The sequence below is a fragment of the Paenibacillus apis genome (assembly GCF_018333295.1).
GTDB classification, from domain to species: domain Bacteria; phylum Bacillota; class Bacilli; order Paenibacillales; family Paenibacillaceae; genus Fontibacillus; species Fontibacillus antibioticophila.
Genome location: NZ_BORS01000004.1, coordinates 288,358 through 346,028 on the forward strand (window position 1 = coordinate 288,358; position 57,671 = coordinate 346,028).

51 protein-coding genes (2 of these 51 only partly in view) are annotated in these 57,671 nt (G+C 50.5%); 45 read left to right on the plus strand and 6 right to left on the minus strand.

Going from position 1 to position 57,671, the window contains the following annotated elements:
- The 31 genes from KI362_RS08170 to pduL form a co-directional block, all read left to right on the plus strand.
- Nucleotides 1-66: the 3' portion of a polysaccharide deacetylase family protein gene (locus KI362_RS08170; protein WP_301626259.1), read on the plus strand. 924 nt of this gene lie to the left of the window's left edge; 66 of the gene's 990 nt are visible here — the last part of the coding sequence; its start codon lies off the left edge, out of view; its stop codon occupies nucleotides 64-66.
- A gap of 119 nt (nucleotides 67-185) precedes the next feature.
- Nucleotides 186-1,439 (plus strand): M16 family metallopeptidase, encoded by a 1,254-nt coding sequence (locus KI362_RS08175; protein ID WP_301626260.1) that lies wholly within the window; start codon nucleotides 186-188, stop codon nucleotides 1,437-1,439.
- Entirely contained in the window at nucleotides 1,423-1,878 is a 456-nt protein-coding gene (dut, locus tag KI362_RS08180) for a dUTP diphosphatase (RefSeq protein ID WP_044478407.1), read from the plus strand. Before KI362_RS08175 ends, dut begins: the two co-directional genes overlap by 17 nt.
- Before the next feature lie 291 nt (nucleotides 1,879-2,169).
- Complete coding sequence (gene dpsA / locus KI362_RS08185; protein WP_301626418.1) at nucleotides 2,170-3,066, plus strand: dipicolinate synthase subunit DpsA; 897 nt, start codon at nucleotides 2,170-2,172, stop codon at nucleotides 3,064-3,066.
- On the plus strand, nucleotides 3,066-3,665 hold the full coding sequence (locus KI362_RS08190; RefSeq protein ID WP_301626262.1) for a dipicolinate synthase subunit B: 600 nt from the start codon (nucleotides 3,066-3,068) through the stop codon (nucleotides 3,663-3,665). Before dpsA ends, KI362_RS08190 begins: the two co-directional genes overlap by 1 nt.
- A gap of 122 nt (nucleotides 3,666-3,787) precedes the next feature.
- On the plus strand, nucleotides 3,788-5,008 hold the full coding sequence (dapG, locus tag KI362_RS08195; RefSeq protein WP_301626264.1) for an aspartate kinase: 1,221 nt from the start codon (nucleotides 3,788-3,790) through the stop codon (nucleotides 5,006-5,008).
- A gap of 57 nt (nucleotides 5,009-5,065) precedes the next feature.
- The gene (gene dapA / locus KI362_RS08200) at nucleotides 5,066-5,929 is read left to right on the plus strand and encodes a 4-hydroxy-tetrahydrodipicolinate synthase (RefSeq protein ID WP_301626266.1); all 864 of its coding nucleotides are present in this window, start codon (nucleotides 5,066-5,068) and stop codon (nucleotides 5,927-5,929) included.
- 252 nt (nucleotides 5,930-6,181) lie between these two features.
- A complete protein-coding gene (locus KI362_RS08205; protein ID WP_301626268.1) occupies nucleotides 6,182-7,861 on the plus strand; it encodes a ribonuclease J in 1,680 nt (559 codons plus the stop codon).
- A gap of 213 nt (nucleotides 7,862-8,074) precedes the next feature.
- Complete coding sequence (locus tag KI362_RS08210) at nucleotides 8,075-8,842, plus strand: ClpP family protease (RefSeq protein WP_301626269.1); 768 nt, start codon at nucleotides 8,075-8,077, stop codon at nucleotides 8,840-8,842.
- A complete protein-coding gene (locus tag KI362_RS08215; protein ID WP_301626271.1) occupies nucleotides 8,839-9,063 on the plus strand; it encodes a YlzJ-like family protein in 225 nt (74 codons plus the stop codon). The genes KI362_RS08210 and KI362_RS08215 overlap by 4 nt, the downstream gene beginning before the upstream one ends.
- A 71-nt stretch (nucleotides 9,064-9,134) precedes the next feature.
- Complete coding sequence (locus KI362_RS08220) at nucleotides 9,135-11,822, plus strand: FtsK/SpoIIIE family DNA translocase (protein WP_301626272.1); 2,688 nt, start codon at nucleotides 9,135-9,137, stop codon at nucleotides 11,820-11,822.
- A gap of 186 nt (nucleotides 11,823-12,008) precedes the next feature.
- Nucleotides 12,009-12,836 carry a spore cortex-lytic enzyme gene (sleB, locus tag KI362_RS08225; RefSeq protein ID WP_301626274.1) on the plus strand — a complete coding sequence of 276 codons (828 nt, stop codon included), beginning with the start codon at nucleotides 12,009-12,011 and terminating at the stop codon, nucleotides 12,834-12,836.
- A gap of 127 nt (nucleotides 12,837-12,963) precedes the next feature.
- Nucleotides 12,964-14,244 carry an EF-P 5-aminopentanol modification-associated protein YfmF gene (gene yfmF, locus KI362_RS08230; RefSeq protein WP_044478417.1) on the plus strand — a complete coding sequence of 427 codons (1,281 nt, stop codon included), beginning with the start codon at nucleotides 12,964-12,966 and terminating at the stop codon, nucleotides 14,242-14,244.
- Between the two features lie 3 nt (nucleotides 14,245-14,247).
- A complete protein-coding gene (yfmH, locus tag KI362_RS08235; protein WP_301626277.1) occupies nucleotides 14,248-15,528 on the plus strand; it encodes an EF-P 5-aminopentanol modification-associated protein YfmH in 1,281 nt (426 codons plus the stop codon).
- Nucleotides 15,529-16,296: an elongation factor P 5-aminopentanone reductase gene (gene ymfI / locus KI362_RS08240; protein WP_301626279.1), complete on the plus strand. Its 768-nt coding sequence runs from the start codon at nucleotides 15,529-15,531 to the stop codon at nucleotides 16,294-16,296.
- Between the two features lie 137 nt (nucleotides 16,297-16,433).
- Nucleotides 16,434-16,688 (plus strand): DUF3243 domain-containing protein, encoded by a 255-nt coding sequence (locus KI362_RS08245; protein WP_044478423.1) that lies wholly within the window; start codon nucleotides 16,434-16,436, stop codon nucleotides 16,686-16,688.
- A 209-nt stretch (nucleotides 16,689-16,897) separates the two neighbouring features.
- The gene (locus KI362_RS08250; RefSeq protein WP_301626283.1) at nucleotides 16,898-17,665 is read left to right on the plus strand and encodes a DUF3388 domain-containing protein; all 768 of its coding nucleotides are present in this window, start codon (nucleotides 16,898-16,900) and stop codon (nucleotides 17,663-17,665) included.
- A 45-nt stretch (nucleotides 17,666-17,710) separates the two neighbouring features.
- Nucleotides 17,711-18,706 (plus strand): RodZ domain-containing protein, encoded by a 996-nt coding sequence (locus tag KI362_RS08255; RefSeq protein ID WP_306432826.1) that lies wholly within the window; start codon nucleotides 17,711-17,713, stop codon nucleotides 18,704-18,706.
- 42 nt (nucleotides 18,707-18,748) lie between these two features.
- Nucleotides 18,749-19,240: a YajQ family cyclic di-GMP-binding protein gene (locus KI362_RS08260; protein WP_044478427.1), complete on the plus strand. Its 492-nt coding sequence runs from the start codon at nucleotides 18,749-18,751 to the stop codon at nucleotides 19,238-19,240.
- 122 nt (nucleotides 19,241-19,362) lie between these two features.
- Nucleotides 19,363-20,691, plus strand: coding sequence for a 30S ribosomal protein S12 methylthiotransferase RimO (gene rimO, locus KI362_RS08265; RefSeq protein ID WP_301626287.1), 1,329 nt, complete (start codon nucleotides 19,363-19,365; stop codon nucleotides 20,689-20,691).
- Nucleotides 20,688-21,281: a CDP-diacylglycerol--glycerol-3-phosphate 3-phosphatidyltransferase gene (gene pgsA, locus KI362_RS08270; protein WP_044478429.1), complete on the plus strand. Its 594-nt coding sequence runs from the start codon at nucleotides 20,688-20,690 to the stop codon at nucleotides 21,279-21,281. The genes rimO and pgsA overlap by 4 nt, the downstream gene beginning before the upstream one ends.
- A gap of 12 nt (nucleotides 21,282-21,293) precedes the next feature.
- Nucleotides 21,294-22,559: a competence/damage-inducible protein A gene (locus KI362_RS08275; RefSeq protein WP_301626289.1), complete on the plus strand. Its 1,266-nt coding sequence runs from the start codon at nucleotides 21,294-21,296 to the stop codon at nucleotides 22,557-22,559.
- Nucleotides 22,560-22,856: 297 nt separating this feature from the next.
- Entirely contained in the window at nucleotides 22,857-23,918 is a 1,062-nt protein-coding gene (gene recA, locus KI362_RS08280; RefSeq protein ID WP_301626291.1) for a recombinase RecA, read from the plus strand.
- A 130-nt stretch (nucleotides 23,919-24,048) separates the two neighbouring features.
- Nucleotides 24,049-24,930 carry a regulatory protein RecX gene (locus KI362_RS08285; protein WP_301626293.1) on the plus strand — a complete coding sequence of 294 codons (882 nt, stop codon included), beginning with the start codon at nucleotides 24,049-24,051 and terminating at the stop codon, nucleotides 24,928-24,930.
- Between the two features lie 249 nt (nucleotides 24,931-25,179).
- Nucleotides 25,180-26,721, plus strand: coding sequence for a ribonuclease Y (rny, locus tag KI362_RS08290; protein WP_044478432.1), 1,542 nt, complete (start codon nucleotides 25,180-25,182; stop codon nucleotides 26,719-26,721).
- A 148-nt stretch (nucleotides 26,722-26,869) separates the two neighbouring features.
- On the plus strand, nucleotides 26,870-27,664 hold the full coding sequence (locus KI362_RS08295; RefSeq protein ID WP_301626420.1) for a TIGR00282 family metallophosphoesterase: 795 nt from the start codon (nucleotides 26,870-26,872) through the stop codon (nucleotides 27,662-27,664).
- Nucleotides 27,665-27,770: 106 nt separating this feature from the next.
- On the plus strand, nucleotides 27,771-28,031 hold the full coding sequence (locus KI362_RS08300) for a stage V sporulation protein S (protein ID WP_006286829.1): 261 nt from the start codon (nucleotides 27,771-27,773) through the stop codon (nucleotides 28,029-28,031).
- Between the two features lie 117 nt (nucleotides 28,032-28,148).
- On the plus strand, nucleotides 28,149-29,093 hold the full coding sequence (locus KI362_RS08305; RefSeq protein WP_301626327.1) for a dipeptidase: 945 nt from the start codon (nucleotides 28,149-28,151) through the stop codon (nucleotides 29,091-29,093).
- Between the two features lie 235 nt (nucleotides 29,094-29,328).
- On the plus strand, nucleotides 29,329-31,104 hold the full coding sequence (locus KI362_RS08310; RefSeq protein WP_301626329.1) for a 2-oxoacid:acceptor oxidoreductase subunit alpha: 1,776 nt from the start codon (nucleotides 29,329-29,331) through the stop codon (nucleotides 31,102-31,104).
- On the plus strand, nucleotides 31,091-31,957 hold the full coding sequence (locus KI362_RS08315) for a 2-oxoacid:ferredoxin oxidoreductase subunit beta (protein ID WP_044478437.1): 867 nt from the start codon (nucleotides 31,091-31,093) through the stop codon (nucleotides 31,955-31,957). Before KI362_RS08310 ends, KI362_RS08315 begins: the two co-directional genes overlap by 14 nt.
- 119 nt (nucleotides 31,958-32,076) lie before the next feature.
- Nucleotides 32,077-32,649, plus strand: a complete 573-nt coding sequence (gene pduL, locus KI362_RS08320) for a phosphate propanoyltransferase (RefSeq protein ID WP_044478438.1) — start codon at nucleotides 32,077-32,079, stop codon at nucleotides 32,647-32,649.
- A 68-nt stretch (nucleotides 32,650-32,717) separates the two neighbouring features.
- Here the strand turns inward: pduL and spoVAD are convergent, their stop codons facing one another.
- From spoVAD to KI362_RS08335, 3 genes are read right to left on the minus strand one after another with little or no spacing between them, the layout of a single operon-like run.
- Nucleotides 32,718-33,734 (minus strand): stage V sporulation protein AD, encoded by a 1,017-nt coding sequence (gene spoVAD / locus KI362_RS08325; RefSeq protein ID WP_301626331.1) that lies wholly within the window; start codon nucleotides 33,732-33,734, stop codon nucleotides 32,718-32,720.
- 2 nt (nucleotides 33,735-33,736) lie between these two features.
- Nucleotides 33,737-34,222, minus strand: a complete 486-nt coding sequence (spoVAC, locus tag KI362_RS08330; RefSeq protein WP_301626333.1) for a stage V sporulation protein AC — start codon at nucleotides 34,220-34,222, stop codon at nucleotides 33,737-33,739.
- Nucleotides 34,223-34,236: 14 nt separating this feature from the next.
- On the minus strand, nucleotides 34,237-35,097 hold the full coding sequence (locus KI362_RS08335; protein WP_301626335.1) for a DUF421 domain-containing protein: 861 nt from the start codon (nucleotides 35,095-35,097) through the stop codon (nucleotides 34,237-34,239).
- A 192-nt stretch (nucleotides 35,098-35,289) separates the two neighbouring features.
- On the opposite strand from KI362_RS08335, the gene KI362_RS08340 reads away from it, so the two are divergent.
- The 10 genes from KI362_RS08340 (at nucleotide 35,290) to KI362_RS08385 (ending at nucleotide 46,571) form a co-directional block, all read left to right on the plus strand.
- Nucleotides 35,290-35,496, plus strand: a complete 207-nt coding sequence (locus tag KI362_RS08340) for a DUF1657 domain-containing protein (protein WP_044478442.1) — start codon at nucleotides 35,290-35,292, stop codon at nucleotides 35,494-35,496.
- Nucleotides 35,497-35,761: 265 nt separating this feature from the next.
- The gene (gene miaB, locus KI362_RS08345) at nucleotides 35,762-37,345 is read left to right on the plus strand and encodes a tRNA (N6-isopentenyl adenosine(37)-C2)-methylthiotransferase MiaB (RefSeq protein WP_301626337.1); all 1,584 of its coding nucleotides are present in this window, start codon (nucleotides 35,762-35,764) and stop codon (nucleotides 37,343-37,345) included.
- 13 nt (nucleotides 37,346-37,358) lie between these two features.
- On the plus strand, nucleotides 37,359-37,853 hold the full coding sequence (locus KI362_RS08350; protein ID WP_374705634.1) for a RicAFT regulatory complex protein RicA family protein: 495 nt from the start codon (nucleotides 37,359-37,361) through the stop codon (nucleotides 37,851-37,853).
- A gap of 145 nt (nucleotides 37,854-37,998) precedes the next feature.
- A complete protein-coding gene (locus KI362_RS08355; protein WP_301626340.1) occupies nucleotides 37,999-38,391 on the plus strand; it encodes a PaaI family thioesterase in 393 nt (130 codons plus the stop codon).
- 81 nt (nucleotides 38,392-38,472) lie between these two features.
- Nucleotides 38,473-39,252, plus strand: coding sequence for an NUDIX domain-containing protein (locus KI362_RS08360; RefSeq protein WP_301626342.1), 780 nt, complete (start codon nucleotides 38,473-38,475; stop codon nucleotides 39,250-39,252).
- Between the two features lie 76 nt (nucleotides 39,253-39,328).
- Nucleotides 39,329-40,783 (plus strand): nicotinate phosphoribosyltransferase, encoded by a 1,455-nt coding sequence (locus tag KI362_RS08365; RefSeq protein WP_301626344.1) that lies wholly within the window; start codon nucleotides 39,329-39,331, stop codon nucleotides 40,781-40,783.
- A 271-nt stretch (nucleotides 40,784-41,054) separates the two neighbouring features.
- The gene (locus tag KI362_RS08370) at nucleotides 41,055-42,062 is read left to right on the plus strand and encodes a 2-oxoacid:acceptor oxidoreductase family protein (RefSeq protein WP_301626346.1); all 1,008 of its coding nucleotides are present in this window, start codon (nucleotides 41,055-41,057) and stop codon (nucleotides 42,060-42,062) included.
- A 266-nt stretch (nucleotides 42,063-42,328) separates the two neighbouring features.
- On the plus strand, nucleotides 42,329-44,635 hold the full coding sequence (locus KI362_RS08375; protein ID WP_301626422.1) for a thiamine pyrophosphate-dependent enzyme: 2,307 nt from the start codon (nucleotides 42,329-42,331) through the stop codon (nucleotides 44,633-44,635).
- 49 nt (nucleotides 44,636-44,684) lie between these two features.
- Entirely contained in the window at nucleotides 44,685-45,698 is a 1,014-nt protein-coding gene (locus KI362_RS08380) for an acrylyl-CoA reductase family protein (RefSeq protein ID WP_301626348.1), read from the plus strand.
- A gap of 345 nt (nucleotides 45,699-46,043) precedes the next feature.
- Nucleotides 46,044-46,571, plus strand: coding sequence for a hypothetical protein (locus KI362_RS08385; RefSeq protein WP_301626350.1), 528 nt, complete (start codon nucleotides 46,044-46,046; stop codon nucleotides 46,569-46,571).
- A 91-nt stretch (nucleotides 46,572-46,662) separates the two neighbouring features.
- Here the strand turns inward: KI362_RS08385 and KI362_RS08390 are convergent, their stop codons facing one another.
- Nucleotides 46,663-47,178, minus strand: a complete 516-nt coding sequence (locus KI362_RS08390) for a MogA/MoaB family molybdenum cofactor biosynthesis protein (RefSeq protein WP_301626424.1) — start codon at nucleotides 47,176-47,178, stop codon at nucleotides 46,663-46,665.
- A 192-nt stretch (nucleotides 47,179-47,370) separates the two neighbouring features.
- Here KI362_RS08390 and KI362_RS08395 point away from each other — a divergent pair, with 192 nt between their 5' ends.
- The 4 genes from KI362_RS08395 to KI362_RS08410 all read left to right on the plus strand — a co-directional run bounded on the left by KI362_RS08395 (nucleotide 47,371) and on the right by KI362_RS08410 (nucleotide 53,785).
- The gene (locus tag KI362_RS08395; protein WP_301626352.1) at nucleotides 47,371-48,420 is read left to right on the plus strand and encodes a CobW family GTP-binding protein; all 1,050 of its coding nucleotides are present in this window, start codon (nucleotides 47,371-47,373) and stop codon (nucleotides 48,418-48,420) included.
- Between the two features lie 131 nt (nucleotides 48,421-48,551).
- Nucleotides 48,552-48,887 (plus strand): four-helix bundle copper-binding protein, encoded by a 336-nt coding sequence (locus tag KI362_RS08400; protein ID WP_301626353.1) that lies wholly within the window; start codon nucleotides 48,552-48,554, stop codon nucleotides 48,885-48,887.
- A 69-nt stretch (nucleotides 48,888-48,956) separates the two neighbouring features.
- The gene (locus KI362_RS08405; protein WP_301626354.1) at nucleotides 48,957-49,853 is read left to right on the plus strand and encodes an S-layer homology domain-containing protein; all 897 of its coding nucleotides are present in this window, start codon (nucleotides 48,957-48,959) and stop codon (nucleotides 49,851-49,853) included.
- 293 nt (nucleotides 49,854-50,146) lie between these two features.
- Entirely contained in the window at nucleotides 50,147-53,785 is a 3,639-nt protein-coding gene (locus tag KI362_RS08410) for a glycosyl hydrolase family 18 protein (protein ID WP_301626356.1), read from the plus strand.
- A gap of 1,280 nt (nucleotides 53,786-55,065) precedes the next feature.
- Here KI362_RS08410 and KI362_RS08415 read toward each other — a convergent pair.
- Together KI362_RS08415 and KI362_RS08420 are read right to left on the minus strand one after the other, a co-directional pair.
- The gene (locus tag KI362_RS08415) at nucleotides 55,066-57,132 is read right to left on the minus strand and encodes an ABC transporter ATP-binding protein (RefSeq protein WP_301626357.1); all 2,067 of its coding nucleotides are present in this window, start codon (nucleotides 57,130-57,132) and stop codon (nucleotides 55,066-55,068) included.
- A 14-nt stretch (nucleotides 57,133-57,146) separates the two neighbouring features.
- Nucleotides 57,147-57,671, minus strand: partial view of an ABC transporter ATP-binding protein gene (locus KI362_RS08420; RefSeq protein ID WP_301626358.1) — the final stretch only. Its footprint extends 1,221 nt past the window's final position; the window shows 525 of its 1,746 coding nt (coding positions 1,222-1,746); its start codon lies off the right edge, out of view; its stop codon occupies nucleotides 57,147-57,149.

Sequence of the window (57,671 nt, forward strand, 5' to 3'; positions counted from 1 at the left end):
CAGCCTGGGACCGTGGAGGAGACCCTGTCTTCGGATAGGCTTGATCTGCAGGATAAGTCTTCCTGAGCATGTCTTTCACAAAGGTTGAGGAAAAGGTTATTTTTTGATAGGATAGGGATGCATTTGTTCATTTGATTAAATCCAATGATGGAATTACGAAGAGTTGAAAATGAGGAGGCCTACCGGTGAAGAAGTTGCAATTAAAGAACGGCCTTCGGGTGGTCATGGAGCAGATTCCGACCTGCCGGTCCGTTTCTTTCGGCATTTGGGTGAAGACCGGTTCGCGGAACGAAACGTCAGAGCAGGGCGGGATATCGCATTTTATTGAGCATATGCTGTTCAAGGGAACCGAGCGATTCAGCGCCAGAGATATAGCTGAGGAATTTGATGCGATCGGCGGTAATGTCAATGCGTTTACGTCTAAAGAGTACACATGCTTCTATGCTAAGGTGCTGGATGAACATTTGCCGATAGCAGTCGATGTTCTGTCGGATATGTTCTTTCGTTCCAAGTTCGATGAGGAAGAAATGGGTCGTGAGAAGAATGTTATTCTGGAAGAGATCTCGATGTACGAGGATACGCCGGATGATATGGTGCATGATCTGATCACCCAGGCAGCATACGGAACTCATCCGCTTGCTTTGCCGATTCTCGGCACGGAAGAGAAGCTGCTTGCCATGGGACCGCAGCAGTTGCGCAGCTATATGGGCGATAGGTACACATTGGATAATATCGTTATCGCTGTCGCCGGAAATATTAACGATTCGATCGTAGAGCTGTTGGAGAAGCATTTTGGCGATTTCGAAGGCCGCGGAGGGAATGTTAGCCTGGAAGCTCCTGAATTTATGAGCGGGTTAAAGTTCCACCGTAAAAAGACGGAGCAGAATCATCTATGTCTTTCTTTCCCTGGCTTGCCGATCGGTCACCGGAACCAGTATGCGATGGTGCTGCTCAACAATGCGCTGGGCGGCGGGATGAGCTCCAGGCTGTTCCAAGAGATTCGGGAGAAGCGGGGCTTGGCGTATTCGGTGTATTCCTACCACAGCTCTCATGCGGACAGTGGATTATTCACGGTGTATGCAGGAACGGCACCGAAGCAGACCAAGGATGTGCTTGACCTGACGATGGAGGTGCTGCACGAAATTTCCCGCAAGGGGATGAGTGAGAAGGAGCTGCGCAAAGGCAAGGAACAGCTCAAGGGCAGCCTGATTCTAAGTCTGGAGAGCACAGGAAGCCGGATGAATCGGCTTGGCAAGAACGAGCTGATGACAGGCCGTCATTATACGCTCGATGAAATGATCGAACAGATTGAAGCCGTTACGATGGAACGGGTAAACGAGGTGATCCAAGATATGTTCAGCAAGCCGTATGCGCTGGCCATGGTAGGGGCTTCGGACCGTGTTCTGTCTGGCGTAAGGAGAGATGAACTTGTCGTATAACGTTCAATTGAAGAGACTTGCCGGAAATGAAGATATTGAGATCCCGCGCAAAATGTCGGAGCTGGCCTCCGGCTTTGATCTGTACGCTGCTGTGACGGAGGATTTGATTCTTCATCCGGGACAGCGCGCTTTGGTTCCAACAGGCATCGCGCTGGCTATGCCGGGAGGGCTTGAAGCGCAAATCAGACCTCGCAGCGGGCTGGCCTTCAAGCACGGTATTACTTGCTTGAATACGCCGGGAACCATCGACGCGGATTACCGCGGCGAGATTAAGGTGCTGCTGGTCAATCTGGGACAGGAGCCATTTACGATCTCACGCAATGAGCGGATCGCTCAGATGGTGTTCCAGATCGTCCCTGAAGTTGAATTGACACAGGTGGACGAGCTGTCGGAAACGGTTCGCGGCGCGGGCGGCTTCGGCCATACCGGCACTAAATAATAGATTTTTATCAACCGGACAGGGAGATCATCCCTGTCCGTTTTTTTTCTGCCTCCATAAGCATGGGAACGGGCCGTATTTGAAATCGGGTTGCTTCCTGAAAAGTACATTCCGGCAACCCGAATTCAAGGAACGGCTGAAACCCGATACCTCTTTCCTCTGCTTGCCAACGTTAGGACAACGTGCACGCCCCCGGACCACCAGCTTTTTTCCATTGCGTCCCCTCACCACTTTCTCCTCCATGGCATAAGATGCTCTATACGTATTGCCTGGAAGGAGTGCCGACTTTTGATGTTAACCGGTCTGACCATTGTTTTTTTAGGGGGTGACGCCCGCCAGGTGGAGGTCATCCACAAATGCATCGAGATGGATGCAACAGTGCGCGTTGTCGGATTCGAGAACCTGGCGCCTCCGCTGACTGGTATTTCACATGAATCCTTAAGTCCGGAGTTGCTCAGAGCGGCGGACTGCATCGTGCTCCCTGTAGTCGGGTGTAATGAACAAGGGGAGGTTCCGGCTCCTTTCTCAAGCGCCAGCATCCAGTTGAAAAAGGAGACGTTGGCGGAGATTCGAGAAGGAACACCGGTATTTACAGGGATGGACAAAGGATATTTGAAGCGTATGGCATCCGAATATTCCTTTCGTCTGACCGAGTTATTGGAGCGTGACGAGGTAGCGATTTATAATTCAATTCCTACCGCCGAAGGGGCGGTTATGATGGCGATCCAGAACACGAAGATTACGCTGCATGGATCGAATTGCATTGTGCTGGGAATAGGCCGGACGGGATTCACACTGGCGAAAACACTGCAAGGTTTGGGAGCAAATGTACAGGTGGGACTGCGCAGGGAAGCGGACAGGGCGAGAGCGGTCCAAATGGGCTGGAAGCCTTTTGTGACAACGGATTTGAGCGTTTATCACAGCGGAATTGACTTGATTTTTAACACGATACCGACTATGATAATCACAGCACAAATCATCTCCAGATTGTCTCGTGAGGCGGTCATTATCGACCTTGCCTCCGCTCCCGGAGGAACGGATTTTCGCTTCGCAGAGAAGCGGGGAATCAAGGCGATTCTTGCCCCTGGTCTACCCGGTATTGTAGCTCCCAAAACGGCTGGCATTATTATGGCGAACACGATTATTCAGTCACTTTTGGAAGAGTGTCAACTACGGGGGGATGAATAGTGAACTGGCAGGGGAAAACGGTTGGTTATGCGGTTACGGGATCACATTGTACGCTGGAGGAGATTATGCCGCAGGTGAAGCGGTTTGTTGACGCTGGTGCTAAAGTTGTGCCGATTATTTCCAATACGGTCATGAGTACGGACACCCGGTTCGGAAAATCAGAAGATTGGCAAAAACAGTTGAAAGATATTACGGGGAATGATATTATTTCTTCAATTGTCGACGCTGAACCGCTTGGCCCGTCAAAGCGTCTGGATGTTCTTGCGATTGCCCCCTGCACAGGGACGACGACCAGCAAGCTGGCGAATGCGGTGACCGACAGCCCGGTGCTGATGGCTGCCAAAGCAACGCTGCGCAATGGCCGTCCTGTTGTAATCGCCGTCTCCACGAATGATGGACTGGGCTTTAATATGGCGAATATCGCCAGGCTGATTGTTGCCAAGCATATTTATTTTGTGCCTTTTGGTCAAGACAGCCCGGAGAAGAAGCCGAATTCTTTGGTTGCACGTATGGGACTTATTCCTGAAACCTGTTATGCGGCGCTTGAAGGAAGACAACTGCAGCCTGTCATTATTGAACGTTTTCGCGATGAAGTGTAATTTGAAATGAGTGCAGGACTAAAGCGGCACATTGATTATGCCGCCGGCCTTTCTGCGGCAAACGAAGCAGAGTAATTGTCGTTCTTAGCGCTTGCTCCGCTACTTACATTGGAGGAATACCCATGCGCATTTTAGTGCAAAAATTCGGAGGCACATCGCTCTCGACCAAGGAAGCCAGAGAGAATGTCATCTCACATATTCGCCGGGAACTGGATCATGGTTACCGGCTTGTTGTTGTGGTCTCGGCCATGGGCCGGAAGGGGGATCCGTACGCTACGGATACCTTGCTTGACCTGATTGCTTCAGGAGGAGGCTCGCTGCCATCGCGGGAACAGGATCTGCTCCTTGCTTGCGGAGAAATTATCTCGGCTACAATGCTTTGCAGTCTGCTGCAGGGAGCAGAGATTTCCTCTGTAGTACTGACAGGAGCCCAGGCCGGATTCAGAACGGACAGCCATTACGGCAATGCGAGAATTCTGGATATGGTGCCTAGCCGGGTGGTGGATGAACTGAACAATAATCAGGTGGTTATTGTAACCGGATTTCAAGGACAGAACCAGAGCGGCGATTTCACAACGCTCGGACGCGGCGGCAGCGACACATCGGCTACGGCGCTTGGCGCAGCTTTGCATGCGGAGATGGTAGACATTTATACGGATGTGGACGGCATTCTGACGGCGGATCCGCGAATTGTTGAAGATGCGAAGCCGCTGGATTACGTCAGTTATGCTGAAATTTGCAATATGGCTCATCAGGGAGCCAAGGTGATTCATCCGCGGGCGGTTGAAATCGCTATGCAATCCGGTACACCGGTACGGGTACGCTCCACTTTCTCGCAAAGTGAAGGAACGCTGGTCGCAAATCCGGAAGGCTTCAAGGACGTGCAGTTAGGTATTGTTGACCGCTATGTGACCGGGATTGCCTACGTAGCAAATGTGACTCAGATCCGAGTGGATTCTGTATCTGGTGCTGCTGACAACTTGCAGCTCAAAGTATTTAAAGCCATGGCAGAAAATGATATTAGTGTGGACTTTATTAATGTGACCCCGACCGGGGTTGCTTATACGGTATTTGACAGCAATGCTTCAAGGGCCGAGGCTGTACTTAAATCGCTGGGGTTCGCGCCTTCATTGCTGAATGGCTGTGCCAAGGTGTCGGTCATCGGCGGCGGAATTAACGGAGTGCCCGGTATTATGGCTCGCATCGTAGAGGCGCTTGCAGAGCAGAATATTCAAATTTTGCAATCCGCGGATTCCAATACAACGATCTGGGTGCTCGTCAATAAAGAAGATATGGTACAGGCGTTACGCGCCCTGCATGCTAAGTTCGAGCTTGGCAAGTAACGGGGGGCTTGACGACTGCTCTAATATATATCAAATGGATTCTAAGGAGGAGACGACGTGGATTTCGGAAGATTAATAACAGCGATGGTCACGCCCTTTAATGCCCAGGGGGAGATCGACTGGGAAGAGACAGGGAGACTCATCGATTATTTGATCGAGGAGCAGAAGTCTGACAGCCTGGTCGTATGTGGTACGACAGGAGAGTCTCCAACATTAACCGATGAAGAGAAATGTTCTTTATTCGATTATTCGGTCAAACGCGCTGCTGGCCGGTGCAAGATTATTGCCGGTACAGGCAGTAATGGAACGGCTCATTCGATTCATCTGACCCGGGAGGCGGAGAAGCTGGGAGTAGATGGTGTGCTGTTGGTTGCGCCCTACTACAACAGACCGAATCAGGAAGGGCTTTATCAGCATTTTGCGGCAATTGCTTCTTCAACAACTTTGCCGGTTATGCTGTACAATGTCCCGCTGCGGACAGCGGTGAGCATCAGCAAGGATACGGTTCTTCGTCTGGCGCAGATTTCGAATATTGTTGCGATTAAGGAATGCGCATCGGTGGAGCAAATCGGCTTCATAGCAGCCGGTGCGCCTGAAGGCTTCGTGATTTACACAGGGGATGATGCTTCGGCTCTGCCAGCCATCGCCGTAGGCGCCTACGGCGTGGTCAGTGTTGCCAGCCATCTTGTCGGCGCCGAGATGAAGGAAATGATCTCCTCGCTGCTTGGCGGTGAGGCGGCAAAGGCTGCCAAGCTTCACCATAAGCTGCTTCCTTTATTCAAAGGATTGTTCGAATGTCCTAATCCCGTCGCTGTAAAGTACGCGCTCAATGAGCGAGGTTATTTGGTCGGCAGCGTCCGTCTTCCGCTGGTTCCTCCGACCGAGCAAGAGGCTGCGAAAATTCTAGGTCTGCTCAAGTAACCCAATAATAGGTCGCATTTCCATAAACCGATGCTGCTTTTCAAGCATCGGTTTATTTGTCGTTGCAAAAGGTATGGATACGGGATGAAGAAATCGCTTCACTTGTATTTTAATTATTTAATCATGTATAATGGTTTCAAGTGACTGGGTGCGGTGTATTTTTATTTGAAAAAATTAACTAGCTTTGCACTGAACGGGTGCATTTCCATTTACAATTACTTTCGTCCAACATAATAGGAGGGTTAGATTCACTTGTCCAAAAAAATGAATAATGATAAATTAATGATCTTTGCGCTGGGCGGCGTTGCCGAGATCGGAAAGAACATGTATGTGGTGCAGTACGGCAATGACATCGTAGTCATTGATGCCGGGCTCAAGTTTCCGGAAGAGGACATGCTGGGCATTGACATTGTCATTCCGGATATCACTTACTTGACGGAGAACCGCGACAAGGTAAGAGGTATTTTGCTGACGCATGGTCATGAGGACCACATTGGCGGGTTGCCGTATGTGCTTAAGAACCTGAATGTGCCGGTCTACGGCACCAAGCTGACGTTAGGGCTTGTTGAGAACAAGCTGAAGGAAGCGGGGCTCCTTGGCGAGACGAAGCGTGTTCTGATTCATGCCGACTCCGAGGTTCAACTCGGGACTACGATGAAAGCCACCTTCTTCAAGACAAACCATAGCATTCCGGATTCCGTCGGAGTATGCATTGAGACGCCTGAAGGAAATGTTGTTCATACCGGTGACTTTAAATTTGATCATACACCAGTCAATGATCAATTCGCGGATTTGCACCGTATGGGTGAAATCGGCAAGAAGGGTGTTCTCGCTCTTTTATCGGACAGCACTAATGCCGAGAAGCCAGGCTTTACGCCTTCCGAGAAAAATGTAGGCATCGTGCTGAATGATATTTTCCGTAAAGCGGATCAGCGTGTGGTGGTTGCGACCTTTGCATCGAATGTGCATCGTGTTCAACAAGTCATTGAAGCTGCATATGCGACCGGGCGTAAAGTAACGATTATTGGCCGCAGCATGGTTAATGTTGTTACCATCGCTTCCGAGCTTGGTTATTTGAATGTTCCGGACGGTATCCTGATCGAACCGGAAGAGGTTAATAAAATGGCCGCTGATCGTGTAGTTATTCTGTGCACGGGAAGCCAGGGCGAGCCGATGTCCGCATTGACGCGTATGGCGCGTTCGACTCATCGCAAGGTGGATATTCTGCCTGGCGATACCGTCATTATTGCTGCAACGCCTGTACCGGGCAATGAGAAGTATATCGGTCGCACCATTGACGAATTGTTCCGGCTTGGTGCGGATGTAATCTATAGCGGTTCCAACTCCGGTGTCCATGTGTCCGGACACGGAAGCCAGGAAGAATTGAAGCTGATGCTGAATCTGATGCGGCCGAAATTCTTCATCCCGATTCACGGGGAATACCGGATGCTGCGCAGACATGCTCTGCTTGGCGAATCGGTCGGCGTAGACTCCGACAATATTTTCCTGGTCGATATCGGCGATGTGGTTGAGATTGAAGGCGGGGAAGCCCGCAAGGCCGGTAAAGTTCCGGCGGGTAATGTCCTGATCGACGGACTTGGTGTCGGCGATGTCGGCAATATTGTCCTTCGCGACCGTAAGCTTCTGTCCCAGGATGGAATCCTTGTGGTAGTCGTTACGCTGAGCAAGCAGGACGGGACGATTGTGTCCGGTCCGGATATCATTTCTCGCGGATTTGTCTATGTACGGGAGTCGGAAGGCCTGCTTGATGAGGCGAACCGGATCGTATCCAGCACGCTTGAGAAGCTGATGAACGAAAATGTGAATGAATGGGCTTCGCTCAAGACGAGCGTGAAGGATGCGCTTGGACGCTTCCTGTATGACCAGACACGCCGCAGACCGATGATTCTTCCGATCATCATGGAAGTATAGAACCATTTATATATAAGAGTATAAGAGCTAAGGCACACAGTCGCCTCTTCTCCCAGCCGGTTATTTGGACGGTTTCCTCTGGGAGAGGGGGCTTTTTTGCGTGGTGATTGCCGGACCTTTTGGAATAGAGGCAGGCGGAAGGACGGCATACTAACTCATGTCATTGCTGCTGTTTACATTTTAGCCTTGCAGGCCGGAAGGAAGTGTTCATTCATGGACGAGAAAATTGACTCCTCTCTAACGATGCAGGAGACCGAGGCTCCGGCAGTAAGTCCGGAGCCCGACAAAAAGTCAGGTGTGGTGGAGACAATTCAACAATTGGGACAGACCGCTGTTCCTGTTCCCGGTGAATCCAATGTATATTGCTTGACCATTATCGGGCAAATTGAAGGACATTTGGTGTTGCCCCCGCAGAACAAAACGACCAAGTACGAGCATGTCATTCCCCAGCTTGTCGCGGCCGAACAGAATCCGAGGATCGAGGGTCTGATGATCATTTTGAATACGGTAGGCGGTGATGTGGAGGCCGGGCTGGCTATTGCGGAGATGATCGCTTCGCTATCCAAACCTACGGTTACTGTCGTCATTGGCGGCGGACACAGTATCGGCGTTCCCATTGCTGTTGCCTCGGATTATTCCTTGATTGCGGAAAGCGCAACGATGACAATCCATCCGATCCGGATGACGGGCATGGTGATCGGGGTGCCTCAGACGTTTGAATATATCGAGAAGATGCAGGAACGGGTGGTCCGGTTTGTTACGACACACTCTCATATCTCCGAACAGATGTTCAAGGAGCTGATGTTCAAGACCGGGGAGTTGAATCGGGATATCGGCACAGCCGTCGGGGGAAATGATGCTGTCAAGCATGGGTTGATTGATGCGATCGGGGGAATCGGTGAAGGTCTTAAGAAGCTGAATAGCTTGATTGAGCTTACTCGGCCAGCCAAGCAGGGAATGGAAGGAGCGATTACGCAATGAGCCATTACACTATTTTGCCGGAGGAGGTTTATTGGGAGCAAGCGGAGACAGCCGGATTGTATAATGAAATTGAATTGGGCGGCGTATGGATGCAAGTACGAATGGAGCCCGGAAATCGGGCGACGATCATTCGTCTGCTGCGCTGCAGCCTTGATGATTATCTGAATCCCGCTTATGCGCCCGGCAAGCAAATTGCTTTTATTCCCACACTGCTTGAGTAAATTAGAGGAAGAAGGACGTATGGTACCCTCCGGTGATTATGGTATAATATTCATCTGGGGGGTGTTCCTGTTTGGCACGCAAACGGAAGAAGAAAAAGACAGCTATAGCAAGTATGCTCAAATATGAAATTTATGGGATCATCCTGATCACGCTTTCGATTATTGCCTTGTCGGGAGAAGCAGCGGTCGGCAGAACGTTGTCAAAAATGTCTGCTCTCATGCTCGGCAAGTTTTATTTTGTGATTCCATTGGTAGGCATTTATATAGGGTTAGCCGTGATGATTAGCAGAAAGTGGCCGTCGAAATGGACGGCAAGAAGAAGCGGACTGCTGCTTGCAACCCTTGCCTTTGCTCTGATGAGCACCGTATCGGCGATGGGGCAGAAGCTGGCTCCTGTCGGTTCTTTGAGCTTTTCGAATATTATGGGTCAGATTCATCGGGATTTGCAGGGAGCCTTGTTCTCGCCTGTCTCAAGTGATTCCGGATTTAGTCTGCTTCAATTGAATATCAGCGGCGGATACATAGGCGGATTGGAGTTTGCCTTGCTCTACTCCTTGTTCGGACTGGCGGGAGCCCGGCTGATCATGATTGTCATGCTGGCAATCAGCTTTATGCTTGTTACCGGACTATCTTATGTCGAGCTTGGAAAAATACTGCGCGGCAAGGTGGGAGGTCTGGGACAGCAATTCGGCAAGAAGCTTCGTTTGCTGCGGCCAGTTCCGGTTAAAGGGGGGGACAGGCCGGTACGTAAAGCAGCAGCTAAGAAGCCGGTAATTGAAGAAACTCCCCCTCTGGAGCCTATAGAAGCGGAGGAAGTGGCGCCTTCTGTTCGTCACCCGCGAAACAAGCCGGTATTCTTCCAATTACTCGGCTTTAAGGGAGATCGAGGGAAGGAAGATACAGCGGCTGTGGAGCAACCTGCCAATGAAGCTCCTCCTGAAGAGGAGGCCGCCGCGGTCAGCGGGATTAACTGGAACGAGCTGGATTATCAGGGCGGCAGCACGGTTACGGATCCCGCGACAGCTTCGGATACCGGCCCGATTATTCGGGACTTCTTCGAGCACATTCGTCAGGAAAGCTGGCGGCCTGAAGAGGACCTGGACGAAGAGGACCTCTCTGGCTCGGAGGGAACGGTCGGAACAGAAGGCACTGAAGGCACTGAAGTTGTGCAGGAGCTTCAAGATCGTGAGGGCATTAATAATCATGAGAATGTGGAGCATTTCAGTCCGATGGAAGCTTCCGGAGAGGATGGGGGACTGCAACTGGAGGCGATTGACGGGGATCCGGAGAACGTTGGTGTAGAAGCCCCTCCAGCCCCGCCTAAGCCGGCTCCCAAGCCGTATAAGCTTCCTTCCTTCCGGTTGCTGTCGAGACCTTCCGGGGCGGGCAAATCAGGCGATCAGGCCGATTATATGCAGACGGCTCGAAAGCTGGAAGCGACATTGGAAAGCTTCGGTGTGCGCGCGCGCGTGCTGGAGGTCGTAAGAGGGCCTGCGGTAACGCGTTACGAGATCCAGCCGGACATCGGGGTCAAGGTTAGCCGAATTGTGAATTTGACCGATGATATTGCCCTTGCGCTGGCAGCCAAGGATATCCGCATGGAGGCGCCGATTCCCGGCAAATCGGCGATCGGTATTGAGGTTCCGAACTCTGAAGTATCCGTGGTTACTATGCGGGAAGTGATGGAGACCTCGACCTTTACCGAGGCGGAGTCCAAGCTGTCGATCGCCTTTGGCCGCGATATCTCTGGCCAGACGATTGTCGGCAACCTGGCGAAGATGCCCCATTTGCTCGTGGCAGGAGCCACGGGCTCCGGTAAATCGGTCTGTATCAACGGAATTATCACAAGCATTCTATATAAAGCCAAGCCTGATGAAGTGAAATTCATGATGGTGGACCCGAAAATGGTCGAATTGAACGTCTACAACGGCATTCCGCATTTGCTTACGCCGGTTGTAACCGATCCGCGCAGGGCGTCGCTGGCGCTCAAGAAGATTGTTGTGGAGATGGAGAAGCGCTATGAGCTTTTCTCCAAATCAGGAGCGCGCAACATCGAAGGCTATAACCAGATGATGAAGGAAAATCCTGAGGTGGTGCTTCCTTATATTGTCGTCATTGTAGACGAGCTTGCCGACCTGATGATGGTTGCCGCACATGACGTGGAGGATGCCATTGCCCGCCTCGCACAAATGGCCCGGGCGGCGGGAATCCATCTGATTATCGCGACACAGCGGCCTTCGGTGGACGTGATCACCGGTGTGATCAAGGCGAACATTCCGTCCCGAATTGCGTTCGGCGTATCCTCGCAGGTGGACTCGCGGACGATTCTTGACATGGCCGGGGCCGAGAAGCTGCTCGGACGCGGCGATATGCTCTATATGCCGATGGGCGCTTCGAAGCCGATTCGGGTTCAGGGAGCCTTTATGAGCGATCAGGAGGTCGAGACGATCGTTAACTTTGTAAGGGATCAAGGCCAGGCCGAGTATGACGAGAGTCTGGTTCCAGAGGTCGAAGAGGAAGCAGGCGGTCAGGAGGAGGTGCTGGACGAGCTTTATGATCAGGCTGTCCAGATTGTTCTTGAAGCCAAGCAAGCCTCCGTCTCTCTCCTGCAGCGGAGAATGCGGGTAGGTTACACCCGGGCCGCGCGGCTCATCGACTCGATGGAGGCCAGAGGCGTGGTAGGTCCGTATGAAGGCAGCAAGCCGAGAGAGGTTCTCATGACGATGGACCAGTATCGGACGAATAAAATGACTTCCTGACGGAAGCTCGCTAGCGAGCCGCTTCGAACGCAGAGCAATCTGCGGACGAGGCGGCTTTTTGCGCTCCGCGCATATCAAGTCTCTGTCACGATAGCGATTCTATGTGCATAGGAACGGGCAGGGGTTGTCATAATAAGGTCAATCCATGATGTCAATTCCACAATAGAAGGGTAGAGCGATAGCGAGATGAAAAACATCAAGGTATGGATTACCGCAGGAATAGCGCTGTTGTTGATCGGTATCGTATACGGGAACAGTCAGCTAAGGCATGAAGATAAGGTTTCGGAGCAGCCGAAGCAAGCTGTTGAGGTGTTCAGCAATCAAGTGATTGAATACGGGGCATTTGGAAGCGATGTCTATGAGCTTCAGGGCAGACTGAAGTTTTTGGGCTTTTACTATGGCAAACTGGACAGTTCATTCGGCCCCAAGACAAGAGATTCCTTGAAATGGTTCCAATCCGAATTCGGGCTGAAGGTTGATGGGTACGCAGGACCGAAGACCAAGCTGAAGCTGTATAATGCCACCAAGCAATGGAAGCCGGGGATGGAATACGCTTCGGGCAACCAGAGCGGCAAACAGGGCGGCCAAGGCTCGAATTCGGGCAACCAGAACCAGGGGTCAGGCTCAGAGGCGCTGGCTCCATCGAACAGCTTGGGACTGTCGGAAAATGACTTGAAGATCATGTCCAATGCGGTCTACGGCGAGGCGCGCGGAGAACCATTTGAAGGACAGGTTGCCGTGGCGGCGGTTATTCTCAATCGGGTGAAGTCCCCAAGCTTTCCCAATACGGTATCGGGCGTTATTTTTCAGCCGAGAGCATTCACGGCCGTAGCGGACGGTCAGATATGGCTTGAGCCGAATGAAACGGCGCGCAAAGCAGTGCAGCAGGCGCTCAATGGATGGGATCCTTCCGGGGGCTGTTTGTATTATTTTAATCCCGAGACAGCGACATCAAAGTGGATCTGGTCGCGACCTCAGGTCAAAACGATCGGAAAGCATATTTTCTGCATGTAAAAGTAATCTTTGAACAGAAGCAGCCGTCCGTCTCCAGGTTGCTTCTTTCCTTTGAATTGGTATAGAATGGAACTGAATTTTATGAGAGAAGTGATCTGCACAATCTCTTGAAAAGGGGTTTTGAGCTTTGAACAAAACGTTATTCGAGCGCGGTAGTGTGGGCAATATGAACATTCATGTCCTGCCGACTAACCGGTTCAAGACATTTGCCGTATCTTTGTATGCGGGTATTCCACTTAATAGCAAGACTGTAACCTCTACGGCCCTTACGCCGTTCGTGCTTCGCAGAGGCACTTCCTCCTATCCGGAGACGCTGCAGTTTCGGGAGCAGTTAGAGCATTTGTATGGTGCTGGGTTTGGATTTGATGTGTATAAACGAGGCAATTATCAGATCGTGCAGTTCCGGATGGATACGATTAATGATTCCTTTGTGCAAAGTGAAGCGCCGCTGCTGGCTCAAACCTTCAATTTTCTTGGGGAAGTCGTAACCAAACCGGCTTTGGAGGAAGGCGTCTTCCGCGAGAGCTATGTTGCCGCAGAGCGCGAGAACGTGCGCAAGAAGCTGGAAGCGATTATTAATGACAAGATTCGTTATGCGGCCGAACGCTGTATTGAGGAGATGTTCCAGGGTGATCCCTACCGTCTCCATCCGCTAGGTGAACGCAGCGATCTGGACCGCATTACAGCCAGCTCGCTTCACGAGGCTTATCAAAATTGGCTTCAGGAAGCCAGACTGGATCTGTACGTCGTAGGCGATACCACGCTTGCTGAAGTACAGGAGCTGGTTAGCAGTTCCTTTGCGTTGAATCGGGCTGCTGCTCATAGCTATGCCCATGAACAAGTCGAACCTGTGGTTCAAGAGGTGCGGACCGTTAGCGAGCAACTGGATGTGAATCAGGGCAAGCTGAATCTGGGTCTGCGCACCCCGATTACCTATGGGGATGACCGCTATGCTTCGGCTCTTTTATACAGTGGAATTCTCGGGAGCTACCCGCATTCAAAGCTGTTTATCAATGTGCGCGAGAAGGAGAGCCTTGCGTACTACGCCGCTTCCCGTTATGACGGGCACAAGGGCCTGTTGACGATTCAATCGGGGATTGAAATCGCCAATTATGAGAAGGCATTGCAGATCATTCAGGCTCAATTATCCGATATGCGCTCCGGAGTAATCAGCGAGCTGGAAATGAGTCAGACCAAGGCGATGCTTCGGAATAGTCTGCTCGAAATGAAGGACTCGGCTTTCGAGATGATCGCCTATGATTTTAACCGGGTGCTCTCGGGCAAGGATCGTCCGGTCGATGAGCTGCTCAGTCAGGTTGAGCGTGTTACACCGGAGGACGTGGTACAGGCGGCACAAACCTTTGAATTGGATACGATCTATTTCTTGACGGGAAAGAAGGAGGGGTAGCCTGTGGAAGCCATTCGATATGATTCTTTACAGGAGACACTGTACCGGGAGACGCTGGATAATGGGCTTCAGGTGTATGTATTGCCAAAGCCGGGATTCCAGAAAATATATGCTACGTTCTCAACCAAGTACGGCTCCATTGACAATCATTTCAAAGTAGCCGGGCAAGAGGAAATTGAGGTTCCTGACGGAATTGCGCATTTTCTTGAGCATAAGATGTTTGAGGAGCCGGAGGGAGACATTTTTGCCAAATTTGCTTCCCAAGGCGCTTCAGCCAATGCGTTTACCAGTTTTGATCAGACAGTCTATCTCTTCTCGGCTACCGAAAAGATTAAGGAAAATCTGGAGACACTGATCAACTTTGTGCAGAATCCTTATTTTACGGATCAGAATGTGGATAAGGAGAAGGGGATTATCGGACAGGAAATCGGCATGTACCGCGACAATCCGGATTGGCGGGTTTTTTTCGGACTGATTGAGGCCATGTATGCCGTGCATCCGGTTCGAATCGATATTGCGGGCACGGTGGAGTCTATTTCCACGATTACGAAGGAAACGCTGTATACTTGTTACAATGCTTTTTATCATCCGAGCAATATGCTGCTGTTCATTGTAGGCGGGGTGGATGCTGAACAGGTATTTGCTTGGGTTCGAGAAAATCAGGAGAAGAAGAATTATCAGCCGCAAGGCGACATTGAGCGCATCTTTCAACACGAGCCGAAGGGGGTTCACGAGAAGCGCAGAACGTCGAAGCTCCCGGTGTCGCTCCCTAAATGCCTGTTCGGATTTAAGGAGACGCAGGTCGGCTACGAAGGTGCGGAACGGCTCCGGCGTGATCTGGCCACGAAGCTGGCGCTGGACCTGCTGCTGGGGGCAAGCTCCAAGCTCTACCAGAAGCTGTATGACGAAGAGCTGATCTCGGACAGCTTCTCCCATGAATACAACAGCAATCCCCGGTATGCATTCTCGGCTATTGGCGGAGATACCAAGGATCCGGAGCGGCTATTGGAGGTCATTACAGAGGAGATTAAGGCCGTCGTGCAGAGCGGCTTCCGTGAAGAGGATTTCGAGCGCACGCGGAAGAAGAAAATCGGGGGCTTCCTTCGGATGTTGAATTCTCCTGAGAATATTGCTCACGAGTTCACCCGTTATCGGTTCCGCGGCGGGGATATGTTTGAGGTGCTTCCGATTTATGAATCGCTTACCCTGGAGGAAGTCAACAGCCGTCTGCGCGAGCATATTGATTGGGAGCAGCTGGCGGTCTCCATGGTGGTGAGTCCTTAGATGATCCGAGGCCATGGAGAGGAGAAAAATATCAAGGACATGACCGTGCTGGTGACTGGAGCGAGCAGGGGAATCGGAGCGCAGATTGCGCTTCGATTTGCTTCCGTCGGTATGAACGTGGTCATTCATTACATGAATTCTCATGAAGCGGCTAATGAGATCGCCAGGAGCTGTATCGAGCTAGGGGCGAAGGTGTATACCGTGTCGGCGGATCTCCGTTCCAAAGAACAAATTGACCGGATGAAGGAAAAGCTGGAGGCCCGCGGGCTGAAGCCGGATATACTGGTGAATAATGCGGGAATATCGCATTATGGATTGTTGTCCGATACGGATGAAGAACAGTGGGACAATGTCATGGCCGTCAACCTGAAGGGTGTCTATTTGTGCAGTCAGACCTTCATGCCTTATATGATCGCTCAGCGCTTCGGGCGAATCATTAATGTTTCCTCGGTATGGGGAATCACGGGAGGCTCATGCGAGGTGGTCTACTCCGCCGCGAAAGGCGGCGTTAACGCTTTTACGAAGGCCTTGGCCAAGGAACTGGCCCCATCGGGAGTGACGGTGAACGCTGTGGCGCCCGGCGCGGTCCGAACCGAAATGATGGACCGTTTTGATCCGGAGGAGCTGAGACAACTGGAGGAGGAGATTCCGGCCGGAAGATTGGCTGCGCCCGAGGAAATCTCTTCGCTCGTCTATTTCTTGGCGTTGCCGGAGTCCGGATATATTACGGGTCAAATTATCAGCCCGAACGGGGGCTGGATGACTTAGACTTCCGAAGCTCATGAATGTTCAATTCCTGAATTCACCTTTAGCATCGGACGCATAAGCACCGCTTTAAAATCACATATTACAACTGTTGATCTTCAATGATTTTAAATCGCCAACCCCATAAGGAGGATTTAATCATGTCAACAGTACTCAAAAATTTTGATACCTGGAAGAAATTTCTCGGTGACCGTATCGAGCATGCGGAGAAAATCGGGATGAGCGAAGAGGCGATTGCCAACCTCGCTTACGAGATCGGCGGATTTCTGGATGAGAAGGTGGATCCTCAGAACGAGGCGAACCGGACACTGAAGGCAATATGGGACGTAGGCGATGAAGAGGAACGCAAGACGATCGCTCGTCTCATGGTGAAGCTGTCCAAGCAAAGCAGCTAACCCGGAAAAGCTCCCTTTCAGGGGGCTTTTCGCCCATCTCAGAGAGCGGCTTGCCTTTCAATTCTATTTTATATATCATAAGACACGTATCAAATGTTCCAGATGCATAAGCTTTGTTCAAGATTGGGGCAAGTTATTTTGCAAATATGCAGGAAAACTGATTGGAATTGTCGAATGTTGCGAGATAGGAACAAAAGAAGGTGCTTGTTATGGATATAAAGCAATGGTATCTGGAGTACAGAATACATAAGAATCGTCCCGGACTGCTGGGAGATATCGCTTCAACTCTCGGTATGCTCGAGGTTAATATATTGACCATTAACGGCGTGGAAGGACAGACTCGCGGATTACTGCTGGAAACGGATGACGATGAGAAGATCGGTTTGATTGACAAAATGCTCAGAAATGTTGACAGCATTACGGTTACAGCACTTCGCCCACCGCGCCTTGTCGACCTGCTTGCGGTGCGTCACGGGCGGTATATTGTTCGGGATTCGGATGACAAGAAGACTTTTCGATTCACCAGAGATGAACTGGGATTGCTCGTCGACTTTTTGGGTGAATTAATGAAGAGAGATGGACATCAGGTGATCGGTTTGCGGGGGATGCCCCGGGTTGGAAAGACAGAATCGATCATTGCAGGAAGCGTCTACGCGATGAAACGCTGGACCTTTGTCTCTTCGACGCTGCTCAGACAGACTGTCAGAAGCCAATTGTCTGACGATGAGATGCATCCTCAGAACGTATTTATAATTGATGGAATCGTTAGTACAATTCGTTTGAATGACAAGCACCATCATTTATTGCAGGACATTATGAAGATGCCCTCTACAATTGTCATTGAACATCCGGATGTGTTCGTGAAGGAGACTGAATATTCATATGACGATCTGGATATTATTATTGAGCTTCGTAACAATCCGGATGAGCTAATCGTATATGATACGTTTACGACAATGTACACGGATGATGTATAATGCGAGTTCAAATGTCGCAGCGTGTCAATTAATTAACAGGAGGTGATGGTAGTGTCTGATCTGGGCCAAAAACTTAAAGAAGCCCGCTTAGCCAGAGGTATGACCCTGGAAGATGTTCAAGAATTGACCAAAATACGTACAAGATACCTGGAAGCCATCGAAGCAGGAGACTATAAAGTGTTGCCGGGCAGTTTTTATGTTCGGGCCTTTATTAAAACCTATGCCGAAGCGGTCGGAATCGACCCCGATGAATTGCTGACAGAGCATCGGCAGCATGTTCCGGATCCAGCTCCCGAGCCTACCATGGAGCCGGTGCTGCAGAAGCGCCGGAGCACGCGCGCGGCGGAAAGAAACTCAAAATGGCTGTCAACGACACTCATGTGGTCGTTCGCCGTGCTCATTTTGGTTGTTATATATATGTATTTCACCGTCTGGGGCAAGTCGGACGAGATGGCTAATAATGATCAGCCCGATCCAACCCGGGTTACGAATAACAGCGAGATTGGCAGCGGGAATTCCGGGAACGGGACTAATAACGGCACAAACAGCAATCCAGGCAACAATGATACAGGCAACGATACTTCGGTTGATTCTGGGGAACCAGGCACTAATAACACAGGTTCTGGCAACAATCAGGGAGGAAATAACTCCACCGAGCAGGGAAGCATTATTGTTGCTCAAGATGGGAAAGAAGGCAGCACAACTAAATTTGTCGTGCAGGCGCCTGCGGATGCACAGGTTCCCGTCGTAATTACGGCGAGCGGAAGAAGCTGGGTGGAAGTGCGCAAAGGGGACAAATCAGGGGAAAAGCTGTTCTTCGCCACCATGGAGAGCGGAGACGTCCTTAATTATGATCTTGGTGCCGAGGGCTTGTTCATTAAATCCGGGGCTTCACCGTATACAGTGATTACGGTAGGCGAACAAGTTGTGGAGGATGGCAAGACCACTTCCAGAATCCAGTTGAATCTGGGCGAGGTGCCGGATTCTGCGGGAAATGAAGAGAACGGTGCTAATTCTACTACGAATACTACAGGCGAGTAAGCGCCTGGATTCAATATATGTTATGGAAAGGCGGTTGGACAAATGGCTTCCGAAAGCTCGTTTGATATTGTCTCGAAAATGGATATGCAGGAGCTCACGAATGCGATTGACCAAACAGAACGGGAAATTGCGAGCCGGTTTGATTTCAAAAACAGCAAGAGCGAGCTTAAGGTGGAGAAGGACGTGCTCGTTATCGTCTCGGATGATGAATATAAGCTGAATGCAGTAGTCGATATTTTGCAATCGAAGATGATCAAGCGGGGATTGCCGATCAAAAATCTGGATTATGGCAAGGTAGAGCCGGCTTCCCTGGGAACCGTGCGTCAGCGGATCCAGTTGAAGCAAGGAATTGATCAGGAAAATGCGAAGAAGATCAACATCCTGATTCGGGATTCCAAGCTGAAGGTCAAGAGCCAGATTCAAGGGGATCAGATTCGAGTTACGGGCAAGAGCCGTGATGATCTGCAGCAAATTATCCAGATGCTTCGCAAGGCGGATTTGACGGTCGATTTGCAATTTACCAATTTGAAATAGCAGGATTGATCTGTCTCGTGCAGCACCGAAAGGGATGCGCGGGACTTTTTCATGTTTTTGACACGGTTGCTGCGGAGATATTATACTTAATTAGGTTTTTTAATTTATGGGGGATAATCACTATGTCAGAAAAAGTGAAGATCGTTACACTTGGCTGTGAGAAAAATCTGGTTGACTCCGAAATTATGTCTGGTTTGATTGATGCACGCGGCTATTCGTTGGTTGAACGCGAAGAGGATGCCACCGTTATTATCGTTAACACCTGCGGTTTTATCGATGCTGCGAAGGAAGAATCGGTTAATACGATTCTCGATCTGGCCGAGCTCAAGGAGACCGGCAGATTGAAGGCGCTGATCGTCTCCGGTTGCCTGACTCAGCGGTATAAGCAGGAGTTAATGAAGGAAATGCCGGAGATTGACGGCATTGTAGGGACCGGTGATTTCCATCATATTAATCAAATCGTGGATGAAGCATTAAAGGGGAAGAGACCTGTTTTTGTCGGGAATCCGGTGTTTAATTATGAAGAGAAGCTTCCGCGGAAGCTCACTACGGCCAGCTATACAACCTATATAAAAATAGCTGAGGGCTGTGATAACAACTGCACCTTCTGCAGTATTCCGATTATGCGAGGCAAATTCCGCAGCCGATCTATGGATTCGATTCTGGCGGAAGCAGAGCTTCTTGCTGGACAAGGTGTGAAGGAGATCAGTCTGATCGCTCAGGATTCCACTAATTATGGTACGGATCTGTACGGTGAGTATAAGCTGGCCGAGCTTCTGAACAAGGTCAGCCTGGTGGAGGGGGTTCATTGGGTAAGGCTTCACTATGCATATCCTGGATTTTTCACCGATGAATTAATCGATGAGATCGCCAATAACCCGAAAGTATGCAAATATATCGATATGCCGCTACAGCATAGTGAGGATGCGGTACTGAAGCGGATGCGAAGGCCGGGCAGGAACCGGGATATCCGGGAATTGATCGCCAGAATCCGGGACAGAATACCGGGTGTGTCATTGCGAACCTCGTTGATTGTAGGCTTTCCCGGGGAGACAGAGGAAGAGTTTGCAGCTCTTTGCGACTTTGTCCGGGAGGTTAAGTTTGACCGTTTAGGGGTATTTACATATTCCAAGGAAGAGGATACGCCGGCTTCCCGGCTTCCGAATCAGTTGGATGAGGATGTGAAGGAATGGCGGGCCAATACTCTGATGGAGGTTCAACGTCAGGTAGCAGGCGAGACCAGTAGAAAATATATCGGGCAGGTGCTGGATGTGCTTCTGGAAAAATATGATGGACGCAGCGACGTATATGTCGGTCGCTCTCAATATGATGCTCCTGAGATCGACGGGGAGGTCTATGTGACGCGGCCCGGCTCAGAAATTGGGGACATTGTCAAGGTTCGCATTACTCATGCATATGAATATGATCTTTCCGGGGAGGGAGTCCTTTGAACCTGCCAAATCGGATTACGCTAGCCCGGATTTTTATGATTCCGCTAATGCTGGTCTTTTTATTGGTCGATATTGATGCCGCCTGGTGGTCTTATGCGATTGAAATCGGAGATTACTCGCTTCCGCTGAACCAGTTGATCGCTGCCCTGATCTTCATTATTGCCGCAAGCACCGACGGGATTGACGGGTATATTGCGCGCAAGCATAACCTGGTGACCAATCTTGGCAAGCTGCTTGACCCGCTTGCAGACAAGCTTCTTGTGGCTTCGGTGCTGATTGCACTGGCAGCCATGGGCAAATGCGATGCATGGATCGCTATCGTGATTATAGCGCGGGAGTTTGCAGTAACAGGCTTGCGGGAGGTCGCCCTTCTGGAGGGCTCGGTCATTGCTGCCAGCAATTGGGGGAAGGCCAAGACCATTACTCAGATTGTGGCGATTTCGGCTCTGCTGCTGAACAATTTCCCGTTTGTGTGGCTGAACGTCCCGTTTGATGTGATCCTGATCTGGCTTGCTGCGCTGATTACGATTTACTCCGGGATCGACTATTTCGTGAAGAACAAGTCCGTACTGAACTTTTCGAAGATGTAAGGAGACTTTCATATGAAGGCTGAACTGATTGCCGTAGGCACTGAGCTGTTGCTCGGACAAATTGTAAATAGTAATGCCCAGTACCTATCCCGGGAGCTTGCTTCACTCGGGATTGATGTTTATTTTCAGACCGTGGTGGGTGATAATCTGTCCCGGCTGTCCGAGGCGATTGAGACTGCGGCGAAACGGGCGGATATTCTATTGTTCACAGGCGGTCTTGGACCGACACAGGACGATTTGACGAAAGACGCTGTCGCGGCAGTCCTGGGGCGCGGTTTGCACATTGACCGGGTGGCTATGGATAATGTAGAGAAGTTCTTTCAGGGACGCAAGGTACCCATGACGGAGAATAACCGTCGTCAGGCGCTCGTTATTGACGGCGCTACTCCGCTTACGAACGAGACCGGACTTGCGGTTGGCAACGCGATTGCCCAGGACAGCAAGTTTTATATTTTGCTGCCCGGTCCCCCTTCGGAAATGAAGCCGATGTTCGAGCATCAGGCGAAGCCTTGGATTCTCCAGCATGTGTTAACGGAGGAGCGGGCCCTGTATTCGAAGATGCTAAAGTTTGCGGGAATTGGCGAATCCGGTCTGGAGACAAGATTGCTTGATCTGATCGAGCAGCAAACAGATCCGACCTTGGCCCCTTACGCAAAGGAGAGCGAGGTAACAATCCGCTTATCAACCAAAGCATCCTCGGAGCTGGAAGCGATGGAGCGACTTGAAGGCCTGGAGGCGGAAATTGCCCGGCGGCTGCCGGAGCATTTGTACGCGACTGAGGATGTTCCGATTGAGAAGACAATCGTTGATCTCATGACAGAGCAAGGACTTACGGTCAGTGCGGCAGAGAGCTGCACCGGCGGGCTGCTGATGCAGACGATTACCAGCATTCCCGGCAGCGCCACAGTGTTCCTCGGAGGGATTGTTTGTTATTCCAATGCGATGAAGGAGAAGCTGCTGAATGTCCCTCATGACCTGCTGGAAGGCGAGAATGCTCCGGGAGCCGTCAGTGCGGAGACTGCCAAGGTGCTTGCGGAACAGGTTCGCATGATTGTGGATACGGATTTTGGGCTCTCTGTCACCGGCGTGGCCGGCCCGGGCTATTCGGAGCGCAAGCCTGTCGGACTCGTATATATCGGCATCTCAAGGAGAGACGGGGATACCGAGGTGCTGGAGCTTAATCTGAAGGGGAACAGAGACACGATCCGTCTTCGCTCTGCAAAGACCGTGCTGTACCATCTATGGAGACGGTTGAAATCGGAGCAGCAGAAGCAGTAGCACGGATGCAGAGGAATCCCGCAATAATACCTTATCCATTGCCAATCGGCGAAGGTTCGGGTTATACTAAGTGTACGGAAGAACCGTAGCGAACTGATTCAGTGGCGCTGCGGTTCTTTTTTTTGTGATTAGCGGATTTTGAATTTCTTAGCGGGAGGAGGTGCTGGAGGCGGGGAATAAAATTACGAATGTATGTTCGAAAAAATGCTTGGCAAACTTATCAAAACAAGGTACAATTAAGTACGTAAGAAACGAATGATGCGTGTTTTACCTATCATATTGAAGGATGTGAGCTGATTGTCAGATCGTCGTGCTGCGCTGGATATGGCGCTTCGTCAAATAGAAAAACAATTCGGAAAAGGTTCAATCATGAAGCTTGGAGAGTCCACGCATATGCAAGTGGAGGTTGTGCCGAGCGGATCGATTGCTCTAGATATTGCACTTGGGATCGGAGGATTTCCTCGCGGTCGGATTATTGAAGTATACGGACCGGAATCCTCCGGTAAGACTACGGTTGCCTTGCATGCCATTGCAGAGGTTCAGAAGGCTGGCGGACAAGCTGCCTTTATCGATGCAGAGCATGCGCTGGACCCGCTCTATTCCAGCAAGCTGGGTGTGAATATTGATGAGCTTCTGCTGTCCCAGCCGGATACCGGTGAACAGGCGTTGGAAATCGCAGAAGCGCTTGTGCGCAGCGGCGCGGTGGATATCATCGTTATCGACTCCGTAGCGGCTCTTGTACCGAAGGCCGAGATTGAAGGCGAAATGGGGGATTCCCATGTAGGCTTGCAGGCTCGCCTGATGTCTCAAGCACTGCGTAAGCTGTCCGGTGCCATCAGCAAGTCGAAGACGATTGCTATCTTCATCAACCAATTGCGCGAGAAGGTTGGCGTTATGTTCGGTAATCCGGAGACAACGCCGGGCGGACGGGCGTTGAAGTTCTATTCATCGGTTCGTCTGGATGTGCGTCGTATTGAGACGATCAAGATGGGCAATGACATGGTCGGTAACCGTACGAGAATCAAGGTTGTAAAGAATAAGGTAGCGCCTCCTTTCAAGCAAGCGGAGATCGATATTATGTATGGTGAGGGAATCTCCAAGGAAGGAAGTATTATCGATATCGGAGTTGAGTTGGATATCGTAGATAAATCCGGGGCATGGTACTCCTTTGCGGGAGAGCGTCTTGGCCAAGGACGTGAGAATGCGAAGCAGTACCTGAAGGAGCATACGGAGATTTCCAATACGATTGAACAAAAGATTCGTGAAGCCAGCAATTTAACCACTTCGGTGGCCCCTGCCTCAGCCGATGAGCTGGAGGAGGAAGCGCAGGAAGAACAAGCACTGTTTGGTGAAGAATAATTCATAGTTCGAGTTCAAAACGTCAGCTTTTCAGCACCGAGTGACATATCGCTTATTCTGGCGCTCTGGAGCCGGGGAATGCTCCCCGGACAGAGCGCTTTAGCATGTGCAGAACTGGAGATGATGGCTCATGAAAGAAAACGGCGAACCTAGTGAACGCGATTACCGCGATGCGAAGCGTAGAGGCGGAACGGAGCGGGCGCAGGATGTTGTTGACATATCTGATGAAGATTTTTGGGATACAGACAGAGCGCTCGGCAGGAACAAGGCTCGAAAGCATACGGATACTTTTAATGATCCCCCCTCCACTCAGGAATCTGCAAAAGGCATTGATGCGTTCCCTGCAGATGAAGAGCTGATCATTACATCGGTAAGCCTATTGAAGCGGCCGAAGCATCGCTACCGGATCTCTTTTGGTATATATACATTAGAGATTCATGAAGATGTAATGATCAAATATCGGATGATGAAAGGCTCCGTCTTTACCCGTGAAGAGCTGGAGGAAATCGTCCTGGCTGATGAACGACAGCGGGCTTACATCGATGCCTTGACTGCGCTGAGCCGCAAGATGAGAACCTCTTATGAAATCGGAATGCGGCTGGAGGAAAAAGGCTGGAGCAAAGAAATTGCCGAAGATGTCCTAAAGCGGCTTCGGGAGGAGAAGCTGATTAACGATGCTGTATACGCACAGGAATGGGCCCAGCAGCGTGTTAGAAGTCGGGGCAAGGGCAAAATGTGGGTAAGACATGAACTGCGTCAGAAGGGCGTCGAGAAGCCGCTAATCGAGGAAGCGCTAGGGATGGTCAGCGAGGAAGAGGAATTGAATAGCGCTCATGAGCTGGCTTTGAAGAAATGGCGGTCATCCACAGGAGAACTGCAGGATCGAAAACGAAAGACAGGCGCTTTTTTAATGCGCCGCGGTTATTCCGGATCGCTTGTCTCGCGGGTGCTGCGCAATATCATCGAACAGGAAGGATTAAACAGCACGGATGACGAGGAATGGGAGGAATAATCCACCAGAAGCGGACATGAGCTGTCATTTACTTGACAATTTCTTTTGACAAATAATAAAATGAACATGAATCTATTTTAAATGGAGTCTTTTTTCCTTCCAAATTAATGACTCCGTGAAGGATTCAATTTGTCAGTCATGAAGGCAGTGCAGCCTTTAATGAATTCTTGTAATTAATGATGAATGTGAAAATTACAACTGCAAGCATCCCAGGGAATGCCTTGGAGGAAACAGCGGGGAGGTGAACAGATGCATGAGGGAATCTGGATCGCTCTCGTTGCCGCCGCTTTATTCTTTGGGTTCGGGATCGGATATTTTATTCGCAAATCTCTTGCAGAAGCTAAAATTTCCAGTGCGGAAACTGCTGCCGCTCAAATTGTAGAAAATGCGAAGAAGGAAGCAGAAGCACTGAAAAAGGAAACGGTTCTCGAAGCTAAGGACGAAGTCCATAAGCTGAGAAACGAAGCTGATAAAGACATTCGTGAACGTCGGAATGAAATTCAACGACAAGAAAGACGATTGTTGCAAAAGGAAGAGTCGCTGGATAAAAAATTGGAATCGCTGGAACGTAAAGAAGAGCAAGTAGCCGGCAAAGAGAAGCGGATCGAAGAGACACAGCAGCAGATTGACTTGATCTACAAGAGTCAAGTTCAAGAGCTTGAGCGGATTTCGAATTTGAGCATGGAGGATGCCCGCACCATTATTCTCAACAATGTGGAGCAGGAAGTTCGCCATGAGACAGCTCAAATGATCAAGGACATTGAACAGCAGGCGAAAGAGGAAGCGGACAAGAAGTCCCGTGAAATCATTGCGTTGGCCATCCAGCGCTGCGCAGCTGACCATGTAGCTGAGACAACCGTCTCGGTAGTAACCTTGCCGAATGAAGAGATGAAGGGCCGGATTATCGGACGTGAGGGCCGTAATATCCGTGCGCTGGAGACACTGACCGGTATTGACCTTATTATTGATGATACACCGGAAGCAGTTATTCTTTCGGGCTTTGATCCAATCCGCCGGGAGATTGCCCGTACCGCACTGGAGAAGCTGGTGGCGGACGGACGTATCCACCCTGCGCGGATCGAAGAAATGGTTGATAAGTCCCGTCGCGAGGTGGATGAACGGATTCGGGAATACGGCGAACAGGCCACCTTCGAGGTGGGGGTTCATGCGTTGCATCCGGATTTGATCAAGATTTTGGGACGGCTCAAATTCCGGACAAGCTATGGACAAAACGTGCTGAAGCATTCCATGGAGGTAGCATATCTGGCCGGCCTGATGGCCGGAGAGCTGGGCGAGGACATTACACTTGCCAAGCGGGCCGGGTTGTTGCATGACATTGGTAAGGCGCTTGATCATGAAGTGGAAGGATCTCATGTCGAAATCGGCGTAGAATTGGCTAAGAAGTATAAGGAACATCCGGTGGTCATCAACAGTATCGCTTCCCACCATGGCGATTGCGAGGCGACGTCTGTGATCGCCATGCTCGTCGGTGCAGCTGACGCATTATCGGCTGCAAGACCGGGAGCGCGCCGCGAGACGCTGGAGACGTATATTCGCCGTTTGGAGAAGCTCGAGGAAATTTCCGAATCGTTCGAGGGTGTCGAGAAATCGTTCGCGATCCAAGCGGGTCGCGAGGTGCGCGTGATGGTGCAGCCTGAGAAGATTGATGATGCGGAAGCCTTCCGTCTGGCAAGAGATATTACGAAGACGATTGAAAATGAACTGGATTATCCGGGGCATATCAAGGTTACCGTAATCCGTGAGACGCGGGCGGTTGAATACGCGAAGTAAAGGACATGCTGAAAAGTGGCCCCCCGCGGGGCCGCTTTTTCACGTCTAATAGTGCAAGTTTTAAAAGACGACCTTTTGAACAACCTCTGATAAAACTTCAGGCTGTTGCAGTCGGCAATTAGAGGTTAGCCAGTGAGGAGGAGACAACATCAAAGTACTGTTTATCGGAGACATTGTAGGCAATACCGGACGGAAGGCGCTAAAGGCTACCTTGCCGCATCTGAAATCCAAATATAATCCTCATATCATTATTGCAAATGGCGAGAATGCCGCATCCGGAAGAGGGATTACGGCCAAGATAGCCCGCGAGTTTTTTGAGATGGGTATTCATGGACTGACGATGGGCAACCATACCTGGGATAACAAAGAGATTTTTGACTTTATAGATGAGGAGCCGAGGATGGTTCGTCCGGCCAATTTTCCAGAAGGCACACCAGGCACAGGTCATACGATTATTCGTGCTGGAGGTAAAGAGCTTGCCTTGATTAACCTGATGGGACGGACGTTCCTGCCGGCCATTGATGACCCGTTCCGTGCAGCGGATGAGCTCGTCGCAGCAGTATCCAAGAAGCATAAGTGCATTCTTGTAGACTTCCATGCTGAAGCCACCTCGGAGAAAATCGCCATGGGCTGGCATCTTGACGGTCGGGCATCCCTTGTCGTGGGGACGCACACCCATGTGCAGAGCAATGACGATACCATCCTTCCGCAAGGAACGGCGTATCTGACTGATGCCGGAATGGTGGGCTCGCGGGAAGGGGTTCTAGGTATGGAAAGAACGGCTGTGCTGCGCAAATTTACGACTCAATTGCCGGTCCGCTTTCAGGTCTGTGAAGGAAAATGGCAGTTCCATGGCTGTGTAGTGGATATTGATGAAGCGACCGGACATGCCCGGAAGCTGGAGAAGATCCGATTGATGGAAGACGAGTGGATCATGGAATAAACGGGTAAACCCTCCATACAGGAAAAAGCAGGAATTTTTTGAGCGCTCCCGAATATGTTTCTAATAGTGGGATCGAGCAAACCATTTTTCCCAGGAGGTAATTGCCATGGAAGTATTAAAAGTATCAGCAAAATCCAATCCCAACTCCGTAGCCGGTGCGCTTGCTGGCGTCTTGAGAGAGCGCGGCGCAGCTGAACTGCAGGCTATTGGGGCGGGGGCCTTGAACCAAGCGATTAAAGCGGTAGCGATTGCCCGGGGATTTGTGGCGCCTAGCGGTGTCGATCTGATCTGTATTCCGGCATTTACGGATATCGTCATTGATGGGGAAGACCGTACAGCAATTAAGCTAATCGTAGAACCGAGATAAGTAACAGCGAAGCGCATATCGGATAATGAAGCCTGTTTACAATCAATGTAGACAGGTTTTTTTGCATTCTTTCAGGACAAACGGGGTATACAGTAGTATAAAATGGAGGGATTTGGCGTGGAACGAAGAATGATAGATTTGCACTGTGATGCGTTAAGCAAGCTTCAGCTCAATCGGGAGCTTCAATTTTTCGATGATGAGCGGCTGGATGTGAATGTGGAGCGAATGATTCAAGGCGGGGTCGGCGTGCAGTGCTTTGCCATCTATCTGTCTGAGAAGCTGGGCAAACCGCAAATGAGTCATATTCTGGATCAATTGGACCTGTACACCTCCGAGATTGTTGCGCAAGGAATTATGCCGATCAGCACGGCTCAAGAGCTGGAACAAGCCGAGAAGCAGGGGCGGCTGGGCGGACTGTTATCCATCGAAGGTGCGGATGGTCTGGAAGGCAATCTGCATTATGTGAAGGTCTGCTATGAACGGGGAGTGCGCTTGCTTGGACTCACCTGGAATTACGCCAACTGGGCTGCCGACGGCATTCTTGAACCAAGAGGGGGAGGGCTGACTCCGGCGGGAAGAGAGCTTGTCCGCTTCTGTCAACGTCTGGGCATCATTCTGGATGTGTCGCATCTATCGGTAAAAGGGTTCTGGGAGCTTGCGAGTATGGCTGAGGCTGCCGGAACGCCGCTGATTGCTTCCCATTCCAATGCATATAAGGTATGCCCTCATGCCCGCAACCTGCAGGATGATCAGATTAGCGCGCTGATCTCGCTGGACGGGAGGATCGGCATTACCTTCGTCCCCTGGTTTGTGAAGCAGACGAAAACCGTTGAGCGAATGGATATTTTACCGCATCTGGATCATGTGTGTGCCTTGGGCGGAGAGAAGCATATTATGTTTGGCTCTGATTTCGACGGAATTGAACGGCATGTTAAGGGATTGGAGCATGCGGGTAAATATGAAGAGTGGGCCGACCTGCTGCTCAAATATTATCCGGAAGAGCTTGTATCAGGCTGGTTGTACGGAAATGCAAAAGTCTTTTTGAAGCGGTGGCTCCCCTAAAAATAAGAAAGCGCTTTAATTCATCCAATCATGATATGGATATCATCGAAAACTACTATATGAAATAGGAGAGAAAACGCTTGCTTTTTGTCTGATTCAGACATAAAATTGACATGACTCTGAAACAGAATGTTCACATTTATCTCGGTTTGAATAATATTTTTCATAGGTTGAACGTTCTGTCAGCACTTATTATATTTCATTTTTGTGCGATCCAATAAAGGGGTGGGCGATCTTGATTAGTCAATTGTCTTGGAAGATCGGTGGGCAGCAGGGAGAAGGAGTAGAGAGTACTGATCGAATTTTTTCAACGGCTTTAAACCGGTTGGGTTATTATTTATATGGTTATCGTCACTTTTCTTCAAGAATCAAAGGCGGGCACACAAATAACAAAATCCGGATCAGCACCAGTCCGATCCGTTCGATCTCGGACGATCTGGATATATTGGTCGCATTCGACCAGGAGACGATCGATTTAAATGCGCATGAGCTGCATGGCAGCGGTGTAATTGTGGCGGATGCCAAGTTCAATCCCGTTGTTCCAGAAGGGGTGAATGCCAAGCTGTTTGCGGTGCCGATTACGAGCATTGCTGAAGAACTGGGAACCTCGCTGATGAAGAACATGGTTGCTTCCGGCGCCTCCTGGGCACTCTTGGGACTGCCGCTTGAAGTGTTTAACAAGGCGGTCGAGGAAGAGTTCGGACGCAAGGGTCTGGCCATTGTGGAGAAGAACGTGGAGGCGGTCAAACGGGGCGCAGACTATGTGCTGGAGCTCGCGGGCGGTCCGCTCGACCAGTTCAAGCTGGAGCCTGCGGACGGGAAGCAGAAGCTGTTCATGATCGGGAATGATGCGATCGGCCTGGGAGCCGTTGCAGCGGGATGCCGGATTATGAGCGCATACCCGATTACTCCGGCTTCGGAGATTATGGAATACTTGATCAAGAAGCTGCCGAAATTCGGCGGCACTGTCATCCAGACGGAGGATGAGATTGCGGCGGTAACCATGGCCATCGGCTCCTCGTACGCCGGGGTGCGCAGTATGACAGCCTCGGCTGGACCTGGCCTCTCCCTGATGATGGAAGCGATCGGCCTTGCCGGGATGACCGAGATTCCGGTCGTCATTGTGGATACACAGCGCGGCGGTCCGAGTACAGGACTTCCTACAAAGCAGGAGCAGAGCGACATTCATGCGCTGATCTACGGAACACATGGTGAAATTCCGAAGATTGTACTCGCTCCAAGCTCGATTGAAGAGTGCTTCTACGATACAGTGCAGGCCTTCAACCTAGCGGAAAAATATCAGGTTCCGGTCATTCTTGCAACCGATCTGCAATTGTCTCTGGGCAAGCAATCCTGCGAAATGCTGGATTATGAGAAAATTCAGATTGAGCGCGGTTATATCGTAAAGGACATCCCAGAGCGGGAAGATCAGAGTATGTTCAGCCGTTATGCCTTTACCGAGAGCGGCATTTCACCACGGGTGCTGCCTGGGGACAAGAATGGCATCCATCACGTGACCGGGGTCGAGCATGATGAAGCAGGCCGTCCATCGGAAAGTCCTGTGAACCGTAAGAAGATGATGGATAAGCGGCTCCGCAAGCTTGCGAAGCTGGAGGTTGAGAATCCGATCCATCTGCATGCTCCGCATGCGGAGCCGGATTTGCTGATCGTGGGCATGGGCTCTACCGGCGGGACAATCGACCAGGCTCGTCTGCGGTTGAACGGGGAAGGAATTACCTCCAACCATATGACCGTTCGTCTGCTTCATCCGTTTCCGGCTGAAGAGGTTCGCGAACAGATGGCCAAGGCCAAGAAAATCGTTGTACTGGAAAATAATGCGACAGGTCAACTGGCGAATCTGATCAAGTTGAATGTTGGATACCACGATAAAATTGTTAACATTCTGAAATACGACGGCAACCCGTTCCTGCCAGCGGAGATTTTCGAACGCTGCCAAGAAGCGGCTGGGATCAAAGCACAGGAGGAGTTGGTGAAGAATGGCAACATTTAAGGACTTTCGTAATAACATCAAGCCTAACTGGTGCCCTGGATGCGGGGATTTCTCGATTCAGGCGGCAATCCAGCGAGCGGCGGCGAATGTCGGTCTGGAGCCGGAAAGTCTTGCCGTCATCTCCGGTATAGGCTGCTCAGGACGGATTTCAGGTTACATTAACGCATATGGTTTGCATGGCATCCATGGCCGCGCACTTCCGATTGCTCAAGGCGTGAAGCTGGCTAACCGCGACTTGACTGTAATTGCCTCCGGCGGGGACGGAGACGGCTTCGCCATCGGGATGGGCCACACCGTCCATGCGATTCGCCGGAATATTAATATCACTTATATTGTTATGGATAACCAGATTTACGGCCTGACGAAGGGGCAGACCTCGCCGCGCAGCGGTGAAGGCTTTAAGACCAAGAGTACACCGGAAGGAGCAGTGGAGACAACGCTGTCCCCGCTGGAGATTGCGATTGCGTCAGGGGCGACCTTCGTAGCCCAGTCCTTCTCAAGCGATATTAAGCAGTTAACGTCCTTGATCGAACAGGGCATTCAGCATGAGGGCTTCTCGCTGATCAACGTATTTAGCCCTTGCGTTACTTTTAATAAGGTTAATACCTATGATTGGTTCAAGGAGCATATTATTAATCTGGATACGGTTCCGGATTATGATCCGGCCAACCGCGCGATGGCGATGGGTAAGCTGATGGAGACCGGAAGCATGATTACCGGCCTGATCTACCAGAACCGGGAGAAGAAGAGCTACGAGAATCTTATTCACGGATTCAAGGCAGAACCGCTGGCACATCAGCCGCTTGATCTGAAGAAGAATGAGTTTGACAATCTTGTTGCGGAATTTGTATAAACCCTGAAAAGATGTCTGTATTTGCAGACATCTTTTTCATTTTAGATAAAATAGGTGTATAATGAGTAACGATGTGAATCGTCATCGATACAGAGAATATACGAGGAGTGTTATCACAAATGAGCAAAATTGTACAAGTCGGCGTATCAGCGCGTCATATTCACTTGACGCAAGAACACATTGAGGCTCTGTTCGGTCAAGGCTATCAGTTGACCGAGTTCAAACCATTGTCCCAACCGGGCCAATTCGCGGCTAATGAGACGGTAGCGGTAATCGGTCCTAAGGGTCAATTCGACAAGGTTCGTATTTTGGGGCCAGCACGTTCGGCTTCCCAATTGGAGATTTCCCGTACGGATTCCTTTGCAATCGGCGTGAAGGCTCCGGTTCGTGAATCAGGCAATATCGACGGAACACCAGGTGTTAAGATCAAAGGTCCTGCTGGTGAAGTAGAACTTCAAGAAGGCGTCATTGTTGCGGCTCGCCATATTCACTTTCATACCTCGAACGCTGAGAAATGGGGCATCAAGGACAAGCAATTGCTGAAGGTTCGCTTGAGCGGCGAACGCGGACTGATCTTGGAAAATGTCATCGCTCGCGTATCCGACAATTTCGCACTTGATATGCACATTGATACCGATGAAGCGAATGCGGCCGGCGCTAACAATGGCGACACGGCAGAGATCGTAGACTAAACCGATACACGGAATATCAAGAGGCACAGAAGCTTGAAAGCTCCTGTGCCTCTTTGTCATGGCCCTGATTATCCGCCCCGCTCGATGGCGACTGCATGTGCGATACAAGGAATACTCTCGCCTTGCTGGAAGGATAAGGGGGAGAGCAGAGCGCCGGTAGCAACAACCAGAATCCGGTTCAATTGGCCGGATCGGAGCTTTCTGAGCAGATGTCCATAAGTGACGACAGCGGAGCATGCGCATCCGCTGGCGCCCGCCTGAACATTTTGTTTCTCATAGTCATAGATCATCATGCCGCAATCCTTGTAGGTCGTCTGCTTGATGGGGATGCCATGCCGCTCGAGCAGCTCATTGGCAATCTCATAACCAACCTTGGACAAGTCTCCGGTGACAATCAGGTCATAATAGGAAGGCTCGATTTGCAGATCGCGGAAATGTGCCTGAATCGTATCGACGGCTGCCGGAGCCATGGCCGCCCCCATGTTGAACGGGTCGCTAATCCCCATGTCAATCACGCGCCCAATGGTAGCGGATGTCAATACGGGGGACCCGGAAGGGCCCTCTAGAGAAACGACAGCAGAGCCTGAGCCAGTGACCGTAAATTGGGCGGTAGGGGGCTTCTGCGAGCCATATTCGGTGGGATAGCGGAACTGCTTCTCGACACTGGCGTTATGGCTGCAGGTGCCTGCCAGCGCGTAGTTGGCGCCTCCGGAATTGACGATGTAAGCGGCCAGCGCCAAGCTCTCCATCGAGGTGGAGCAGGCTCCGAATACGCCGATGTAAGGGATGGCGAGTGTTCTGGCGGCAAAGCTGCTGCTAATAATCTGGTTCATTAGGTCTCCGCCGAAGAAAAACTGGATCTGCTCCTTGGTCAGTCCCGCGTGCTGAATCGCCAGGGAGGCGGATTCCTCCAGCAGCTTCTTCTCGGCTTTCTCCCAGCTGTCCTGGCCAATGTACAAATCTCCGTGGATGACATCGAAGTCATCGCTTAAAGGACCCTGTCCTTCAAAGGGCCCCACAACGGTAGCTGTGCTAATAATTTTGGGGCGTCCGGCAAAGTGCCAGCTTTGATGTCCCTTTAACATCGTTAATGACCTCCTGCATAACCGGGAACGAAAATCGCATAAATGATCCCGATAATAAATGCGGCAAACGTGCCAAAGACGATTACCGAGCCGGCAAGCTGAAACATACCTGCAGCTACGCCGAGGACGAGCCCTTCCGGGCGGTGTTCAATGGCGCTTGAGGCCATCGAATTGGCAAACCCGGTTATAGGTACGGCGGTTCCCGCACCGGCCCATTGGGCAATCTTGTCATAGACGCCAAAGCTCGTCAGCAGGACGGACGCAATGACCAGCACGGCGGCCATCGGACCTGCCGCATCTTTATCGCTGAACCCGCCAAAGTGAACAAACGCCTGCCGGATGCATTCTCCCAGCAGACAAATGATTCCGCCGCTAAGGAATGCCTTCAGGCAGTTGGCCACGACCGGCCGCTTCGGTTCGATATCCGCAGCCAGTCTTTGATACTGCTGCTGTGTGGGCGTCAACTTCTTGTTCTTCTTTTTTGCCATTGTCATTTTCTCCTTTATTGCGTGAGCAGCGGTTTCATCTGGTTGATCACGCCAATCAGCTTTGCCGAGCATTCGCCGTACATTTGCTTGGCTTCCGTCTCATCGGTGGATAGCGCGAACAGCTCCAGATCGGCTTCGCATTTTTTCAGCTGGGCGTAGAGGGTAGCTCTCTCCTGGGGCTGGGGAACCTGAATCATGTCATCGTACAGATCGACATACAATTGGCCGAAGCTGTCCACTTGCGCAATATTGACATTGTCAAGTGATACCCCGAGCTTCTCCAGCTCGGTATGCAGCCACTGGCGTGAATATCCGCTTGTTGCCAGAGGCTCGTCCATGATATTTCCATCAATAATGACCGTCTGTGTTTCTTGCTCGGGCGCGACCTTAATCCCCAGGCTGGAGGGGGTGATCGGCTGATATTCTTTCTTGAGCAGCGCATTGATCTCCCCGTCGGGCTCGATCACGGCGAACTCTACCTGTGCCGCTTGGAAAATACTTTTTTTCCGCAGTTGTTCCAGAAGTTCGTCGTTGGTCAGCTTCTCCTTCTTCAAATTTTCTTCGAGAATTTTGCCGCCCTTGATCAGCACGGTTGATTTGCTGTCGATCCAGTTCCTGGCCTTCACGCTTTTGATCTGTAAATACTCGATCCCCAAAGAGACCAGAAACCAGACGCCCATCGAGATTAAGCCGAGCGACCAATGGTTATCAACATCGACGGACAAGTAGGCGGTGATACTGCCGATGGTAATCCCGGTCACGTATTCGAAGAAGGACAACTGGGATATTTGCCTCTTACCGAGCAGTCTTGTGAAGACGAACAGCGCTAGGGCGGAAGCCAGTGTTCGAACTACTACTTCTAGCCATAAAGGCATAACAAAAGCCCCTTTCATCACCACGTCGAAATGATTTTTTTGTTTAGTCCAATTATGTGTAGCGGAGGATGCTTTTATCTACTTTTAAAAAGTAAAATTATGTAATGAATAACATTATTATGCTCGGGGGACATTATGTCTCGGTAAGCGGTGAAAAAAGGACCAACAGTTCATAAAGGTGGTGAAGCGAAAATGACAGTTGCATCTCAAGTCAAAACAACACTTGCCTCGTTGAAGAGCGCTCAAGCCAGCTTGGAGCAGTTTGCACTTGGTACGCAGAACCAGGAGGCCAAAACACTGTTCACCAATGCGGCGGAACAAACCCAACAGATTGTTACGCAAGTTGAGAGCCGTGTTCAGCAGTTGGAAAATGAAGAGCCGCAATATAAAGGCTTCTAATATCTGCGGATAAAAGCATATTCAGAGTTTGGAGTAAGGCATAAAGAAGGCCCGTAATAACAACGGGTCTTTTTGCTGCGTACTTCATAAGACTATATATGGAAGAGCATGAGGTTGTAAGGATACTCAGAAAGTCGTCTATGGACCGGGGCTGAAAAGCGACTTTTTGAACTCGCATTTATATGATATAATTTTTAATTGATATGTCTAATTATTGGATATCCAGATCGCTAGGGATTTTATGAAATAAAAGGGTGTGAACAGCATGACGAAGGGGAGCCAGACTCCAGCAGACTTAAAATCTGCCAAGGACAAGGATTACTCCAAGTATTTTGACTTTACGGATGCTAGGATTATTTCTGAAGATGAACATGGGAAGAAGATTCGGATTCGCGGACGAGATATCCAGATTTTATCGGAGCCGAATCACCGGAAGGAAAAGCAGCGCGGTAAGGAGGATGTGCAGGTGCATTACGATCATGCGGTGCCTGAAGAAATGCGGGGCATCGGGATCGGAAAGCACTATATCGTCTATACCTTTGGCTGCCAAATGAACGAGCATGACTCCGAGACGATCAAGGGAATGCTGGAGCAGATGGGCTACCGGGCGACCGAGGATCGGAAGGAAGCGGATATTATTCTTTTGAATACCTGCGCGATTCGCGAAAATGCGGAGGACAAAGTATTCGGAGAGCTTGGACATTTGAAGCATCTAAAGACCGAGAAGCCGGGACTCCTGCTGGGTGTCTGCGGCTGCATGTCGCAGGAGGAGGGCGTGGTCAACCGGATTCTGCAAAGACATGGCTTTGTGGATATGATCTTTGGAACCCACAATATTCATCGTCTGCCTCACCTGATTCAGGAAGCGCTGTTCAGCAAGGAAATGGTTGTCGAGGTCTGGTCCAAGGAAGGCGACATTATCGAGAACCTGCCGAAGAAGCGCGAGGGGATGCGGGCCTGGGTCAATATTATGTACGGCTGCGATAAGTTCTGTACGTACTGTATCGTGCCGTTTACGCGGGGCAAGGAAAGAAGCCGCAGACCGGATGACGTGCTTGCCGAGGTTCGGGAGCTTGCCCGTCAGGGGTTCAAGGAGATCACCTTGCTGGGACAGAACGTGAACGCCTATGGCAAGGATTTTACCGATATCAGCTATACCTTCGCCGATCTGATGGATGATATCCGGAAAATTGATATTCCGCGCGTCAGATTTATGACCTCCCACCCCCGGGATTTTGATGACCGGCTTGTGGAGGTTTTGGGGAAGGGCGGCAATCTGGTTGAACATATTCATTTGCCGGTCCAATCGGGCAGCAGTGAAGTGTTGAAGAAGATGAGCCGGAAGTATTCCAGAGAAGTATTCCTGGAGCTTGTCCGGAAGATCAAAAAGGCGGTTCCGAATGTCGTATTGACTACGGATATTATCGTAGGATTCCCAGGCGAAACGGACGAGCAATTTGATGAGACGCTTTCGCTTGTTCGGGAGGTTGGATTTGATTCCGCATACACCTTCATTTATTCTCCGCGCGAAGGTACGCCGGCAGCTGCCATGGTCGACAATGTACCGATGGAAGTCAAGAAGGTCCGGCTGCAGAAGCTTAACGAAGTGATCAATGAGTATTCCCGTCAAAGCAATGATCTGATGATGGATCAAGTAGTTGAGGTGCTGGTTGAAGGCGAGAGCAAGAACAATTCCAGCGTCTTGTCCGGACGGACCCGCAGCAACAAGCTGGTTCATTTCGAAGGCGGTACGGAGTTGATCGGACAATTTGTCCAGGTTAAAATTACGGATCCGATGACATGGTACATCAAGGGAAGTCTGATTCCCGAAGCGGTAACTTCGGCCTAGTGCCGGGTCCTTCATGCAGGTAAGATCAAATGAGGAGGGAATTCCTTTGGGAGAGCAACATCAGCATCAGGAGTTTACGGATTGCGGTATTCCAACGTATGATTCGCGCAATCTGGTCATTCGTGATGATATTATGACCAAGGCAAAAGAATTGGCAGGCCTGATAGGTACAAGCGAGGAGGTTCGCCAGTTCCAGAAGGCTGAGCAAATGATCCAGCAGCATGAGCGGATTCAGCAGCTGATCTCCACGATCAAGAAGAAGCAGAAAGAGGTTGTTGCTTTCGAGAGCTTCCAAAACAAAGCGATGGTGGATAAAATCGAGCAGGAGATTGCCGAGCTTCAGGATGAACTGGACGGCATTCCGCTGGTTACTGAGTTCCAGCAGAGTCAGAGCGATATTAATTACTTGCTGCAGCTCGTTATTACTGTGATCCGGGATACCGTCTCGGAGAAGGTAAACGTGGAAGCAGGGAGCGAGCCGGCAACGACTTCCGGCTATGGAGAATGAGATTCAAGTCGGTGCGGAAGGTTTCTTCCGCACCTTTTTGATGAAATTTCAATTCAAATCAAATATAACCTCTAATATTACATAAAAGACTACAGACACAATAGTTACGAAAAGGGCCTGTAGCGGACAGGAGGCAGGTCTTTGCATGGAATGGAAAGAGATTATGGGTAAGGAGGAGCACTCCTTCTGGGGGCTTCTGGGCATGGAACTGATTTCGGTAGACAAGCAGATGGTGGAGATTGGGCTGAATGCTGACGAACGCCATTTGAACTCGATGGGCATCGTTCACGGAGGCGTCCTGTCGGCAATGATGGATCAGTCGATGGGGACGCTGGTAGCGGCCGTTAAGGGAAGGCTGGGCGTCACGACGCATTTGAATGTCCAGTTTCTGTCGCCGATGCATAAAGGTGTACTGAAGGTATCTGCATTTCCATTGCACGAGACTTATCGTACAATGACCCTTAGGGCGGAGGTGCGGGATGCCGAAGGGGTGCTGGGCTGCATCTCGACGGCAACATTCCGTGTGCCGAAGGCCTGAGATTTTCCAACAGTTTATGAAGGAAGCGACTGCGAGGAACGATCTGCGCGGCGTTAACAACTCACAGATGTGGTGATAAGGATGAGTAGTGGAGAGCGGCAAGAGGAGCCGATGAATGAAGTGAAAAAGTACCGTACGCCGGATGGCATACCGGCAGATATAGTGATGTTCACATTGACCCGGCAGGAGCGGAAGGCGGTCACCAAGTCGCTGCCCCGCTTTGACCTTAAGGTCATGCTTATCCGCCGCAGAAGCTGGCCGTTCGCCGGCGCTTGGGCATTGCCGGGGGGCTTTTCCCAGGAGAACGAGTCATTATATGAGACGGCCAGACGTGAGCTGAAGGAGGAAACCGGGGTTGATGGCCATCATCTCGAATATTTGGGAGTCTACAGCAAGCCTGGGCGTGATCCGCGCGGTTGGATTATCTCGCATGCCTTTTTCGCTCTGGTCGAGGAATGGGTGCTTGAGAAGCGGCAGTCGGCGGATGATGCTCAGGAGGTAGGACTGTTCACGATGCAGGAGGCATTGGAAGAGCTGGATCTAGCGTTTGACCATCGCGAAATTCTGGAGGATGCCTACCGCCGGATTCAGGCGCAAATGCTTCAGACAACGATTGCCAAACAGTTTCTTCCTCCGCAGTTTACGCTTGGCGAGCTTTATCAAGTGATTCAGACGGTAGTACCTGATTTTGCAGAACTGAATTTCATTCGAAAAATCACCTCTACCCGCAGCCGCCAGGGTATACTGGAGGAAGTGCTTGATGAAACGGGAAAGCCGATGCTTTCCAATCAGTACTCCCAGCGGCCTGCGCAATTGTACAGATTCACTGACTTCACGCCGCAGTTATCTATTTATACTTAAAATACTTCGTGATCAAAAGATGACTGTTTGAACAACCACTTAAACAGCACTTGTTCAGTCAAGGAGGAGAAGAACCATGCGTAGCGAAAGCCTGGCGCTTCATACAGACAAATACCAGATTAATATGATGTATGCCCATTGGGTCCATGGTACCCATCTTCGCAAGGCGGTATTTGAGGCGTACTTCCGGAAGCTTCCGTTCGGGAACGGTTATGCCGTGTTTGCCGGATTGGAGCGGATTGCTAAATACGTGGAGCATCTGCGTTTTACGGAAGAAGATTTGAGCTACCTAATGGAGCAGGAAGAGAATTACGATCCTGCATTTATTGAGCTGCTGAGAAACTTCCGGTTTCAGGGAACGATCCTCTCCATGCAGGAGGGTGATCTTTGCTTTCCTAACGAGCCGTTGATCCGGGTGGAAGGGACGATTCTGGAGACGCAGCTCATCGAGACTGCACTGCTTAATTTTATGAATTATCAGACATTGATTGCTACTAAGGCGTCGAGAATCAAGCTGGTTGCAGATAAGGATGTTCTTCTGGAATTCGGAACGCGCAGAGCCCAGGAAGCGGATGCTGCGGTCTGGGGCTCTCGAGCCGCCTATATAGCCGGGTTCGATGCCACTTCGAATCTTTTGGCCGGCAAAATGTTTGACATTCCTACCAAAGGAACCCACGCCCATTCCTGGGTGCAAACCTTCGGCTCGGAGCAGGAGGCATTCGAGGTGTTCGCCAAAGCCTTGCCTGATCAAGTCTCCTTACTGGTCGATACGTATGATACGTTAAGCAGCGGAATTCCTCATGCGATCAGAACCGCCGAGCTGCTGGAGAAGATGGGCAAGCGGCTCGGCAGCATCCGGATTGATAGCGGTGATTTGGCTTACCAGTCCATTCAAGCCCGGCAGTTGCTTGATGAGGCGGGGTTGTCCTATGTGAAGATCGTTGCATCCAATGATCTGGATGAAAATACAGTCTTTAACCTCAAGGCCCAGGGAGCGAAGATTGATACTTGGGGAATCGGCACACAGCTGATCACCGCTGCGGATCAGCCGGCGCTTGGCGGTGTTTACAAGCTGGTGGAACGCGAGCTTGACGGGGAGATGGCGCCGACGATCAAGATTTCAGGCAACCCCGAGAAGGTGACCTCACCGGGCAAGAAGGATGTCCTGCGGATTGTGAGTAAGGAGAGTGGCAAGGCCATTGCAGATTATATTTGCCTTCCGCATGAGCAATTGGCCCGTGAGGGGGAGAAGCTGCGTCTGTTTGATCCGGTACACCCTTACATGAAGAAGACGGTCAGCAACTATGAGGCTGTCTCGATGCTGCGCCCGATTTTTATAGACGGAGAACGGGTCTATTCATTACCTGGCCTTCAGGAAATTCGGCAGCATCATCGGGAGCAGCTTAGCATGTTCTGGCCTGAGTACCTGCGGAAGCTGAATCCGGAGATCTATCGGGTTAATCTGAGTCAGGAAGCCTGGGAACTGAAACAACGAATGATTGAAGAATATATTAGCCAGCTGGAGGAATAATCCGGCTGGTTTTTTTTATTTCTCGGGAAAGCGCAGGATTCGAGATTTTAGTCTGTTTCATGCGGTGAATTCGACATTCTGTGATTTTTATGACACCTGCGTAATCACGGATGATTTGAGATTGTCCATATGACATTTGTTACATTCGTCACACTATGATTGTGATAAATTAAAACATTAATCAAGGATTATTTTTGTGTGACTAATTTAACTGTGTTAATTGTGTAACTGTATTTCATTCGCAGCAGCGAAGAAGGGAGTCGTCGGACTAATGGTACAATTGCCGAAGCTCAATCAACTTGGTTTTTTTGAAATTCGTTTGGAATCAATCGGAGGCCTTGGCGCCAACCTGGCCGGCAAGATGCTTGCCGAAGCGGGGGTGGAAGGAGCCGGTCTTGGAGGCGTCAGCTTCTCTTCCTACGGATCGGAGAAGAAGGGTTCGCCGGTTAAGGCGCATATCCGGTTCTGCGATCTGAATACCCCGATCCGCGATACGTCGCCGGTAGAACGCCCGCATATGGTAGCTATTTTTCAGGAGGCGCTTTCAAAGACGGTGAATGTGATCAGCGGGATATACGAGGACAGCACCGTACTGGTCAATTCCAAGAAGACGCCGGAGCAATTGAAGGAAAAGCTGAAGCTGGTTGGCGGAACGATTGCGGTCATTGATGCAACCGGAATTGCATTGGAAGAGAATAACAAGGTAAATATGGCGATGCTGGGTGCGATGTTCCGCCTTTGCCCGTTCCTGGATCCCGAGACGATGAAGACGGTTATTCGCAAGTCGCTGGAGAAGAAATATCCCGGAGCTGTCGCCCCGGCCTTGGCGACCTTTGAACGCGGGTATCAGGAGGTTGAAATTCAAACCTTTAAGCTGCCGGAAGGAATCCAGATGCCGGATTTTGTTCGATCGGACACGCCGGTGCTCGGATATGAAACCCAGCCGATCGGCGGTTTGGTCATTAATCCGGGCAATAGCATGCTGAAGGATCTGAGTATCTCCCGTTCAGGGATGCTTCCTCATTTCAAGTCTGAGTCCTGTATTCACTGTGCCCAGTGCGATAACGTCTGCCCGGATAATTGCTTTGTCTGGGAGGAGCTGCCTGATAAGAAGGGGCGTCCTCAAATGTTCTTGATGGGCATTGATTATCAATACTGCAAGGGCTGTTTGAAGTGTATCCATGCTTGTCCGACGGACGCGCTGTCCGGAGAACGGGAAGAAGACGGATACGGCGAACAGTACCGGGTGCCGCATTTGTTTGATCTGGTGAATCAATAGAGGTTGTTCAAAAAGTCATCTTTTGATCACGAAGTAATTCATGAGGTTAATTCGACATCGAATCTTGCGCTCACCCTAGAAGTCCGAGCGGATGCTTACGAGGTATGCTTCCTTTAGAAGCATTTTGCTCATGTAGGTTTTGCCTACACTCCGTTCCTCCTTCTTCGGGTTCTCACAACCTTCTCGGTGTTGAAAACCTAACTTTTTGAACACGAATCAATAGGAACATTCTAGGAAAAAAGAAAGGCGGTATACCAATCATGGCGATGAATTTGGATCAGGAGCATGAATTAACCCATGGAACAGTAGAGCAGCGGGTTGTATATGAGTCAGGCAACGAAATGGCGGCCTATGCCGCAAGTCAAATCAATTATCATATAATGGGGTATTTTCCGATCTCGCCTTCAACGGAGGTGGCGCAGTTCCTTGATCTGATGAAGGCTAATGGCCAGCATGATATCAAGCTGATTGCCTCTGACGGCGAGCATAGCTCGGCGGGGATTTGTTATGGCGCCTCCACGGCCGGCGGGCGAGTATTTAACGCCACAAGTGCTAACGGGTATATGTATATGCTGGAGCAAATGCCGGTACAGGCAGGTACCCGTTTTCCGATGGTCATGAACCTGGTCTGCCGCTCGGTCTCCGGGCCGCTGGATATCCACGGCGATCATTCGGACTTGTACTTTGCCCTGAACACGGGCTGGCCGATCCTGATGTGCCGGGATCCGCAGTCGGTCTATGACATGAATATTATTGCGCTTAAGCTGGCTGAGGATCCAGAGGTGCGTTTGCCGGTGCTTGTGGCGTCGGATGGTTATTTTACCTCCCATCAAAAACGGCGTGTGAATACTTTTGCCAACAGTGAGGATGTGCTCAAATTTGTTGGAGAACGGCCGCCGGCCGGGTTCCCGCATACGCTGGATCGTAATAATCCGATTACGGTCGGACCCTACATGAACGAACCGGATTATATCAATAACAAATACCAGCAATCCCAGGCGATGTACCGTGCGGAAGCGGTATTTGAACGGATTGCCGATGAGTATGCAGAGCTGACCGGCAGAAAGTACAGCATGCTGGATACGTATCGGATGGAGGATGCCGAGGTAGCGGTGTTCCTGATGAACTCGGCTTCCGAGATTATTAAGGATGTGGTTGATGATCTGCGTCGTCAAGGTATCAAGGCCGGTTCAATTGCACCGAATGTCATCCGTCCCTTCCCGCAACAGCAAATTGCGGATGCCCTGAAGCAGGTCAAGGCGGTTACAATCGGTGATCGGGCAGACTCCTATGGCGCTTACGGCGGCAATATGAGCAATGAAATCAAGGCTGCGCTGTTCACCCACGGCAACCATACTACCCAAGTGATTAGCCGCGTGTACGGACTGGGCGGTAAAGAGTTCTATGCCGAAGACGGCATGCACCTGTTTGAACTGGCGATTGAAGCGGTCAAGCAAGGCCGGGTTGAAGTGCCGTTCGATTATTATGGACATACGCCGGGCAATCCGGATGTGACGCCAGCCCGGGTGCTGAATCCGCTGAAATTCGAGGATCTGAAGACAGGTCTTATCACAGTGACAAAGAACGAAGAGACCGGCAAGCTTGGCGTGCGGATTCCGCCGCTGCGGGCGCTGACGAAGAAGCCGAAGCGGATTGCTCCGGGACATGGCGCTTGTCCGGGCTGCGGTATTTTCTCGGGATTGGAGCTGTTCTTTAAAGGGATCGAGGGAGACATTGTTGCCTTGTTCCATACCGGCTGTGCGATGGTAGTTACGACCGGCTATCCTTATTCCTCTCATAAAGCAACTTATATTCACAACCTGTTCCAGAATGGCGCGGCTACGCTGTCCGGTGTTGTCGAGATGTTCTGGGAACGCAAGCGGCGTGGCGAGCTGGATGAGCTTGGCTTGAAGGATGACTTTACGTTTGTCATGGTTACCGGTGACGGCGGGATGGACATCGGGATGGGGCCGGCGATTGGCGCGGCATTGCGGAATCATCGGATGATCATTGTCGAGTACGATAACGAAGGATATATGAATACCGGAGCGCAGCTCTCTTATTCGACTCCGCTCGGACACCGGACCTCGACGTCCAATATCGGTACCGTACAGAAGGGAAAGGTATTTCATCACAAGGATACACCGCAAATTATGGCGGCTACCAATATCCCTTACGTATTTACCGGCAGTGAAGCTTACCCGCAGGATTTGGTCAAGAAAGCGGCCAAGGCGCAATGGTACGCACAGAACGAAGGACTGGTCTATGGTAAAATATTGATAGCCTGTCCGCTGAACTGGATTACGAAGGATGATCAAGGTACAGAGATCGTGGATGCAGCCGTGAATTCCTGCTTCTTCCCGCTGTATGAGGTCGAGCATGGTCAGACAACCATTACCTATAATCCGGAGGATAAAGACAAGCGGGTGCCATTGACTGATTGGCTGAAGACCATGGGCAAGACACGTCATTTGCTCAAGCCTGAGAATGAAGCTGCACTGCATGAATTTGAGCGTGAAGTGGATCGTCGTTGGCAAATCCTGCTGACCAAGCATGAGCATCCTTTGCTGTAGTCTTCGGCCGGGCATGTAAGGTAGAAGCGAAGCAAAAGGAGGATTTACCGTGGAGAAGGAGTATTTTCGCGCGTTCCGTGTTCATAAGGATGAATCGGAATTTCGCACAGGTATCGAGCAGATTGCACTCAGCGATTTACCGGCGGGAGAGGTATTGATCGAGGTTCATTATTCAAGCGTGAATTATAAAGACGGATTGGCTTCACTTCCGGACGGGAAAATTGTTCGGCGCTATCCGTTTATTCCGGGAATCGATCTGGCGGGAAAAGTGCTCGCCTCTGAAGATGAGCGGTACAACATCGGTGACTATGTAATTTGCACAGGATATGACTTGGGCGTTAATCATGAAGGCGGATATTCAGAAATTGCTCGGGTTCCTGCCTATTGGCTTGTGCCGCTTCCCCCGGGTCTGACAGCCTTTGAAGCGATGGCGATTGGTACAGCCGGATTCACAGCAGCTCTGTCCGTGCAACGATTACTGGCTAATGGGCTGACTCCGGACTCGGGTCCGGTATTGGTGGCAGGGTCTACCGGAGGCGTAGGCAGCATGGCGGTATCGATACTGGCTAAGCTTGGCTTCAAGGTGACGGCCGTCACGGGCAAACCAGCACTGACTGACAAGCTGCTTGGCTTGGGAGCTTATCAGGTGCTTAGCCGTGAAGAAGCGGCTTCCGGAGCAAAGGGCGCATTAGGCAAAGAGCAATGGGCTGCCGTCGTAGATCCGGTTGGCGGAGCCTTTACCGGTGATTTGCTGAAAAGCGTCTCTTACGGCGGATCCATTGCCGTGTCGGGAATGGCTGCCGGAGGGCATTTTGATACCACCGTATTTCCATTTATCCTGCGGGGTGTAAATCTGCTGGGCATTGATTCGGTATTTTGTCCCATGCCGCAGCGTCTGGCCCTGTGGGAGCTGCTGGCCGGAGAGTGGAAGCCGGTAACAGCCCTGGAGGAGTGGACCTCCGTTTATCAGCTTGATCAGCTTCCTGAAGCCTTATCGAGGGTGATCGACAGTAAGGCGGTTGGCCGTCAGGTCATTGCTGTAAAGAGTGATTATATAGGTTGAACTAAAAAACTACGTAGAATGGGCATAAGTGTGGGGTGTGCTGAAGAAGCGTCAGCGCTCGCCTTTGTGAGTGGATTTCTACCGTATAATAACTTAGTTCAATCAGAGAAATCCGCGAACAACAGCGATCGTAAGAACACTCCACACGTTGCCCTCTGAACGTAAAACTTATTAATTCAACCTATATAGAGCAGCGTTAGAGGCTTGATTCTGGGCGTACGCACAGGATTCAGGCCTCTTCTTGTATTTGGCGATGATTTCCTCGGCATAAATATAAGCAGAATTACACACGCTAACCCCAATTATTGGATGGATTACCCATCGAAATAAAAGGAGGAATCAGGGATGCCGAGAAGATGGACGCTCATCATTATTGCCACGTTATTTGCCTTAACGGCTGCTTCGGGGTGCGGAGCTGGAGCGAAACAAATTGCTGCCAGAGAAATGGACAAGTACAGCATGAAAAGCGCCAGAGAAGGAAATCTCAGACAACGAAGCAGCGGAGTAACGTTGAACGGCCCCTTTTTGAAGACCCTTAAGGAAGAATGTCGAAAGAGGGGGATCACGCTGACACATGAGACCTATTCCGAAGGCTTTGAGGGGAATCTGAGCTATAGTTATTTTATCAACGGGAGTGCCAAGGATTATGTTATCGTTCACATTTATCCAAGTGAACAGGAAAGAACCCGGCAAATTTCAGAATTGTATAGAGGGAAGGTCCAGAATAAAGCACTGGAGCAAGAGGAGACAACAGTGATTTCAGAGCGGGGGAAGACAGCGTTGGTGTATACTTCAAGCAGGACCGATAAGAGCAATTACAGCTATGAAATCAAGGCGGCATTTGAGCAGGCTCTGGACCGGATGACCCGTTAAGGCTGCAATTGATACCACATGATTCATTCACAATCCCTCCGGCCAGAGTTTGTATTATGGTCAGAGGGATTGCTTTGTTAGACGATGATTGCTACTTGTTCAATTCTCTAATGACATGTCTTAATTCAGGAAGAATAATCTTTTCCATAGCCAGCTTAACGGCACCTTGAGAGCCTGGCATGGAGAAGATGGCGACATTTCCGATCGTCCCGGCAATGGCCCGGCTTAATATCGCTGCGGCGCCAATATCCTCCGTGTAGCTCAGAAACCGAAAAATTTCTCCAAAGCCCGGCAGCTCTTTGTTTAGCAGGCTGCGCACGGCCTCATACGTATTATCTCTCGGGGCAATGCCCGTACCGCCATTGAGCAGAATGGCTTCCACCTTGCGGCTGGATACGGCCTCTCTCAGCAGTTGGCGGATACCATCATAGTCATCCTTAATGATTCTGTAATCCACAACCTCATATTCTTGGCTACCTAGCAGTTCCTTTGTAAGCTGCCCGCTGTAATCATTCTCTGCGACGCGGGTGTCCGATATGGTCACGACCAGGCACTTTACATGCTTGGGCGCTTCCCGTCGATGTTCATCAACCGATCTGATCATGATGTGATCCTCCAGTAAGTGGATTTTCTGATATAAGACGTAGTTCAAAACTTAACTTTTTGAACACTCACTATAACTATCTTATCACAATGAGTTGAAAGAAATGTCAGGCGTTTGCAGGTTGCACTAAGCTTCTCATTGGTGTAAACTCGCTTTCATGGAAAAGGATGCCGAAAAAACGGAGGTAATCATACAATGCAGGAATTATCCCATTTACAGACTACACCTGTTTACATATTGTCAGGATTTTTGGGAAGCGGGAAAACAACCCTATTAGGGAGGCTGTTATCCTATTGGAAGAACCAGGGGTTAAAGCCTGCGGTGATTATGAATGAAATTGGCGAGGTTAATCTCGACGGCCTGGCGGTGGGTCCTGATGTCCCGATGGCCGAAATGCTGGATGGTTGTATTTGCTGCAGCATTCGGGCAGACCTCAGCATGGAGCTTTATGAGCTGATCCAGAATGAACGGCCTGACCTTGTAATCATTGAAGCAACGGGAGCCGCAAATCCGATGGAGATTTTTGATGCGGTATCCGAGGCTTCCCTCTATTTGAAGCTGGATATTAAACCGATGATCACCGTTGTGGATACCGCTTATTTCTCTGAGCTGTATGCTTCCCAGAAGGGGAAGACCTATCGTCTGATGATGGAGCAAATTCGCTGCGGTTCCGTGCTGGTCATGAATAAGCTGGATCGGCTTAACGCCAAGCAGCAAAAGGAGGTCAAGGAGCTGCTGATTAAACTGAATCCGCACGCCGCGATCTTTGAAGCGGTGCGCTGCGATGTGAACCTGGAGGAGTTATTAACGAACCGGACTGTCAGCAAGTCTCCTGCTTCGGATAATCAGCAGAAGCAGCACAGCGATTGCGGACATGATCACCCTCATGGCGAGCATTGCAATCATCCGGATCATCATCACACCCATCACTCTCACAGCCATGTGACCGTCTACACGTATTACTTCAAGGCAGCGGTCAACAGCGTCCAGTTTGAGCGGTTCATGAAGGAGCTTCCAAGAGAAGTATACCGGGCCAAAGGAATCCTGCATTTTTCCGATACATCCAGTCGTTTTCTGTTCCAATATGCATACCGTGAGAGTGATTATTTGAAGATTACACCGCAGGGGCAAGTGCCTGATGTGGCTGTGTTTATTGGCGAGCATTTTGATCAAGAGCTTATCCGGGCCGCTTTGGAACAGCTGGAGCAAGAGAGCACGGGAGCGGGAGCGGAGCAAGGGGAATGAAGCCTGTGAGGGATATGTGATTTTATATTGATTTGTTGATTTGTGCTTGCTGTTCGTTTCAGGATCAGGATAAGACGGTTATACATGAATGAGTGTTGAGAACTGAATAACGACATCGGGAGGAATCTGCCATGATTCAGGAAAAATACCGTGAATGTATTGAAGCATGTCTCGCATGCATGAATGCCTGTAATTATTGTTATGTATCCAGCCTGAAGGAATATGAGCTTGCTATGCTGCGGGAATGTATCCGACTGGATCGAGAGTGCGCGGATATTTGCGCTTTCACTGCCGAAGCCCTGTCGCGGAATACTCTTTTTGCGCTAGAAATCAGCGCATTGTGCGCCAAAGCCTGTGACGCATGTGCGGAGGAATGCGAGAAGCATAGTCATGATCATTGCCACCAATGTGCAGAGGCCTGCCGCCGTTGTGCGGAGGCTTGCCGCCAAATGATAGGTGCAGCTTGATTCACCGTGTCAGGAAAATTTTGCAACCTTTTCGGAGAGGGCAGCGTCTTGGGGATGAGGTGATTAAAAATGAAGAAAAACAAATTAAAAATTACAGCGGCTCTTTTGATGTCAAGCTCTCTGCTTCTGGCCTCTTCAGCGTCAGCCTTCAGTGATGTGAAAGGTAAGGACAGTACGATTACTGAAGCGCTTCAGAAGAAAGGGATCGTCCAGGGCGTTGGCAAGGACAAGTTTGCTCCTCATGGCAAATTGACCGGAGCTGAAGGCGTGTACATGATCATTAAGGCACTTGGTCTTAAAGAGACAAATGACGCTTCATCCAAGAAATATCATCAGTTCAAGCAGCCATGGTACAGTGAGGTCAAGGCCATTGCCGAGGATAATGGAATTAAGCTTCCTGAGAAGTTTAGCTGGAATTCCGAGCTTACCAAGGAGCAATTCGCCTACATTCTGGATCAAGCGGTTAACGCCACGGGCAACTATCCGCTGATCAAAATTTTTATTGATGTGAAGGATGCCGACCAAGGAAATGTTCTCTATTCCGGAAGCATTCAAAGGCTTCTTGTGATGAAAATAACGGAACTGGATGATAAAGGGAAGTTTTATCCAACCGCTTCAATGACAAGAATTGAAGCAGCACGCATGGTGTATAATGCCACTCAATTTGTAGAGAAGCAGAAGGAATTGGAGCAGCAGCAGAACAATCGAGTTAGCTACGCTGTGACCAAGGTGAATGATCAGGTGAACAAGGTTGTATTAACTCGTTATGAGCAGCCTCATCCTGGGTATGGAATCCGGGTAGCCAAGGTAGAATTCACCAAGGACAGCAAAGCGGTCATCCACTATGAGCTGCTGTCGCCGGACCCGGATATGGTGTATCCGCAGGTGATCACAGACAGCCAGACCGAGACCTATATTTCCAGTGATTACAGTATCGAAATTAAAGAAGTGAAGGAAACCCAATAAATACTATCTTATTTTAGAATTGGGGTTCTTAAGTAGAGATGCTTGAAAAGGTTGCCTTTTCCGTTTAGATGCGGGGAGACAGCCTTTTTTTGCGTGCGGAAACAGTGGGTTGTAAAGTATCAGATTTCATTGGAAAGTGATATTTTTGTGACGAATAGGCTCAAGTATAATGAGGGCATGCATGTAAAGCAAGCGCTAACATCTAGACGATACAGCATTTCGCAGCAAGGAGGTGAATTATTCATTCCACCAAGAGCTTCCAACAAGGTCTAATATGATGGAGGGTGAACACTTTGGAAGGGAATATTTTACCTAGGCGAATCTTGGCGTTGATTACCGGTTTGGCCTTGATTATTGGATTGCTGTTCCCCGGAATCCCCATTCAAGCCGAGCCGGCAGGTCCCTATAATCTGACCGTAGAAGAGGGCAGCCTCAAGTTTAATCAAGTTCGATTGCAGTGGGAAGGATCGCCCGAAGTTCATGTGTGGGACGAGAACGGGAATATTAACGGGGGATATCTCAATATCTGGAATCCTGGGCTGTCCGTGAAGCCAGAGACAACGTACCGACTGTATCTGACAGACCTGTCTGACAGATCCCTCAAAAGCAATATCATCGAATTTACCACACCACCGATGGATCCAAGCACACTTCCAGAGCCACCGCTCACACCTCCGCACAATCTGACGGTTACCGATGTGACTTATTCCGCTATTACATTAAGCTGGTCCGGGGACCCTTCCAAGGGATATCCCGTTTACGTGAACGGTAATTATTCCGGAGAAGTATGGAATTGGTCTAACTCCTACACGTACACTATTCCGGAAGGAACCGTGACCGGAGCTGTCTATAAGTTCATGGTTCGAGCGTTCGAACCGCCTGAGCAGTCGGCGGACAGCAATGTGGTTACGATTAAATGGGGGGAGCTGGAGGCTCCTCAGGACCTCCAAATCGTTACCGCCACGAAGACAGCGGCTTCCATCGCCTGGGCAAAGGTTGACGGCGCCACCGAATATCATATTTTACTGGATGGCGAATGGATCGGGACCAGCGATACGAACCGTTATGCGATTACCGGACTTAGTGAAAATCAAACCTACCGTTTCTCGGTGATCGCCAGAAACCAGCTGTGGGAATCGCCGGAAAGCGATTCTGTCGAGGTGATCCCGGGAAGGAACTATCAAGCAGTAACGTATTATACCTCCTGGGCGAGATCGCCGGAGGGGAGGAATTTCAAGCCTCAGGATCTGGATGCTACCAAGTTCACCCATATACAATACGCCTTTGCGGATCTGTGCTGGAACGGGGTAACCAGCGGCGGGGCTGACTGTCAGAAAGCCGGGGTGCCGCTCCATGAGGACTATAAGTTCAATGGCGAAGTGGTGCTGGGCGACCCCGTGAATGATCTGCAGAATTTTACGGAACTAAACGCCAAAAAAGCGGCTCAACCGGATCTGAAGCTGATTCTCTCGGTGGGGGGCTGGACGTGGTCGGATTTTTTCTCCGTGATGGCTGCGACAGAACAGACGCGCCTGGCCTTTGCGAACTCTGCTGTTGAATTTATAAGGGAGTTCGGACTGGATGGGATCGATATTGACTGGGAGTATCCCGTAGAAGGCGGGGAAGAAGGCAATACCCAAAGTCCAGATGATCGGGAGAACTTTACGCTGCTTATGAAAACTGTTCGCGAAGCCCTGGATGCAGCTGGAGCGGAAGATGGCAGATATTATTTGCTCACGATCGCTTCCTCCCAGGCGGATAACTTCATCATTAATGCTGATCTGGTCCGTTCCGTGGAATATCTCGATTTTATCAGCGTCATGACCTACGATTATAGCGGAACATGGGATTCAAGAGCACATCATAACTCGCCGTTATTTTATGATCCCGCTCATTTCTCCGTATCTGCTTCCCGTAATCATGCAAGCGGATCGCTGCTTGCCAATCTAACCAGCGGCATACCGGGCTACAAGCTGAATCTGGGTGTCCCATTCTATGGCGTTGGTTGGCTGGAAGTGGAGAATGGGGAATACGGAGCAATCCTTAGAAAAGACTTAAATAAGGACGAAACCTTCGGCACTTGGGAGTCATTCAAATTCGACTATCAGGACCTGGAGGGGAATTATGTGAACAAGAACGGCTATAATCGGTACTGGAACGAATACGCCAAGGTGGCCTATTTATACAATAAGGAAAATGGCAATTTTATTTCTTATAACGATCAACAGAGCATGATGTACACAGCTGCGCTCGTTCGTTCTTTGGATATAGCGGGCGTCATGAGTTGGGAATCACATGGGGACCGTTCCTTGACGCTGACCAATGAGCTGGTGCGCAATTTGCCGATTAACGGTCTGGCTGGTGAGGCAAGACTAGAGCAGCCGCGCCAACTAACTGTGAAGTCCAAGGCAGCGACGGCATTAACGGTTGCCTGGGAACGGTCGGAAGAAGCGGATGCTTATGAGGTCTATGCGAATAGGATCTATCTAGGAACGACAAAAGAGAATAGCTTCACCTTGAACCGGCTGCAGCCTCAGACCGATTATCTGATCCAGATTCTTGCGATCCATCGAGCGGAAGACGGAAGCATCACCCGGGTATCCGATTTCAGTGAAGGGATGCAAGCCAAGACGGATGCGGCTCCATCTACTTCCCCTGGAACCTCTCCTGGAACGGGCTCCGTGAACCCTGGATCACCGTCAACCGTTTTGCCACAGGGTCCTGTAATTGGAGAGGGCAAGGGAGGCTCGCTGCAAATCAAGCTGAGATCGGAAAAGGTGAAAGGTGTCACGGTCGCGAAGGTTGATTCAGCCGCAGTCCTGAAGGCCGTCAAAGGCTCATCCAGCCCTAGATTGGAGCTGGTTGTCGACGGCTCCGACGGCCAAGTGAAACTCACAGTATCTTCTGAGATCGTGGCTGCTATGGCTGCAAAAGGAGATCAGGCGGAAATCCGGATCATCGCCGGGAAGGTACAATACCGGCTCCCGTTAAGCGCATTGAAGCTAGAGAAGGAGTCCCGCTCCATCGTCATATCCATACTGAAGCCTGACTCGGCCGAGCAGGATGCAATCAAGGCAGCTGTTGGAAATATCGCGGCCAAGCTGCATGCCGAGCCGCTGCAGTTCAAGATCGAAATCATGGATGGAGATGGTAACCTGAAGGAGCTATCCGATTTCGGTCGGACCTTTGTAAGCCGCATATTCCAATTGGGCCGGACAGCTCCGAACTTGAATCAGGCTACAGGAATCTTATGGGATGCAAAGTCAGGCCAATTACTCCATGTCCCTACGTTGTTCCAAGAAGATGGGGAAGGCAACTGGACGGCAGAATTGAAACGAATAGGCAACAGCATCTATGCCGTAATCGAAGTTAGCCTGGAGATTCCAGAGGGGGTTCCAGCATGGGCGAAGGAAGATGTTGCTGCTATTCTTGCCAAGCAAATCGTCAGCTCAACAGAGGCCAGGATCTATCTTGCAGACGAGAAAATCACCCGGGCGGAGTTCGCATCACTGCTGGTTCATGCGCTCGGTCTGAATTTGGACTCGGGGGCATCGACGTTTACGGATGTCGGTGCGGATCACCCGTCGTCGAGGGAGATTGAAGCGGCGGTTGAGAGCGGCTTGTTCAAAGGAAGAACCCCTGATATCTTTGATCCCTCAGCGTTGATCACACGCCAGGAGATGGCGGTGATGATGGACAATGCTGTTCAGTTTGTCGGTAAACGTCCTGGTTCGGATGCCTCCATGCTTGCCGGCTTCAAGGATCAGGCAGAGGTGTCGGCCTTTGCAAGGCAATCGGTAGCAAGATTGCTGGAGCTGCAGATTATGAACGGGGTCTCCGCAACCAGCCTTGCGCCTACAGCTCATGCGACAAAGGCCCAAGCGGCAGTTGTGGTCATGAGAATGCTCCGTATGTTGGAGTTGAGCAACTAGAGTATTTTCTGAAAAAAATAGGGCTCTCCCAAAAAGACTTGATCTGGCGGGAGGCCCTATTTGTGTTAAGAGATTGGCATGGCAGCTGTAATACAGGCATCTACTCGATGCAGTGCGGTGTTGCATATTTACTGTTTACTGTGTAATAGCAGTTAGCAGGTTGAACCCCAGTTAGGTACGTAGGGAGGGCAGCCGTGTGAAATGATCCTACAATCGCTGTTGTTCGCGGATTTCCATGATTGGACTAAGTTCTCACAAGGGGGAAATCCGCTCACAAAAGCGACCGCTCCGCTTTTTCAGATTCATTTCACACTCTTGCCCTATCTATCGCTTATTGGCTTCAACTGAAATGCAGTTTGCACATGGATGTGCTATGCTGCATTGCAATAACTGCACTGCTATTAACTTACCTCCCTAACATACAAGCAGGAGATTAAGCACAGCCTTGGGCTAAGCGCGAATGGCAGCTTGCGCGATAGCTTATGCACGACGTCCATGACCTACCGCGCCTAAAGTTGCACCTCCGCCTCACGATGCTCGGCCTTGCACCGAGACTTCGTCTGTTCTGCCAGTACGGAAGTTTTTCTCCGAACTTTACTTCTCCACTGGCATCCTAGGTCTTGCTCCGAACTTCAATCACCCTACAAGACGATATGAGCACCTCAATTTGCTCATGCTCGTCAGGTCGTAATTTAATGAAATTACTTCCCTTAAAATCTTCATTCGATGCTCGAATCCACATTTAGTGAAAAAACTTACCTTAGATCGCCAGTAACTAGCCAAACCCACGTTTTAGTCAACTTTAAGTACAAAAATTTCACTATATTCGCATTCCTAGCATTTCCACTGAATTTAAGGTAACTTTTTTCACTGCATACGTAAGATCGATATTTTCATGCGGTAAACCGATCACTGTCATGCGTACTTGGTCGATATTTTGCAGAATCTGCTGGAATTGCCTTGCTCTGCGGGCTTATTGAAATGGGGGTATCCCCAATAATGATACGGTGTTGTCTACTTATTGTTTGAATGCATTTGCTTCTTAGAGGGAGTGCGGTGCAATTAGCACTATAAAGCCGATCCAAAGAGACTGCGTAAAAGGGTATAAGTGTGAAGGTTGCTGTAGAAGCGGAGCGTTCGCCTTTGTAAGCGGATTTCTTCCATGGGAGAACATCGTCCAATGAGAGAAATCCGCGAACAACAGCGATCGTAAGCACACTCACACAATGCCTCTGGCACGCAGAGTTATTAGACTGCTTTATATTGCTCCGTGCATTCGACTACCCCTGATTCACCGCGGGATGCACGGACGCAACCGCGACGCTTGGAGCGGGATCGGCACCGCCCGATTGCAGGCGGTACATCTTGTAATAGCGGCCGCCAAGCGCAAGCAGTTCTTCATGTGTGCCGCTCTCTACGATTTGACCGCGATGCAGAACCAAAATCTGGTCCGCACTGCGGATCGTTGATAAGCGGTGGGCGATAATGAAGGTCGTGCGGCCTCGTTTGAGCACCTCCAGCGCCGATTGGATCAGGGCTTCCGTCTCGGTATCGATGTTGGCCGTAGCTTCATCCAGAATGAGAATAGCCGGATCAAAGGCTAATGCCCGGGCAAAGGAGATCAGCTGCCGTTCTCCGGCGGACAAGGTGCTTCCCTTTTCCACGACCGGTTCATCAATTCCTTTCGGCAAGTGGCTCAAGATCCGCGTAGCGCCGACGTCATCAAGGGCTTTCTGGATTGTCTCGCGGGTGATGCGTTCATCGCCCAGGCTGACGTTGGAAGCAATGGTCCCCGTGAATAAGTACGGGTCCTGTAGTACAATCCCCATATGCTGGCGAATCCACTGCTTGGGCAGCTCCTTGACCGGCTTACCATCAATGGTAATCGTACCCTTCTGGGGATCATAGAACCGGAACAGCAGGTTGATAATGGAGCTCTTGCCGGAGCCGGTATGACCGACCAGCGCGACAGTCTGGCCTTGCTTGGCTTCGAAGGAAATGTTTTTTAATACGAAATCCTCCTTATAAGCGAAGGAGACATCCTTAAACTCGACGTTGCCGCGGTAGCGCGGCATGGAGCCATCTGTCACATCCTCGCCGGGCTCCTCCATCAGCTTGAACACGCGTCCTGCCGATACCATGGAGGAATCAAGCGCAGCCAGTTGGTTAACCATCCCGGTCATTGGCTGGAACAGCCGGCCCAGGACGTCAACGAAGGCATATAGAACCCCAAGCGAGATGATTCCGGCACCGCTTAATTGGGCGGAGCCGAAATACCACAGCACAACCGCGAATGCCAGACTCCGAATCACGTTCACCAGATTGTGGGAGGTGAAGGCATTGAGATTAAGCATTTTGTTGCTGTGACTCATGTAATCATTATTCAGATTTTCAAACTCTTCCCGGGTCTGCTTCTGACGCCGAAAAATCCGGATAATGGACATACCCTGTATGGATTCATTGATAATTGCGTTGATCTCACTCAACCGCGAGCGAATAATCGTGTTGTATTTGGTGGCGAACTTTCGATAAAGCACAATCCAGGCATACAGGATCGGCACAACAAACAAACACACTAGGCCGAGCCGGACATCTAGGATAAATAACGCGATGTAAACACCAATCATATTGATAATACCGGAGAAGAAATTCGCCAGCACCGCGATGAACAGATCCTTAACGGCCTCGGTGTCGTTGGTGACCCGGGACACGACCTTTCCGGCGGGCAGATTGTCGAAAAAGTGCACCGGGAGCTTTTGAATGTGGGCGTACACATCAATCCGCAGCTTGCGTATCACTTTGTTGGCTGAAGATTGGAGCCAATAGGTCTTCCCGAATTCCATCAGAATTGAAATGGCGAGGAATACCATGTACCAGGAAATCAGATTCAAAATACCAGGGATTTCCGGCTTATAGAAGGCGAAGATTCCGGCAGAATCCAACCGGACTGCAGGATATTCCTGCACCTCGCCTTGATGTGATAAAGTCAGGACTCCATCCTTGAAGGAGCGCTCGCCGGATACTTCTGGAATGGCGGCCTCCACAAGTACGAAGGAACGGCCGACCTGCAGCACGCGAACCTCAGGACCCCTGGCCTCCTCCGGAGCAAAACGGTCACTCCGCTTAAACGATCTGCCGTCATAAGAGACCGTTTCCTTGCTTGAAGACGCCGTTTCATAGAACGGCTTCTCGATGGCCAGCATATGGTCATCGATCATGGCGCGCGCCAGAAACGGGCCTGCCAGTTCGGCCGCTACGCCGATAGCTAACATAACCAGCGCCAGGATAAATGTATTTTTTGCATGTAATGCATATTTGAACAGTCGTTTTCCCGTTTGGTTGTTCATACACGGGCACCTCCTTAGTCGGTCAGGTTCGATTCCACTTGCTGTCGTTCATATTGCTCAAGGTACCATCCGCCGTGCTTCAGCAGCTGTTCATGTGTGCCCTGTTCGATAATCCGTCCTTTATCCAGGACAATAATCCAGTCGGCATGCTCAATGGCTGACAGGCGGTGCGTAGAAATGAGCGTAGTTTTGCCGAAACGCTTGGTCCGGATATTTTCGATAATGCGTGCCTCTGTACGGGCATCGACGGCGGAGAGCGCGTCGTCCAGGATCAGAATCTCCGGCTCAGCAATAAATGCGCGGGCGAGAGAGACACGCTGCTTCTGTCCGCCGGAAAGGGCAACCCCTTTCTCACCAACCAGAGTGTCCAGGCCATCCGACAAAGTCTCGAGATCTTGTTCAAACGCCGCGGTCCGGATCGCCTCCATAATTACTTCGTCGGAAGCATCCTTGAAGCCGAATTGAATGTTCTGCCGGACACTCTTGGAGAACAGTATCTGCTCTTGAGGAACATAGCCGATCCAAGAGTACAACTGGTC

Bases quoted from the DNA above. Each gene is read 5' to 3' on its own strand.
- KI362_RS08245 (WP_044478423.1), top strand. From the start codon at position 16,434: ATGTCAACAGTACTCAAAAATTTTGATACCTGGAAGAAATTTCTCGGT.
- spoVAC (WP_301626333.1), bottom strand. From the start codon at position 34,222: ATGGCAAAAAAGAAGAACAAGAAGTTGACGCCCACACAGCAGCAGTAT.
- KI362_RS08415 (WP_301626357.1), bottom strand. From the start codon at position 57,132: ATGAACAACCAAACGGGAAAACGACTGTTCAAATATGCATTACATGCA.
- KI362_RS08255 (WP_306432826.1), top strand. From the start codon at position 17,711: ATGGTAGTGTCTGATCTGGGCCAAAAACTTAAAGAAGCCCGCTTAGCC.
- KI362_RS08365 (WP_301626344.1), top strand. From the start codon at position 39,329: ATGCGTAGCGAAAGCCTGGCGCTTCATACAGACAAATACCAGATTAAT.
- KI362_RS08405 (WP_301626354.1), top strand. From the start codon at position 48,957: ATGAAGAAAAACAAATTAAAAATTACAGCGGCTCTTTTGATGTCAAGC.
- miaB (WP_301626337.1), top strand. From the start codon at position 35,762: ATGACGAAGGGGAGCCAGACTCCAGCAGACTTAAAATCTGCCAAGGAC.
- dapG (WP_301626264.1), top strand. From the start codon at position 3,788: ATGCGCATTTTAGTGCAAAAATTCGGAGGCACATCGCTCTCGACCAAG.
- KI362_RS08355 (WP_301626340.1), top strand. From the start codon at position 37,999: ATGGAATGGAAAGAGATTATGGGTAAGGAGGAGCACTCCTTCTGGGGG.
- KI362_RS08250 (WP_301626283.1), top strand. From the start codon at position 16,898: ATGGATATAAAGCAATGGTATCTGGAGTACAGAATACATAAGAATCGT.
- KI362_RS08285 (WP_301626293.1), top strand. From the start codon at position 24,049: ATGAAAGAAAACGGCGAACCTAGTGAACGCGATTACCGCGATGCGAAG.
- rny (WP_044478432.1), top strand. From the start codon at position 25,180: ATGCATGAGGGAATCTGGATCGCTCTCGTTGCCGCCGCTTTATTCTTT.
- KI362_RS08315 (WP_044478437.1), top strand. From the start codon at position 31,091: ATGGCAACATTTAAGGACTTTCGTAATAACATCAAGCCTAACTGGTGC.
- KI362_RS08350 (WP_374705634.1), top strand. From the start codon at position 37,359: ATGCAGGTAAGATCAAATGAGGAGGGAATTCCTTTGGGAGAGCAACAT.
- KI362_RS08300 (WP_006286829.1), top strand. From the start codon at position 27,771: ATGGAAGTATTAAAAGTATCAGCAAAATCCAATCCCAACTCCGTAGCC.
- KI362_RS08400 (WP_301626353.1), top strand. From the start codon at position 48,552: ATGATTCAGGAAAAATACCGTGAATGTATTGAAGCATGTCTCGCATGC.
- KI362_RS08375 (WP_301626422.1), top strand. From the start codon at position 42,329: ATGAATTTGGATCAGGAGCATGAATTAACCCATGGAACAGTAGAGCAG.
- ymfI (WP_301626279.1), top strand. From the start codon at position 15,529: ATGATCCGAGGCCATGGAGAGGAGAAAAATATCAAGGACATGACCGTG.
- sleB (WP_301626274.1), top strand. From the start codon at position 12,009: ATGAAAAACATCAAGGTATGGATTACCGCAGGAATAGCGCTGTTGTTG.
- spoVAD (WP_301626331.1), bottom strand. From the start codon at position 33,734: ATGTTAAAGGGACATCAAAGCTGGCACTTTGCCGGACGCCCCAAAATT.
- KI362_RS08260 (WP_044478427.1), top strand. From the start codon at position 18,749: ATGGCTTCCGAAAGCTCGTTTGATATTGTCTCGAAAATGGATATGCAG.
- KI362_RS08275 (WP_301626289.1), top strand. From the start codon at position 21,294: ATGAAGGCTGAACTGATTGCCGTAGGCACTGAGCTGTTGCTCGGACAA.
- KI362_RS08395 (WP_301626352.1), top strand. From the start codon at position 47,371: ATGCAGGAATTATCCCATTTACAGACTACACCTGTTTACATATTGTCA.
- KI362_RS08340 (WP_044478442.1), top strand. From the start codon at position 35,290: ATGACAGTTGCATCTCAAGTCAAAACAACACTTGCCTCGTTGAAGAGC.
- KI362_RS08215 (WP_301626271.1), top strand. From the start codon at position 8,839: ATGAGCCATTACACTATTTTGCCGGAGGAGGTTTATTGGGAGCAAGCG.
- KI362_RS08335 (WP_301626335.1), bottom strand. From the start codon at position 35,097: ATGCCTTTATGGCTAGAAGTAGTAGTTCGAACACTGGCTTCCGCCCTA.
- KI362_RS08370 (WP_301626346.1), top strand. From the start codon at position 41,055: ATGGTACAATTGCCGAAGCTCAATCAACTTGGTTTTTTTGAAATTCGT.
- KI362_RS08210 (WP_301626269.1), top strand. From the start codon at position 8,075: ATGGACGAGAAAATTGACTCCTCTCTAACGATGCAGGAGACCGAGGCT.
- rimO (WP_301626287.1), top strand. From the start codon at position 19,363: ATGTCAGAAAAAGTGAAGATCGTTACACTTGGCTGTGAGAAAAATCTG.
- dut (WP_044478407.1), top strand. From the start codon at position 1,423: ATGAACTTGTCGTATAACGTTCAATTGAAGAGACTTGCCGGAAATGAA.
- KI362_RS08360 (WP_301626342.1), top strand. From the start codon at position 38,473: ATGAGTAGTGGAGAGCGGCAAGAGGAGCCGATGAATGAAGTGAAAAAG.
- dpsA (WP_301626418.1), top strand. From the start codon at position 2,170: ATGTTAACCGGTCTGACCATTGTTTTTTTAGGGGGTGACGCCCGCCAG.
- KI362_RS08385 (WP_301626350.1), top strand. From the start codon at position 46,044: ATGCCGAGAAGATGGACGCTCATCATTATTGCCACGTTATTTGCCTTA.
- pduL (WP_044478438.1), top strand. From the start codon at position 32,077: ATGAGCAAAATTGTACAAGTCGGCGTATCAGCGCGTCATATTCACTTG.